This is a genomic window from Paenibacillus sp. FSL H7-0442 (genome assembly GCF_038593105.1).
Lineage (GTDB): Bacteria > Bacillota > Bacilli > Paenibacillales > Paenibacillaceae > Paenibacillus > Paenibacillus polymyxa_D.
On record NZ_CP151963.1, the window covers coordinates 242,672 to 300,342 of the forward strand.

General features: G+C 46.0%; 41 protein-coding genes (2 of these 41 running past the window's edge). 16 read left to right on the forward strand and 25 right to left on the reverse strand.

The features are described 5' to 3' along the window. Window positions 1–1,795 carry the 3' end of an alpha-L-arabinofuranosidase C-terminal domain-containing protein gene (locus tag MHH57_RS01080; protein ID WP_342434715.1) on the forward strand. It extends 1,955 nt beyond the left edge of the window, so 1,795 of the gene's 3,750 nt are visible here — the last part of the coding sequence; its start codon lies off the left edge, out of view; the stop codon is at window positions 1,793–1,795. A gap of 100 nt (window positions 1,796–1,895) precedes the next feature. On the opposite strand, the gene MHH57_RS01085 is transcribed toward MHH57_RS01080, so the two are convergent. Then, window positions 1,896–3,293, reverse strand: coding sequence for a phytase (locus MHH57_RS01085; protein WP_165149330.1), 1,398 nt, complete (start codon window positions 3,291–3,293; stop codon window positions 1,896–1,898). Window positions 3,294–3,403: 110 nt separating this feature from the next. Continuing rightward, window positions 3,404–4,279: a helix-turn-helix transcriptional regulator gene (locus MHH57_RS01090; protein WP_209949919.1), complete on the reverse strand. Its 876-nt coding sequence runs from the start codon at window positions 4,277–4,279 to the stop codon at window positions 3,404–3,406. Between the two features lie 193 nt (window positions 4,280–4,472). Here MHH57_RS01090 and MHH57_RS01095 point away from each other — a divergent pair, with 193 nt between their 5' ends. From MHH57_RS01095 to MHH57_RS01105, 3 genes are all read left to right on the forward strand, one after another. Further along, window positions 4,473–6,416, forward strand: coding sequence for a beta-L-arabinofuranosidase domain-containing protein (locus MHH57_RS01095; RefSeq protein ID WP_342434716.1), 1,944 nt, complete (start codon window positions 4,473–4,475; stop codon window positions 6,414–6,416). Window positions 6,417–6,443: 27 nt separating this feature from the next. Beyond that, entirely contained in the window at window positions 6,444–7,814 is a 1,371-nt protein-coding gene (locus MHH57_RS01100; RefSeq protein ID WP_029516920.1) for an MFS transporter, read from the forward strand. A gap of 275 nt (window positions 7,815–8,089) precedes the next feature. Then, window positions 8,090–9,481, forward strand: coding sequence for an MATE family efflux transporter (locus MHH57_RS01105; protein ID WP_069010166.1), 1,392 nt, complete (start codon window positions 8,090–8,092; stop codon window positions 9,479–9,481). Between the two features lie 88 nt (window positions 9,482–9,569). On the opposite strand, the gene MHH57_RS01110 is transcribed toward MHH57_RS01105, so the two are convergent. Beyond that, window positions 9,570–10,559 (reverse strand): zinc-binding dehydrogenase, encoded by a 990-nt coding sequence (locus tag MHH57_RS01110; RefSeq protein ID WP_340931173.1) that lies wholly within the window; start codon window positions 10,557–10,559, stop codon window positions 9,570–9,572. Window positions 10,560–10,694: 135 nt separating this feature from the next. Between MHH57_RS01110 and MHH57_RS01115 the strand changes: the two genes are divergently transcribed. After that, window positions 10,695–11,561 (forward strand): LysR family transcriptional regulator, encoded by an 867-nt coding sequence (locus MHH57_RS01115; RefSeq protein ID WP_049816966.1) that lies wholly within the window; start codon window positions 10,695–10,697, stop codon window positions 11,559–11,561. Beyond that, complete coding sequence (locus tag MHH57_RS01120) at window positions 11,545–12,693, forward strand: RDD family protein (RefSeq protein WP_049816965.1); 1,149 nt, start codon at window positions 11,545–11,547, stop codon at window positions 12,691–12,693. Before MHH57_RS01115 ends, MHH57_RS01120 begins: the two co-directional genes overlap by 17 nt. 160 nt (window positions 12,694–12,853) lie before the next feature. Here the strand turns inward: MHH57_RS01120 and MHH57_RS01125 are convergent, their stop codons facing one another. After that, window positions 12,854–15,112 (reverse strand): beta-L-arabinofuranosidase domain-containing protein, encoded by a 2,259-nt coding sequence (locus MHH57_RS01125; protein WP_342434717.1) that lies wholly within the window; start codon window positions 15,110–15,112, stop codon window positions 12,854–12,856. A gap of 130 nt (window positions 15,113–15,242) precedes the next feature. Here MHH57_RS01125 and MHH57_RS01130 point away from each other — a divergent pair, with 130 nt between their 5' ends. From MHH57_RS01130 to MHH57_RS01140, 3 genes are all read left to right on the forward strand, one after another. Beyond that, on the forward strand, window positions 15,243–16,136 hold the full coding sequence (locus MHH57_RS01130) for an AraC family transcriptional regulator (RefSeq protein WP_029516915.1): 894 nt from the start codon (window positions 15,243–15,245) through the stop codon (window positions 16,134–16,136). A 153-nt stretch (window positions 16,137–16,289) separates the two neighbouring features. Then, window positions 16,290–17,228: a YwqG family protein gene (locus MHH57_RS01135; RefSeq protein ID WP_029516914.1), complete on the forward strand. Its 939-nt coding sequence runs from the start codon at window positions 16,290–16,292 to the stop codon at window positions 17,226–17,228. Window positions 17,229–17,459: 231 nt separating this feature from the next. After that, complete coding sequence (locus MHH57_RS01140) at window positions 17,460–18,278, forward strand: alpha/beta hydrolase (RefSeq protein ID WP_029516913.1); 819 nt, start codon at window positions 17,460–17,462, stop codon at window positions 18,276–18,278. Between the two features lie 181 nt (window positions 18,279–18,459). Here MHH57_RS01140 and MHH57_RS01145 read toward each other — a convergent pair whose 3' ends face one another. From MHH57_RS01145 to MHH57_RS01180, 8 genes are all read right to left on the reverse strand, one after another. Further along, entirely contained in the window at window positions 18,460–21,504 is a 3,045-nt protein-coding gene (locus MHH57_RS01145; protein WP_342434718.1) for a glycoside hydrolase family 2 TIM barrel-domain containing protein, read from the reverse strand. A 53-nt stretch (window positions 21,505–21,557) separates the two neighbouring features. Then, window positions 21,558–22,382 (reverse strand): carbohydrate ABC transporter permease, encoded by an 825-nt coding sequence (locus tag MHH57_RS01150; RefSeq protein ID WP_013308300.1) that lies wholly within the window; start codon window positions 22,380–22,382, stop codon window positions 21,558–21,560. Beyond that, window positions 22,379–23,275 (reverse strand): sugar ABC transporter permease, encoded by an 897-nt coding sequence (locus MHH57_RS01155; protein ID WP_013308301.1) that lies wholly within the window; start codon window positions 23,273–23,275, stop codon window positions 22,379–22,381. The genes MHH57_RS01150 and MHH57_RS01155 overlap by 4 nt, the downstream gene beginning before the upstream one ends. A gap of 101 nt (window positions 23,276–23,376) precedes the next feature. Continuing rightward, a complete protein-coding gene (locus MHH57_RS01160; protein ID WP_069010158.1) occupies window positions 23,377–24,666 on the reverse strand; it encodes an extracellular solute-binding protein in 1,290 nt (429 codons plus the stop codon). Between the two features lie 340 nt (window positions 24,667–25,006). Continuing rightward, on the reverse strand, window positions 25,007–26,821 hold the full coding sequence (locus tag MHH57_RS01165; protein ID WP_029516910.1) for a sensor histidine kinase: 1,815 nt from the start codon (window positions 26,819–26,821) through the stop codon (window positions 25,007–25,009). Between the two features lie 38 nt (window positions 26,822–26,859). Then, the gene (locus tag MHH57_RS01170) at window positions 26,860–28,419 is read right to left on the reverse strand and encodes a response regulator transcription factor (RefSeq protein ID WP_342434719.1); all 1,560 of its coding nucleotides are present in this window, start codon (window positions 28,417–28,419) and stop codon (window positions 26,860–26,862) included. 260 nt (window positions 28,420–28,679) lie between these two features. Further along, window positions 28,680–29,315, reverse strand: a complete 636-nt coding sequence (gene udk / locus MHH57_RS01175; RefSeq protein ID WP_013308305.1) for a uridine kinase — start codon at window positions 29,313–29,315, stop codon at window positions 28,680–28,682. Window positions 29,316–29,390: 75 nt separating this feature from the next. Then, window positions 29,391–29,912: a ClbS/DfsB family four-helix bundle protein gene (locus tag MHH57_RS01180; protein WP_029516908.1), complete on the reverse strand. Its 522-nt coding sequence runs from the start codon at window positions 29,910–29,912 to the stop codon at window positions 29,391–29,393. A gap of 375 nt (window positions 29,913–30,287) precedes the next feature. Here MHH57_RS01180 and MHH57_RS01185 point away from each other — a divergent pair, with 375 nt between their 5' ends. Continuing rightward, window positions 30,288–32,381, forward strand: a complete 2,094-nt coding sequence (locus MHH57_RS01185) for a family 16 glycoside hydrolase (RefSeq protein ID WP_342434720.1) — start codon at window positions 30,288–30,290, stop codon at window positions 32,379–32,381. A 90-nt stretch (window positions 32,382–32,471) separates the two neighbouring features. On the opposite strand, the gene MHH57_RS01190 is transcribed toward MHH57_RS01185, so the two are convergent. The 9 genes from MHH57_RS01190 to MHH57_RS01230 all read right to left on the reverse strand — a co-directional run bounded on the left by MHH57_RS01190 (window position 32,472) and on the right by MHH57_RS01230 (window position 45,883). Continuing rightward, window positions 32,472–32,816 carry a hypothetical protein gene (locus MHH57_RS01190; RefSeq protein ID WP_016820169.1) on the reverse strand — a complete coding sequence of 115 codons (345 nt, stop codon included), beginning with the start codon at window positions 32,814–32,816 and terminating at the stop codon, window positions 32,472–32,474. A 113-nt stretch (window positions 32,817–32,929) separates the two neighbouring features. Continuing rightward, on the reverse strand, window positions 32,930–35,893 hold the full coding sequence (locus MHH57_RS01195; protein ID WP_342434721.1) for a DEAD/DEAH box helicase: 2,964 nt from the start codon (window positions 35,891–35,893) through the stop codon (window positions 32,930–32,932). Further along, a complete protein-coding gene (locus MHH57_RS01200; protein WP_342434722.1) occupies window positions 35,890–37,545 on the reverse strand; it encodes an SWIM zinc finger family protein in 1,656 nt (551 codons plus the stop codon). Before MHH57_RS01200 ends, MHH57_RS01195 begins: the two co-directional genes overlap by 4 nt. 195 nt (window positions 37,546–37,740) lie before the next feature. Beyond that, window positions 37,741–38,841: a GerAB/ArcD/ProY family transporter gene (locus MHH57_RS01205; RefSeq protein WP_241081094.1), complete on the reverse strand. Its 1,101-nt coding sequence runs from the start codon at window positions 38,839–38,841 to the stop codon at window positions 37,741–37,743. Window positions 38,842–38,858: 17 nt separating this feature from the next. Continuing rightward, window positions 38,859–40,016, reverse strand: a complete 1,158-nt coding sequence (locus MHH57_RS01210) for a Ger(x)C family spore germination protein (protein ID WP_342434723.1) — start codon at window positions 40,014–40,016, stop codon at window positions 38,859–38,861. A 4-nt stretch (window positions 40,017–40,020) separates the two neighbouring features. Continuing rightward, the gene (locus MHH57_RS01215; protein WP_029516902.1) at window positions 40,021–41,499 is read right to left on the reverse strand and encodes a spore germination protein; all 1,479 of its coding nucleotides are present in this window, start codon (window positions 41,497–41,499) and stop codon (window positions 40,021–40,023) included. A 248-nt stretch (window positions 41,500–41,747) separates the two neighbouring features. Further along, complete coding sequence (pgmB, locus tag MHH57_RS01220) at window positions 41,748–42,413, reverse strand: beta-phosphoglucomutase (protein WP_165149292.1); 666 nt, start codon at window positions 42,411–42,413, stop codon at window positions 41,748–41,750. A gap of 25 nt (window positions 42,414–42,438) precedes the next feature. Next, window positions 42,439–44,721, reverse strand: a complete 2,283-nt coding sequence (locus MHH57_RS01225; protein ID WP_342434724.1) for a glycoside hydrolase family 65 protein — start codon at window positions 44,719–44,721, stop codon at window positions 42,439–42,441. Between the two features lie 154 nt (window positions 44,722–44,875). Further along, entirely contained in the window at window positions 44,876–45,883 is a 1,008-nt protein-coding gene (locus MHH57_RS01230; protein WP_029516899.1) for a LacI family DNA-binding transcriptional regulator, read from the reverse strand. 242 nt (window positions 45,884–46,125) lie between these two features. On the opposite strand from MHH57_RS01230, the gene MHH57_RS01235 reads away from it, so the two are divergent. Further along, window positions 46,126–47,790, forward strand: coding sequence for a PTS transporter subunit IIBC (locus MHH57_RS01235; protein ID WP_069010149.1), 1,665 nt, complete (start codon window positions 46,126–46,128; stop codon window positions 47,788–47,790). A gap of 5 nt (window positions 47,791–47,795) precedes the next feature. Further along, window positions 47,796–48,617, forward strand: a complete 822-nt coding sequence (locus MHH57_RS01240) for an endonuclease/exonuclease/phosphatase family protein (RefSeq protein WP_165149288.1) — start codon at window positions 47,796–47,798, stop codon at window positions 48,615–48,617. 20 nt (window positions 48,618–48,637) lie between these two features. Here the strand turns inward: MHH57_RS01240 and MHH57_RS01245 are convergent, their stop codons facing one another. Continuing rightward, window positions 48,638–49,837 (reverse strand): MFS transporter, encoded by a 1,200-nt coding sequence (locus MHH57_RS01245; protein WP_342434725.1) that lies wholly within the window; start codon window positions 49,835–49,837, stop codon window positions 48,638–48,640. A gap of 205 nt (window positions 49,838–50,042) precedes the next feature. Next, a complete protein-coding gene (locus MHH57_RS01250) occupies window positions 50,043–50,540 on the reverse strand; it encodes a DinB family protein (protein ID WP_165149284.1) in 498 nt (165 codons plus the stop codon). A 307-nt stretch (window positions 50,541–50,847) separates the two neighbouring features. Between MHH57_RS01250 and MHH57_RS01255 the strand changes: the two genes are divergently transcribed. Both MHH57_RS01255 and MHH57_RS01260 read left to right on the forward strand, forming a co-directional pair. Further along, a complete protein-coding gene (locus MHH57_RS01255) occupies window positions 50,848–52,347 on the forward strand; it encodes a monooxygenase (RefSeq protein WP_342434726.1) in 1,500 nt (499 codons plus the stop codon). A 103-nt stretch (window positions 52,348–52,450) separates the two neighbouring features. Further along, window positions 52,451–52,954, forward strand: coding sequence for a MarR family transcriptional regulator (locus MHH57_RS01260; RefSeq protein ID WP_049816963.1), 504 nt, complete (start codon window positions 52,451–52,453; stop codon window positions 52,952–52,954). An 81-nt stretch (window positions 52,955–53,035) separates the two neighbouring features. Here the strand turns inward: MHH57_RS01260 and MHH57_RS01265 are convergent, their stop codons facing one another. Together MHH57_RS01265 and MHH57_RS01270 are read right to left on the reverse strand one after the other, a co-directional pair. Further along, entirely contained in the window at window positions 53,036–53,965 is a 930-nt protein-coding gene (locus MHH57_RS01265; protein WP_013308322.1) for a response regulator, read from the reverse strand. 5 nt (window positions 53,966–53,970) lie between these two features. Next, the gene (locus tag MHH57_RS01270) at window positions 53,971–55,275 is read right to left on the reverse strand and encodes a sensor histidine kinase (RefSeq protein ID WP_029516894.1); all 1,305 of its coding nucleotides are present in this window, start codon (window positions 55,273–55,275) and stop codon (window positions 53,971–53,973) included. 212 nt (window positions 55,276–55,487) lie between these two features. Here MHH57_RS01270 and MHH57_RS01275 point away from each other — a divergent pair, with 212 nt between their 5' ends. Further along, entirely contained in the window at window positions 55,488–56,741 is a 1,254-nt protein-coding gene (locus tag MHH57_RS01275; RefSeq protein ID WP_069010145.1) for a cation:dicarboxylase symporter family transporter, read from the forward strand. Window positions 56,742–56,999: 258 nt separating this feature from the next. Further along, window positions 57,000–57,671 carry the beginning of a PAS domain-containing protein gene (locus tag MHH57_RS01280; protein ID WP_029516892.1) on the forward strand. 840 nt of this gene lie beyond the right edge of the window, so the window shows 672 of its 1,512 coding nt (coding positions 1–672); it begins with the start codon at window positions 57,000–57,002; its stop codon lies off the right edge, out of view.

Consider the following 57,671-nt stretch of genomic DNA (forward strand, 5'->3'; position numbering starts at 1 on the left):
CGTGCTCTGCCAAGCCCGCTCGGATTATGCTCATCCCGCTGGAGGCGCATTAAGAGAATACTATATTAAGAACTTTACGGATCTGATCGACTTTGCGATCAGTGTGGATTTTGAACATAATGAATGGGCTGCTATGCGTAAAAAAATGGGCCATGAAGCACCGTTCGATCTGCGTTATTTGGGTGTGGGTAACGAGAACTGGGGCACAGAGTTCTTTGCCAACTTTGAAGTGTTCAAGACATCGATTGATGAGTATATGGAGAAAAACTATCCGGGTTATGAGCTGCATATCATCTCTACGGTTGGCGCTCAAGCGGACGACGATGCCTATCAGCAGGGCTGGAAGTTCCTGAGTGGTAATATGAAGGGCTCGGCTAAGGTTGCTTTTGCTGATGGTAACCAGGTGACGGAAGAGACTGTTACCTGGTATGAGAAGCAAAAGGATTATATGGACACCATTGCAGACGAGCACTATTATCGTTCTAACGAGTACCTGCTGAATAACGTGGACCGCTATAACTACTACTACAGAGCTTATAACGCGGACGGCAGTACCAATTGGAAAGCAACATCAAAGGTTTTTGTCGGGGAGTACGCCTCAACGGATAAAAATACACTGGCAGGCGCTGTAGCAGAGGCAGCGGTGATGACGGGCTTTGAAAATAATGCCGATGTCGTTCGGTTGGCTGCCTATGCACCGCTGTTTAACAAGGTGCTGACAGATGGAACCTACAGATGGACGCCAGACTGCATCTGGTTCGATGACGAAACAGTGTGGTTTACGCCGAACTACTATGTACAGCAAATGTATGCTAAATATTTGGGAAATAAAGTATTGCGCACTTCTTTCTCTACTTACAAAAATGGCAAGCCGACGGATCTCATTCCTCAGGGTGGCATTGAAATCGCGACAGGCAACGCCGAAGTTATGATTAAGCGTGTGACCGTTACTTCCAATCAGGATGGCAGTGTGCTGCTGGATCAAGATTTTACCCAGGAATTGAATTCAGCATGGCAAGTCATTCCCGGTTCCGTAGGCTCTACAGTGGAGGAAGGCAAGGGGCTTGTCCTCAAAGCTCAGGATAGCGGTCTGAATGGTCTGTACATCTTGAACGATAGCTGGAGCAATTACAAGGTAGAGGTGGTCGCTTCCCGCATTTCCGGCACGGACGGTTTTTATGTGGGTGCGGGTCTCACGGATATTTCTGCGGAGAAAAAGAACGTCGTCGAATACGCGATCGGCTATGGCGGCAAGGCTACCGGCGTGAAGGTTTACAAGCAAGGCATAGAAGGCTACACATTGGGTGACTACTCTTCCAGTACAGCCGCAGGTAACTTGAGAGCGGCCAGCTATGAAGAGTTGGCCGACAACACGGACTACACCATAACAGTGAACTATGGCGGTGAAACAGGCAGCAACCTGATTTGCTCATATACCGACGGCGTGACAAACAGTAAAGTGCTGGATTATAAGCTGGAGGCTTACAACAGAGACGTGTTCAACTCGGTAACCCAAGATGCTGAGCATGTATATGTGAAGCTGGTGAATGCCGACAGCGTGGATAAGGTAACACAGCTGAATCTACAAGATTTGAGTGTTGAGTCCAACGCTAAGCTGATTACACTAACCGGCGATTCCTCGCTTGTTCATGTACCTAACGTGAACAAGAAGAATGATGAGAAGATAGTGCCTACCGAACAGCAGATCACGCTTCATACGGATTCTGTCCTCTTAGACTTACCAGCCAACTCGGTAAATGTGCTGGTGCTGGATCTTAAACCTTTTTCTGCTTAAAAACAAAAAGGGGTGTCCCAAGTAGCCGTTTTATGGCTTTTGGAACACCTCTTTTTTTATGAATAGAGTCGGAATGTTGAGTTGATTTCCCCGACAGGCATTACTGCGTGCTTCTGTTCACCAATTCACGTGGGTTAATGCCATCGTCTATCGTTAGCGGGGTAGGGGCTCCCGTAGCGATTCGCTCCCAAGGTACCATTTTAAAATTCTGATTCAACTTTTTTCCATTTTGAAGATTTTCGTCATCTTGTGCAACGAAGATACCATGCGGGAAATTCCTACCTAATCCGTAGCCAAGAACATCAATACCGTCTGTGACAGACGTACCGTCTACGGTTGGGCTTGCGCTGATCGTAAAGTTGCTTATATATGCATTGTCGCCTTGTCGTTCATAAATCGCATAGCTACTGTTTCCTTGGCTGGAGGCCATGAGATATCCTTTGCCATCTTTACCGTAATACAATGTAAGTCCTTCTATATCATCGTGAAGTCTGCGCCCATCTGCAATATCCACACGTCGCAGCGGCTCGGTTGAACCGTCTGGCTCGGCACTATACTTCCAAATAGCGTAATCCTCTTCAGCGATGTAGACCGTGCCATATTCATCATCAGCAACCATGCCTTCAGATTGCGTACTCAGCTTGAACTGGCGGACAAGCTTACCTGCAATTTTGCCGCTTCCGTCATCAGTCAGCTCATATTGTTCAAATTCACCCTCTTTGCCCAAAACGAGCGCGTAAAATTTATCTGTCTTGAGGCTATGGTATAGGCTGAATCCGTATACTTCTTTCATAGATGCTTTAATAGGTTTGCCAACCACGTTGGTCAGCTTTCCTGATGCACCGTCAATGGCAAAGATATCGATCGTGTTGTTGGTTCGATTGGTCGCCCCTGCGATATCTATTTTTTTTCCGCCCAAGGTGAAACCGTAACGAAGATCCACGTTATTCATTTTTCCAACCTTCATGTTTTGCAGTTGCTTGCCTTCCAGATCATAGACTAAAATCCCGCCGCCTTTATTGGTTGCTAAAATTCTACTTTTCTCTGGATCGGCCGGGTTGAGCCAGATTGCAGGGTCGTCGGCTGCGTCTTCTCCATCCTCCACAGCTTCTGTTTCAGCAGAAGGGATCACTTTATAGGTGGGGACTGCGTCCTTAGGATCTGCATATTTGCTGTTCTCTGCTTCAAGCGCTGTAAGAAGTTTTGTAGGAAGATATACATTTCCATTCATCATCTTAATTTCCCGGTCCGCTTTTCCGCTTAGTCCAGCTAGACGATATTGCTTCTCACCCACTGTAAAGGTTCCGACAATGCCATTTTTCAGCTTGACCAAAACAGACTGGTCATCACTGTCCCATGTAATAGTCGCCCCCATTTTATCTGCCTGTGTTCGTAGTGATGCATACCCGGATGGCTGAATGTCTGCCGCATGGGTCAGTTCTGGTGATACCAGAACCCCTGTTAACATGGCTAATAATGCGAGTTTAGTTGACTTCATATGTATGCCCCTTTGCTGAAGTGAAAATGATATAACCGACTCAGTATAAAGCGAGAATATCAAAAGGATACAATGAAAATGTAAAGAGAGTGTAAAGGAGGTGTAAGCATTCAATGAACTGGTTTCCAGTATTGTTGTCTATAATTCTTTGGAGACATTCCGAATTTTTCTTTAAAGCATTTGGAGAAATAGCTTGCTTGGGAGAATCCCGTTTCCTCCGTAATTTGTTGGACAGACCAGTCAGTTTGCAGCAAAAGACTGCGTCCTTGATCCAGGCGATAATCCATTAAATACTCAAGCGGTGTGCGCTGGAAGGCGACTTTCATACATCTAGCAAGATAATTCTGATGTACGTGAAAATGGGCTTCCAAATCCTTATTGGTGATCGTATTCTTGTAATTCTGTTTTAGGTATATTTCGATCTGTTCCGCCAACTTAGAGGAGCTGTCTTTATTATTCTGATCATACTCCAAACTCTGGAAAACATTCACAAACGTCTGTTGGGCCTCCCATAGTGCCAGTTTTCTAGGTTTTAAAGTAGAGGCTAGTAAATAGTCTAATTTCGAAAATAGCTCATGTGGATTCACCACTTTTTGAATTTTAGGCAAATGAATGGTCGTATGTTCTGAATGAAAATGCAGCTCGGGAATGGGAGTGCTGGGTATAATAGGATTGGACGAGGATTGTGCGCACCACATGCTATTGGTTTGAAAATGGAACCAGTAAAAGGAGGTTTGTTCTGTACATGCCTCAATGGGAAAATGATGTTTATCCGGTTCAAGAATGAGAGCGTAATTTTCAGTTACCTTCCACACTTCGTCCTCTTCGCCAATGTGCAGCAACCCTTCTTTAATGATTATTACGTCAAAATAACCCAGATTATACCTATTTGGATGCCAATCTCCTTTTTGATATGTAGTAAAATTCCCCTCAATGAAATAAGGCAGCGGAGGGACAAGGAATGATAGAAAGTCTGTTTTGCTCATGGAAGCCAGCTCCTTTGTGTGTGAAATCGTATAAGTTTTAGTTAAAGATCGCGATTTTTTTTATAAATTCAGGTTGATAAAATAAGGACTGTAGCAAGGGGAACTCAGGTTAGCTTGTACGATATTATCAATACTTTATCCTTATTTTTCAAAAAATGAAAGCGTTCTATTTACAGGAAGGGATGTTTATCCAATGAAAACGGCAAAGCCAGTTAAGCATGTCATCGTTGACGATTTATTTTGGAAAAAGTATAAGCAGGTTGTGGCGGAAGAGGTTATTCCTTATCAGTGGAAAGCATTAAATGATGAATTACCAGATACAGAACCCAGTCATGCGATTGAAAACTTTAGGATTGCAGCCGGGGAATCCAGTGGGGAGTATTATGGAACTGTTTTTCAGGACAGTGATATTGCCAAGTGGCTGGAGACGGTTGCCTTTAGCTTAAGGGATCATCCGAATCCTGCGCTTGAAGAGCGGGCTGATGAAGTGATTGAATTGTTGGGCAGAGCTCAAGCTGAGGATGGGTATCTGAATACGTACTATCTGCTTAAGGAACCCAATAATCGCTGGACGAACCTAAGAGACAATCATGAGCTGTATTGTGCAGGGCATTTTATAGAAGCGGCTGTTGCTTATTATGAAACGACGGGCAAAACGAAGTTTCTTCACATTATGGAGAAATACGTAGACCTGATTCAGCAGGTTTTTGGTACGGAAGAAGGGAAACGGAAAGGCTACCCGGGACATGAAGAAATTGAGTTGGCCTTGATCAAATTATACGACGTAACTGCAAAGGATCAATATCTCAAATTAGCGCAATATTTTATTGAACAGCGGGGACAGCATCCTATTTACTTTGCAGAGGAACAAGAACAGAGAAAACATATTCAAACAGAGCCCACCTGGAATGATGAGAACAACATTAATTTTGGTTTAGGCTTCGAATACCAGCAAGCACACCAACCTGTGCGGGAACAAAAAGAGGCAGTCGGCCATGCAGTAAGAGCGGTGTACCTGTATATTGCGATGGCGGACTTGGCCGCGAAAACAGGGGATGCTTCCCTGTTACAAGCCTGTGAAACGCTGTGGGATGATGTCACGAATCACAAAATGTACATCACCGCAGGGATCGGTTCTACTGTAAACGCGGAAGCGTTCACTTGCCATCACGATCTTCCTAATGACAGCATGTACTGTGAGACTTGCGCCTCTGTAGGGCTGGCCTTTTGGGCCAATCGTATGTTGCGCTTAGCGCCGAACCGGAAATATGCCGATGTGCTGGAGCGTGCGCTATACAACGGGACGATTAGTGGGATGGACCTGGACGGGAAACGATTTTTCTACGTGAATCCGTTGGAGGTTAATCCCTTTCAAAAATCCAGAAAAGATCAAGAGCATGTAAAAACAGAACGGCAAAAATGGTTTTTCTGCGCCTGCTGTCCGCCCAATTTGGCACGAATGATTGCATCGGTTGAGGACAATATGTACACCCAAACGGACGATACGTTGTATACGCATCTGTACATTGCCAGCAAGGTGAACATGACTTTATCTGGTCATGAGGTTGAAATTACACAAACTCATCATTATCCATGGGATGCGGATCTAACCTTTTCGATCCATGTAACAGAGCCAACTCCCTTTAAATGGGCACTGCGAATTCCAGGGTGGTGCAAGCAGGCAGAGGTAAAGGTGAATGGGGAAACCATATCATTAGATCGTCTGGAAAAAGGCTATATCGAGATTCAGCGTACTTGGAAGGACGGAGATGTAGTTACCCTGCATTTGGCTATGCCGGTTGAGCGCATTCGGAGCAATCCGCTGGTCTCCATGAACCAGCAGCAAATTGCTCTCCAACGCGGACCAGTCGTGTTTTGCCTGGAAGAAGTGGATAATGGAGCGAATTTGGCAGGATTAAGATTGACGAAGGATAGTCTTATTACGGAAGAGTTCAGCGGAAACCTGCTGGGTGGCATTGTAAAGCTGACCATAGAGGGACACCGGGTAAAAAATTCGAATGCATTATACAGCTCGGAGCCCCCTGAATTTGTTCCTCAACAAATTACCGCCATTCCTTACTACGCCTGGTGCAATCGGGCTAAAGGGGAAATGCGTGTATGGATTTATGAATCATAATTCATTCGCATGGGGAGAGGAAAGATCATGAGTACGAGAATTGTGAGTACAGAACCACCGGAAAAGGCAACCAGTACCGTTCCTTTTCATCGTAAAATCAGCTATTCATTAACGGATACGGCCGGCAATCTGTTGTACTGTGTCATTTCCAGTTATCTATTATATTTTTATACAGATGTATTCGGTCTTTCTATCGGGATTGCCGGGACATTACTATTTATCACCCGTTTTATTGATGCTATTGATGCCCCGATTTGGGGCATCCTGATTGATCGAACGAAGTCAAAATACGGCCAGAGCAGACCCTATTTTCTATGGTTAGCAATCCCGTTCGCTGTGTTCATGGTCCTTACGTTTACGACGCCCAATTGGAGTGAGTCGGGCAAAATTGCATATGCCGCCATTACGTATATCATAGCCGGCATCCTGTACACAGGAATTAGTACGCCGATTACGTCTATTCTGCCTAACCTGAGCACCAATTCTAATGAACGCGTTGTCTTGAACTCCTTCCGCATGGTCGGGGGGAATGTGGGCTTCTTCATCGCCACGACGTTTACGTTACCTTTGGTTGCTTTCTTTGGACAGGGGAATGATCAAAAAGGATTTTCCTTAACGCTCGTTTTATTTGGAATCATGGCGATTATTATGTTTTTCATAGCGTTTGCCGATTTGCGAGAAAATGCAGCAGTGAAAACGAAATCCGTTCCCATTGCCAAAAGCTTCACAGCCATCAAACGAAACTGGCCCTGGATGCTCGTTGTAGCTGCCAACTTGTGTTACTGGATCGGTTTGAATATTCGTTCAGCTACGCTCATCTTTTATCTGCAATACAATCTGGACAGTAAGGATTTAGTACCTTTAATCAATGGACTGACCTCCTTACAGTTGATCTCGATGGTTCTGATTCCGTTTTTCGCCAGAAAATTAAGTAAAAATGCGATTATGATTATCGGATTGATATTAGCTGCGCTGGGTCAAGTCGTGATTTTAATGGGAAGTACAGACTTAACTCTCATTATTATCGGCTGGATTATTGGTGCGTTAGGATCAGGCTTTGCATGTTCTATGCCGTTTGCGATGTTGTCAGATACAGTCGATTATGGGGAATGGAAAAATGGTATTCGGGCAAGTGGCTTCCTGACCTCTATTGGAAGCGCATTCTGTATTAAAGCGGGTAGCGGAATTGGCGGATTATTGCCAGCATGGATTATGGGCAGCACCGGTTACATCGCTGGGCAAGTTCAAACCCCTACGGCGTTGTCTGGCATTCAGTTCAGCTTTATCTGGCTGCCATTTATCATCTTCTTGATCGGGATCATTCCTATGTTTTTTTATAAAAAATTCGAAAAGAATGAAGCTTCTATTCAACAAGATTTGATTGCGAGAAGATCATAGACATTCTTTTAACAAGGTTTTAATGACATATTAAGGCATTATAATACTGCTGCAAAACCTGTTCACTGAGCTGAGCAGGTTTTTCTGTTATTTTCTATTCAAATGTGAGCAAGACCATTGACAGGATTTTCTTTTGGAGCAATACTTCTATGTAGAGAAAAGTGTACAGAATCAAGAACTAGACACATCTAGCCTTGCAACTTTATACATTTTTTCGCCATGAAGGCTCTTCTGTTGAAGGGTTTTTTTCAATTTGAGAAAAAGAATGTGATGATATGAGTCAACTGAGTGTAAGGATGAGAACACATGGCTTTCTGAATAAGCATTTTTCAGGAGAGTCTATTGATTATCGACAGATGATTGCGCTGTTTATCCCGCTGCTGATTGATCAGGCTTTTATCGTGGGTCTTAATTTGGTGAACACGGCCATGATTAGCTCGTCGGGGATGGCGGCAGTCAGTGCCGTAAATATGATTGATTCTTTGAATATTTTTCTGATTAATGTGTTTGTCGCAGTGTCTACCGGGGGAACGGTTGTCGTGGCACAGTATAAGGGGAGCGGTAACGACCTCATGGTTTCTAAAGCCGCATCCGGTACCATTTCCTCCGTTTCCTTGCTGGCCTTATGTATCAGTTTGTTTATGATCGTGTTGTACAATCCGATTTTGAGTGTTCTGTTTGGTTCCGCCTCGCCTGATGTATTAGCTAACGGTAAGGTATATCTACTGGGAAGTTGTATGTCTTTTGTGGGGATTGCAATCGTTGAGGCGGTGTGTGGAGCGCTGAGGGGGATCGGGAAGACGAGGGCATCGCTGGCTCTTTCTCTCATCATGAACCTCTCGTACGTGCTCCTCAATGTGGTATTCATTAATGTATTGGATATGGGTGTGCTGGGCATGACGATTGCCGTCAATGTGTCCAGATATGCAGGAGCAGTGTGCGCGCTGATCTATTTGGTCAGGGTAGATGATGACTTGCGTGTTCAGCTTAGAGATATGCTTTACTTTAATCTGGCCATGCTTAAAAAGATTTTGTTTATCGGGCTTCCCTTTGCAGCGGAGCAGATGTTTTTTAATGGGGGGAAAATTTTAACCCAAATTTTCATTGTGAGTCTGGGAACCAATGCGTTGGCGACGAATGCCATTTGCTCATCCCTAGCTAACGTGTTCCAAATCCCTGCGAATGCTTTGGCTCTTACGATTGTAACCGTGGTCGGTCAATGCATGGGACGTCGAAATGTCGAGGATGCCCGCAAGTTTACCAAATCGTTTATTTGGCTGTCGTCTTGTTCGTTTATTGTAATGGGATTAATCCTGATGCCTTTGTTTGAGCCGATGGTGGGGCTGTTTCATCCGCCTGCCGAAATCGTAGATGACATATTTGTTGTCATACTGATTAATACGTTGGCCCAGATTCCGCTCTGGTCCATTGCCTTTATCACACCCTCTGCACTAAGGGCAGCAGGTGATTCAAAATTTACGTCCCTCACCTCAATGCTGTCCATGTGGTTGTGTCGGGTGGTGCTCGGGTATATTTTGGGCATTGTGTTCAACTTGGGGATTGTTGGTGTCTGGTTGGCTATGGATATTGAATGGGGCGTGCGGGGACTCGTTTTCCTTTGGCGCTTCCGGGGCAACAAATGGGTCCAGCATCGTTTGATCGACTAAATAGGTCCACTACCATAAAATTGACTTCTGGATGAAGGCATTTTACGGTAGTGGATTTTTTTCCATTCCTATACTTCGTTCAGACTCCTTACTCTATCCTGATTCCTATATTGCCTAACTGCGCTCCCTGCTGCATACGGTGGAAGGCTTTTGCTGTGTCTTGTAGAGGAAATACGCTATCTATAATCGGATGGAGTGCATGGCGCTCCATGAACTGAAGCATAGCTGCGAATTCCTCGCCACTGCCCATAGAGGTGCCGATGATACTGATTTGAGGAAAAAATATAGACCGCAGTGGAATCTCTACTTGATCTCCTGAGCTTGCGCCAAATGTAACAATCCGACCGTTTGGCTTGAGGACATCCAAATATTTATCGAACGTAGCAGGACCGATACTGTCAAGGACCAGATCTACGGTGTCTCCGTTCATATTTTCTTTCCATCCGCTATGGCTGTCGAATGCATGATTAGCGCCATGGGCGAGGGCAGCCTGCCTCTTTGCTTCGCTGCGTGATGTGGCGCTGACCCGTGCACCTACCGCTAAAGCCATAAGCATGGCATACGTGGCTACACCACCGCCAATACCGGGAATGAGGACGTGCTCACTCTGCTGTAATTGGCCTCTTGTGAAGAGCGCGCGGTAAGCGGTCAAAGCAGACAAAGGCAGTACCCCTGCTTCTTCCCATGAAAGGTATGCTGGCTTGCTGACGGCATTTTGGACGGGGATGATAACCGATTCAGCGAATGTCCCGTCCGAAGGTCCGCCCAGAATGGCTGGAACTAAGGGAACATGATGCGTATTCTCCCATCCGATACATGGATTGATCATTACATCGGTGCCTACCAGCGAGGTTGGGACGCCAGCACCCACAGCCTCGATCACACCTGCTCCATCGGATCCGAGAATGAGTGGAGCATCGTTGGCAGCTCGATCTGCCATGAGGAATAAGTCCCGATGGTTCAAGCCTGCGGCTTTGAGTTTTACCCTCACCTCATCGTTCCCTGGCTGTCTGTCCGTAACGTCTGTATACATCAGACCCTCAGGGCCGTTTTTGCTGGCATGTATCACGGCTTTCATTTTAAAACCTCCCGTGGTGCGAATTTAGATGCAATTGCATATATATTGAATTGTACAGAGCGGCAAGCATCCGGTAAAATGAACAAAATCGAACGTGAGTATCACAAATGATCATACCAAGCAGGTGACGTATACATGGAAAGCAGTGATTTGAAAATTTTTCGGGCCGTCGCTCGCGAGGGCAGTATCACGAAGGCTGCGCAAGTTTTGAATTATGTACAGTCCAATGTGACTTCGCGGATTCAGCAGCTTGAGGCACAATTGAACGTACCGCTATTTCGCCGATCTAACCGGGGAATGACGTTAACGCCAGCAGGAGAGAATCTGCTGAAATATGCGGATACCATACTGACCTTGCTGGACGAGGCTGTAAAGTCCACTCAATATTCAGACCAGCCCGCGGGACCTTTGCGACTGGGCTCGATTGAGACGGCGGCGGTTACGCATCTGACCTCTTTATTGATGGAATATCACGCTCAATATCCTGATGTCCATCTATCGCTTATGACAGGCAGCACCCATGATCTCGTACAAAAGGTATTAAATTACGAATTAGATGGAGCGTTCGTCTATGGCCCCGTCGATGATCCGCATATAGAGCATGTTGCGGCGTTTGAAGAGGAGTTGGTGCTTATTTCGGAACCGGGAGAAAGTGATATGAGCAAGTTGCTTGCCAAGCCTATGCTGTTCTTCGATGTAGGCTGCACACATCGGGCAAGAGCGGAAAGTTTTCTGAGCGATGCAGGTGTGGATGCGTATCAGATTATGGAATTCGGAACCTTGGAAGTCATTTTGGGTGGAGTAGCCTCTGGTTTGGGAGTGTCCATGTTGCCACAATCGTCGATTGCAAAGGCAGAGGAGGCGGGAAGTATTGCTTCTCATCGTTTACCTGAGGAATATCGTAAATTAGAGGTGTGGTTTGTTCATCGGCGGGATTCGGTTTACTCCAGTGCACTGTCAGGCTTGCTCCATTGGATGAAAAAGGATGCTATACTTAACTAGGATTAAATTGACATCAGGGGTGTATCATTTGGAAGAACCTAATTTATTGAAAAATCCATCTACAGTAGCTCCGGGAGAATTTGTGAGGAATGGCGGTTATCAGCGACGAGAACCGGATAAGATGGCAGTATTATCAGAAACATACGGTGCCTCTATTTTTTTCAGAAGATGGGCGGCTTGGATGATTGACTTCATTCTTATCGTCTTTGGGTACGGAGGGCTGGTATATTTTACAGCGGAAAAAGTAGCTGAAGCGGAAACCCCAAATATGGGTATGGTAGTGATGCTCTTCCTGATCGGCTCCTTCTGCTATTATCTGTTACTGGAAGGACTTACAGGCTATACGCTGGGCAAGTTTGTACTTCGTATTCAGGTTGTGAATGGAGAAGGAAGGCCGCCAGGCATGGTTAAATCCTTGATCCGCACTCTCATACATCTGGTGGATACGAATCCGCTGCTTTTCATGGGACTGCCCGCCGGTATATGTGTGCTGGTGACACCTCGGAAACAACGGATTGGAGATATGGCTGCGAATACATATGTGGTTAAGGTAAGGGATTTGGGAAAGGTGGGCAGAAAGAAAACCGGGATTATTGCAGGAGCAATCATCCTGACGACGATCATTTCAATGGTTTTTGCTGTATCTTTAATTTCTATGCTCATTACGCAAATCATGAAGCCTGAGGTATTTACCAGTAAGGATAGCCAGTTTGCGGTTACGGCTCCCTGGAATTGGTCACGAGATAATAGGATTAATGAGGATGCGGACATCGCCATTAAAAATGAATTTACCGAAAGATATCTGATTGTATTGTCTGAACCGAAAAGCGATTTTGACAGCAGTATGACTCTTCAAGAATATAAAGGAATCATTGAGGATCATTTGGTGTCAGGAATTACGGACCCTGAATTGGGGACCGCTTCAGATATGGTGGTGAACGGATATCCTGCCATTGAGTTTACCCTAAAAGGAAAAATAGATGGGAATCTGGCCATGTATAACGTGACCACGATTGAAACACCTTCGCATTATCATCAAGTGCTTGCTTGGACCTACGCTTCCCGCTATGGTCGAGCACAGCAAGAGCTGCGCAAGATTAGAGACAGTTTCCGCGAAATGAACATGCTGTGAAGTGAACATGAAGCAATGACGATGAATCGAAGTTATAAGGAAGTAAGTGGAACAAGCAGACAGCTTATAGAAGCGTCTGCTTGTTGTTTTATAAACTTCCTTTAAAAAACGAACATCAAAACGCAGTAGGCGGAATAGTAGATTTATATAGATAATTTGATCATACAATAGAGTGTCTAATCACTCGTAATCCAGCTACTTTCGCCACTTTGCCTTGTGGATGGGCCTTGAATTGAATCGTAACTTCATTCTTGTGGTTCGTCACAGATAGAGGAAGCTCATAGACGAACGTTTCGAATTTATTCATTTCCTCAGACTCCAGCTTGCCTTCCCCTAAAATCAGGCCATCCGCAGTGATGTCAAAGTCACTATGGGGACGGCTCAAGTCCTTCAAATAAGTAACCGCCAATTGGACAGGCTCATCCGGAAGCACCTTCATGACAAAAGAGAACCAGCCCCCAGGCCAGGTATCGCGATATTTGCGGTTATAGATGGACCCTAGACCTACATGCTCTCCAGTAAAGGCATGATCCCGTTCAGGCTGCATTTCGGCAGGCTGCACAACGTCCACTGTAAGTCGTTCCAGCTCTAGCTGATACGCTAACGCGGTACGATATTCTGCCTCGGTTGCTGTCCATTCGTCCTTGGAAAAGAGATCCCAATAGACGGTATATGAACGATCATACATCTGATAAAACGGACGAAGCTGCAAGTCTCCGATATAGCCTAAGTCGGTCATATGGAATGTATTAGGCTCGTTCCCGTCAGCAATCAGCTTCGTTGTCAGGGAATCGGTCGATCCGATCAGAACAGACGCAAGCAGACGTTCCTCGTTGGACTCCTGTTCAACAGGGCCAAGGTCCCCAGCCAGTACAAGCGGGCCGTACATAAAAGCAATTCGGTGTGGATTATCCGGCATTTCCTCGACTCTCACGGTCATAGGAATATCGTACTCGATCGTATCCCCATTGCTCCATTCCCGTTCCATTACAACGTAGCTGGTAGGACAGGCCTCTGTGACGTACTCTTCCCCGTTGATTTTAATCAGCATCCCTTGCTCCGCCCAGTGCGGGCATCTTAGCTTGATTGCGAAGGATTTGGGCTGCTTGCTGATAACGCGCAGCGTTCCCCGTCCATTTTGCGGAAAGAGAGTGTCTTGTTTGAGCTGTACGCCCATCTCGTCCCATGTCACAGTAGAAGGGACATATTGATTGACATAGATCGCTTCTGGCGTGTGAAAATAAATTGCAGTGCCGTACATGGAGTGACTTTCCATACCGGACCCGACACAGCATGTGAAATCCTCATATTGAGAATTAAAGGACTTGTGTCCTCCCATTTCCAGCGATACAAAATAGCACACACGTCCATCTACAGGCTGCTGTGAAGCTAGAATATGATTGAACATCGCTCGTTCATAGTAGTCGGCATAGGCTGCATAGGCGTCCCACTCGAACATATGTCTTGTTAATTTCAGCATATTGTAGGTGTTACAAGTTTCACAGGTACCTTCGCCCAAACGGTCATTCAGCTTCCCAGGTTCACCAAAATGTTCATTATAACTATTGCCGCCGATCACGTAGGAATGCTTGTGAACCACCCGATCCCAGAAAAAGCGAGATAGGTCCGCATATTGCGGTTTCCCCGTCATTTCAAATTGCCGTGCAGCGCCAATGATTTTGGGGATTTGCGTATTGGCATGTCGCCCTGCCAACGTATCTTGGCTATCTGCGAGATCATTTAACACCTCTCCGTGATAAAAGCGTTCCGCCAGACTCAAAAAGCGTTCTTCTCCCGAATGTTCCGCCAGATCGGTCAGCACCTCGTTCATACCGCCAAACTCGCAATGCAGCACCTGCTGCACCTGATCATCGTCCAGTCCTTGAAGTACATCCTCCAGCCAGTTGCCGAGTTTGATTTCTATAGACAGGGCCTTGGGATGATGCGCCAGCAGATGGGCATCACGCAAGCCCGCAAAAAGTTTGTGCATGGTATATAGCGGCACCCAGCCACCGTTCAGATCAAAGCCCTGGGAGCGGATATCTCCGGCTTTTACTTCCTCAAAAATCTCTTTCCCACGTGGAATGCCGGAAATGTATCCGTTTCCATGACTGTTTTGGCATATCTCCAGTTCGTCGACTACATAGTTCACGCGTTCCAACAGTCTTTCGTCGCCTGTGGAGGCAAACATCAGTGCACAGCCGGACAGGTAGTGACCGAGTGTATGTCCGCTGATGCCACGCGCTTCCCAGCCTTCATAGTGAGCCGCTTTGGGCTCCAGTCCCGCATATTCACGAAAGCGCGATAATAAACGGTCGGGTTCCAAGCTCAGCAGGTAGGCCGTATTCAGTTCCATCGCATGTAAAAGTGGGCCGGAATCAATTCTTACTTTATGCAAGTCAAAAGCTTTAGCTTTCAAAATCATCGCTCCTTAGCTAAGATGAAAGTGTATATTTCTCCACTACATTAGCATTGGAATCGCGGTATGTCAGTAGCTTAACCATACAATGGGTGGACAAATCCGAACATGAATCTAAAGAGGCGATAACATGACCTATCTAAAAGTAAATGTAGATGCTCCAATCCAACTGATCTCCGCAGGCGAGTTTGTTTCCGAGGTGCCTTGGAAGCATATGAGTCGCTCCATTGATAATTTTGAGCTGATCCTGGGTGTCCAAGAGACGGTATATATACGAGAGGAACGGGAGGATTTTGAAGTAGGCGAGGGAGATATTCTATTGCTTTACCCCGGTCGTACGCATAAAGGATACCGGGAATCGTTGCCGGGTGTAAAATTTTATTGGTTTCATTTCGATGTTCCCGCGACCCCGAATGTACTATCTAATGAGGAAATGAAGCAGGAAACAAGTGCTATGAATGGACTTTTGCAGCGTCATGGCAAGATGCGGGATATCTATTTACCGCAATGTGTACAGGCAGACAACGGGGATCGGATTCATATTATCGTCAATCAGATTTTGCATGTAGCCAACTCACATTATCTTACGTATCACAGTGCCAATTATTTGTTCACCTCGCTGCTGATCGAGATATCAGAACTGGCGCTTAGCCGCTTGCTTTCCAATCCTGCTCATTCACAGGGGAATGTGAGTTTTAACAAAATTATTGAGTGGACCCGAATTCATGCCGAAGAGCCGCTGACCGTGACGGATTTAGCTCGAAAATTCAATTATAACAAGGATTATATCTCTCGTTTGTTCAAGCAAAACACAGGTATGCGCCCCTTGGAGTTCATTCACAGTATTCGTATCAACAAAGCCAAAGAGTTGATTTCCCGTACAGATATGAGCATTAAGCAGGTTGCCGAAGAGGCAGGCTATACCGATGAGAAGTATTTTATGCGTTTGTTCAAAAAGAGAGCCCACATGACTCCTTCCCAATACCGGAATGCCTATCACAAAACATTTATGAACAATGTCTAGTGCATTTCTACTAAAAGTTGGGTGCCACCGTCCATAGGAGGCAACCGGTGCAGTATTTGGTCAATTGACGGAGTCACTTAATATGGTAATCTGAGGGAAGGGTTTAAATGGTAGCAGGCTATGTTATTACTTGATGAAAAAGGGGCGAGCGAGATGCTACAACCACCATTAAAGGATGAACTGACTCGAATACTGGAAGGGTATTCACTGGATGAAGAGTTAAAAGAAGAGATTCATCAGGAAGCTCAAGCTGCTATACAATTTCATGTGGAGCATGAGGAAAACTACGAACACATTGGAAATAGTCGGATCGCCGGCTATCCAGATCTGCCACCCACGATAGAGTGGCCTTGTAATTCAGACGGGGAATATTATACGTTTATTGCTCAAATTAATTTGAGTGAGCTGCCTTTTTCACCATTTGAGGGATTGCCTCATCAGGGCATACTATACTTTTTTCTTGGGCTGGATGAGCCCGCCTATGATATTGACCATAAAATCTTTTACTATAACGGTGACAGCAGCGCTTTGCAGAAAACATTACCGCCCGCTGGGTGCGTAGAGGTTTCGGCAGAGCAACGAGATTTCACCGCCTATGCGATTTCCTTTCAGCCGATTATTATCCTTCGGTCGGAGGGTGAGCTAGGAGATATTCTTGTAGATCAGTACGAAGAGCTGTATGAGCTTGTATGTGAACAAAGTGACACGGTGTGGGGGCAGCATCAGTCTTTTGCCGGGAACACTCGGCGCGATGCTTATCTGTGTCGAAACGGGCTAAAGGGTTTACTGTTTAACTGGCATAAGAGTGAGAGTCAGATTCATAAGGAAATCGAGCAAGCTACGCATAGGGGGAGTACGGATTATGCGGAGCATTTACGATCCGAAGTGCTGCCTCAGCTACAAGAATATCAAACGAATCGGGAAAAGCACGATCAGGCTTCGGAAAATTGGCATGTTCTGCTCTCGGTCTCTTCTTTGGACGAGGTTGGTATGTGCTGGTGGGACGCGGGGTATTTGGAGTTTTTTATAGATCAAAGGGACTTGAAGAACCTTGATTTCACGCGAACGTATGTCAATCTGGCTACGAGCTAGCTAAAGTTCTAGACTGGGAAAATAAAGTATTAGACGGACGTTGCTTCATTCAGCTCACGGGCAGGTTAGTTTAACTCTAGAAATAAGAAAAGGGAACAAGCGTTCTTTACATGTGTTATATATGAGTATATAATCAAAACGAACCGGAGATCTGTTTTTTTTTTGATAAAACAATGTAGATTCTTCTTTGGTGTAAGAATTTTATAAATAACTCAATTTTGGAGGGTCTGTATGCCATATTGTAAAGTCAAGAATGCCAATATATATTACGAGGAAATTGGTAAAGGCAAACCGATTATAATGATTCATGGTTTTACACCAGACCATCGGTTAATGAGTGGGTGCATGGAACCGATATTTGAAGGTAATTCCGATTGGCGTCGTATCTATCTTGACCTGCCTGGAATGGGACAAACAAAGGATTACGATCAGATATGTAATTCAGATGATATGCTAGAAGCAGTTATAAATTTTATTGAAACTCTTGTCCCAAACGAGGATTATCTCATAGCAGGCGAATCGTACGGTGGATATATTACAAGGGGAATAATTAATAGACATAAAGATCGTATTGGTGGAGCTGCTCTGATTTGTCCATTAATTATTCCTGAACACAAAAGAAGAATACTGCCCGAGCATTTTGTTGTTCATTGTGATCGCGAGTTTATGGGCACCTTAAGTGAAGAGCAAATAAGTGATTTTAGCGCAAATCAGGTCGTTCTCAATGAATATAATTGGAAAAGGTATTCTGAAGAGATAGTGGCAGGTTGTAAGATCGCTGACTACGATTTTCTTAGCAAGATTCAAAGAAACTATGGGTTTTCCACCAATATAGATAAATTAGTTTTTGATAAACCAACAGTATTTACTCTTGGGCGACAAGATGCAGTCGTTGGTTACATAGATGCTTTTAGAATTTTAGATAATTATCCTAGAGCAACCTTCGCCGTTTTAGATCGAGCAGGGCATAATCTTCAGATTGAACAGGTTCTATTATTTGAGTCACTTATGCGTGAGTGGCTTGAAAGAGTAACAGAGTTTGGATTTTAGTTGTATATTAATCCATGAACTAACGGGAAACGTTGATTCAATGAAACAACGAAAACCTAGGACTTTATTTTCTGCTGACAGTATGATTGGAATGATAAAATGCAAAGGCCCTTCTGGCTTTCCATCAGGGAAGCAGCGGAAGGGCTTTTGTTATATATACTTGCCTATACGGGGAGTTTATTTATATCCGCTGCACGGTGAACTCGAATTCCAGCATTTGATCGGCTGTAATTTGGTATTCTTCATGTACCGGGGCTCCCCAGCTATCGTCACCGCCTACGCCCATTTGCTTGCCAGCTACGGTGACAACGGTATAGTACACGTTGGGTAGCTCATATAGATGGTAGGCACTTTCCAGCTCAAACGCTGTATACGGCGAAATATTACATTCCACAGGCGCGGTGGCAGGTGCAGTAATGCGAATGCCTCGCTGGGAATCGTCGGTAATATCGACACGGCGCACGCCTGTACGATTGCCGGATTCCTGCGGCACGACATACCCGGATACGTTATCCGCAGCTTCGTTGCGGAATACGCCTAGTCTCGCGCCAAAGGCACGGTCGATGTAATTCTCTTCCGGTCCCATCGCGTACCAGTCCAGATGGCGGTAGTCTGCCGGAACCTTGAACGAAAGGGCAAAGATCGGCAGGTTAGGCAGTCCTGAGACGCCTTCATAAGTCGATTTTACGTTCAGACTGCCATCTGCCAAGACGGTGTAGGCTACCGTTACCTGTGCGTCCGTATGAATGCTCAGCGTGTAGCGGAATGCAACAGTTACACGGTCTGTCTGCTCTTCCGTGACCTCGATGCCCACGCATTTACGTGTCAGACTTGCAGCGAACCAGCCACCGGCTTCAAAGCCCAGTGCGGTTCCCCGATCATTGTCTGTGGTCGCCCGCCAGAACAATGGAGCAGGAGGTGTAGCGATCATCTCACGTCCGGCGTAGCGAAGTGAAGTCAGGCTACCTGCTCCTTTGGAGAACATGATACTGAAATCTGCACCGTGAACGCCAATATTTACATCGCCATGCACCACTCGTAAGGCACCGACCGTAGGGAGCTGCAGCGGATTTGGATCTTCCACGATGAAAATATGCTGTCCGAAGGCCACTTCGTGTCCAGCCTCAGCCCAGAGCGTCGCTTCCTTCAAAACCAGAGCGGTGTGAATGACGTACTCACCGGGCTTCTCGTCTGTGCTTGGGAACGTCAGTGGAATATACGCTTCGGTCTGAGCCGCCACATCCACATGAATGGCATTACGTGCGATCTCTTGGCCCTCATGCAGCAGGCTGTATACAAGCTCGTAGTCCCCCGTTCCTTCGAACAGGTTTTCATTGCGAATGGTTACACCGCTGCGATCCGGGGTGAGCTTCAAATTTTGGTACAGGAATTTGACCTCCTGCATCTTCGGTGAAACCTTCCGGTCCGCATAGACAATTCCGTCCGTACAGAAGCCATAGTCTGTTGGACGGTCATCAAAATCGCCGCCGATCGCGAGGTACTCGCGTCCGTAGCGATCTTTTTTCATGACCGCCTGATCGATGTAATCCCAAATAAAACCGCCCTGATACAGCTCGTATTTGCTCTCCAGCTCGGTATACTTGTGCATGCCGCCTACGGAATTACCCATCGCATGCATATATTCGCAACTGATGTACGGTTTTTGCGGATTGTCGTTCAGATATTGCTCGATATCTGCGGGTTTGGCGTACATCCGGCTCTCCATATCGCTGGTATCATCGTACGTACGGTTGTGAAACACGCCTTCGTAGTGCACTAGACGGCTCGGGTCGGTGGTTCGGAAATAGTTGGCTACATTGCGCAGCACTTCACCTGCATACGACTCATTGCCGCAGGACCAGATCAGAATGGACGCATGGTTTTTGTCCCGTTCTAGCATGGAAATGGCGCGATCCATGACGATATCCTGCCACTCAGGCAGATTAGCGGGAATATTCCACGATGGCTCGACGGCGCCGAGTTTTTGCCAGGAACCGTGTGTTTCCAAGTTCATTTCATCAATTACATAGACCCCGTACTCATCGCATAGCTCATACCACAGCGTCTGATTTGGATAATGAGAGGTGCGGACAGCGTTCATATTGTTCTGCTTGAGCGTCCGAATATCCCACAGCATATCTTCACGGGAAATCGCACGTCCGGTGCGAGCGTTAAATTCATGGCGGTTCACACCTTTAAAGACGATACGTTTGCCGTTCAAATACATGACCTTGTTGATCAGCTCAAATTTACGGAAGCCGATTTTTTGTGGAATGACTTCCACGAGCGATCCACTGGCATCATAAATTTGAATGAACAACGTGTACAAATAGGGTTTTTCCGCGCTCCACCGCTGCACTTGCTCCAAGGTTGCTGACAGTGAAGCCGTGCCATCCGTAAAGTCAGCTTTCAAAGAAGCTACAACATGACCGGTAGCATCTTTCACATCGACAGTTGCATAGGCCGTTGCCGGCTTTTCCAAGGTCAATTTCAGTTCCAGAAGGCCCTGCGTGTAGGAAGCATCCAGATCTGCCTTGGCATGCAGGTCACGTACGTGAAGCGTAGGGATGGTATAGAGGTACACATCTCTGAAAATACCGGAAAAACGCCAAAAGTCCTGATCCTCCAGCCACGCCCCCGTACTTCTTTGATAAACCTCTACCGCCAGCTTGTTTTCGCCTGCTTGCAGGAACGGTGTCAGTTCAAAATCAGATGGTGTAAAGCTGTCCTCGCTATAACCGACAAATTGTCCGTTCAACCATACATAGAAAGCCGACTCAACACCTTGGAAAGAAATGAACACAGGCTGCGCGTCGGAAGCCATATTTTCCGGTAAAACAAAGCTTTTGATATAGCTCCCGACCGGGTTGTGATCCTCCGGAATATGGGGTGGGCGAACGTCCGAATGTCCGTCCCATGGATACATCGTGTTCACGTACTGCATTTGGCCAAAGCCTTGCGTCTGAATGTGACCCGGTACCTGAATATCGCTCCAGCCGCCGTACTCAAAGCCAGGCGCATAGAACTCTACTGGACGACTGGCTGGATTCGTTGCATAGTTAAATTTCCAGCTCCCATTCAGGCTATGGCGCCAAGCCATATCAGCTTGCTGCTCCGCTTCCTGAAGCGTAGCGTAATATTTGTGATCGGAATAGGCGGGCAGCCGATGTACAGCAAATTTGGTTACGTCGGTCAGCCAGTCCAGACTAGGGGGTTGGATGGTCAAGGCGAACACTCCTTATTTTTAAAATTGAAATGAAGAACGTACACAGAAATCTGCTATTTTACCGAACCCACCATGCCCGCTACAAAGTGTTTCTGCATCAGGAAAAATACCAGTGCAGTCGGAAGTGTGGACAGGACAATGGCGATCATGATGACACCGTAATCCGGTGCATAGCTGGAGCCGAGGTTCGAGATCAACAGCGGAATCGTTTGATTTTCCGGCGTTTGCAGCACAATCAGAGGCCAGAGGTAGTTGTTCCAACTGGACATGAATGTGATGATCGCGGCAGCGGCATAGGTTGTTTTCATTGTAGGCATGTATACCCGGAAGAACAGACCCAGCTCGGACAATCCATCCATACGACCTGCCTCCAGTAGATCTTTGGGAAACATCTTGGTGCTTTGACGGAAAAAGAAGATCAGGAACGCCGTAGTTACGGTCGGAATGACGACAGAAGAGAGCGTATCAATACCGATCCACGGTATGACATTAGAAATGCTGCCGAACATCCGGTAGAGCGGGATCATGATCGCCGCAAACGGAATCATCATAGACATCAGCAGGATATTGAAGACAACGTCTTTCGCTTTACTTCTGTAAATTTCAAAGCCATAACCAGCCAATGACGCGATTAGCATAGCCAGCAGCGTAGTTGAGATGGAGACTTTTGCAGAGTTACTGAGTGCGGTAACGATGTCCACTTTTTCAAGCAAATTGTGCATGTTATCCATCAGATGGGAGCCAGGCAGCAGCTTGCCCTTGGTCACATCGACCGACAGGTTCGTGGCGCTGGATAGCATCCACAGGAACGGGAAAATCGAAACGAACGACACAAGGATCAGAAAGGCGTACGTAAATGCTCTTTTTGTTTTCATCATTTTTTCTCACCTGCCACTTTGAACTGGATAATCGACAAGATAATGATCATAATGACGATGGAATAAGATACGGTCGCCGCATAACCAAAGTCGGATGAATACTTGAAGGACAGATTGTAAATATATTGCGAAATTGAAGATGTCGCGTTCCCTGGCCCACCTTTGGTAATATTCATAATTTCATCGAAGAGTTGGAGTGTACCAATCGTTGATGTAATCGAAGTGAACAGGATAATCGGCTTAAGCAGTGGAACCGTAATGCTGAAGAACTGTCGGATCGGGGAAGCTCCGTCAATACGGGCCGCTTCGTAGATGGAACTGTCAATGTTCTGAAGACCGGACAGGTAAAAGATCATATTATAACCAGTCCAGCGCCATGTGATCGCGATAATAATCGTAACCTTGGCCCAGAAAGGATCTGTAATCCATTGGATGGGCGTGCCAATCACGTGCAGATTCAGCAATAAGGAGTTTACCAGACCGTCGGACGAGAACAGGTACTTGAAGACAACGGAATAGGCTACAAGGGATGTGATACACGGCAAGAAGATAGCGGTGCGGAAAAAGCCCTTGAATTTCAGGTTTTTATCATTCAACAATACCGAAATGAACAGAGCCAGAATGACCATCAAAGGCACCTGGAAAATTAAATAGATAAACGTATTCTTCACGGCGGTTATAAACATTTTATCGGTGAAGAGTCGCTTGTAGTTATCAATGCCGTTAAAGCTCAGATTAGACCCTGTACCTGTCTTAAAGGACAAGATAAGCGCCTGAATCATCGGATAGAAATAAAAAGCGGCGATCATGATCACTGCGATGGATATGAACAACCATCCTGTCATACCTGCTTTGAGACGTGTTGTAGTTATTTTGGGCGCGGCTGTCTTCATACCATGTCAACTCCCTGTGCAGCAATAAAACCTTGAACTCGCAAGCCCAAGGTTTTAAGTGCTTTTCGTTTTATTATTTAGCCTTGGCTAGATGGACTGTCTTATTTAAGCTGTGCTTCCGCTTGTCCTTGAGCATCTTTCAGAACTGCGTCTACATCTTTTCCGTTCAGATAGTTTTGAATTTCAACGGTCATGATATCCTCAATGGCATACGTATGCAGGCCATAATTGACTTTTGGAACTTGTTTAGTCCATTCTGCAAATTTCTTGTATACTTTGTCGCCTCCGAAGTACGGATCTTCCACGTCATAAGCTTTACCGCTGGAAGCTGCGTTCAATGAACCGACAATTCCAATTTTGCTCAGCATATCTTGATACAGATCTGTATCTGTTCCGAATGTCTCTTTCAGGAAATCAGCAGCGGTATCTTGACCGTCCGAGTTAAGGACATACCAGGAACTGCCGCCGAGGCTGGAAGCATTCACGGATTCAGGTATATTTTTCAGCTTAGGGAAAGGAACAACAGCCCATTTACCGGATTGCGAAGCTTCTGCTTTGATCGAAGGTGTAATCCAGTTACCTGTAGGTACGGAAGCAACTGCACCGCTGTTGAATGCGGCCAAGAACTGACTCCAGTCGGCATTCATTTTAACAATGTTAGCGTCGAACAAGGATTTGTACGTCAAGAGAGCTTCTTTCAGAGCTGGATTACCAGCCAGGTTTGGTGTTTTACCGTCTTCTTTCAGGTACCATGAACCTGCGGTTTGGATCATACCGCGGATCAGACCGAGGTCATTCGGATCTTGAGTCAGCATTTCTTTGCCTGTTTTTTGTTTTACAGCTTTACCAATTTCAATAAATTTGTCCCAATCAATATTGGTTAGGTCCGCTACTTTGTATCCGGCTTGTTCCAGATAGTCCGTTCTTACATACAGTCCCATAACACCGGAGTCGAATGGAACACCGTACTGCTTGCCGTTGTAGCTAGTCGGTCCAATTTTATAATCAGCAAAGTCGGATGCTTTGATCGTGCTGCTCATATCATGGAAGGAATCGGGATAGGCTTGCAGGAAGTTCTGTGCCCGATAATCCTCGATCAGAACCACGTTCGGCAATCCTTTGGTAGAACCGGAGTTAAGGCCGGCATTCATTTTTTGTACGATATCGTTTTGAGCATATTCAACAATGTTTACGGTTACATCTGGATGTTTGGCAACGTAGCGATCTTTTGCCAGCTTCAGGGCTGCGATATTAAAGTTCGGGTCCCAAGCCCAGACGGTGATTTCTTTTTTGCCTGAATCTGTGGTTGTAGCTGCTTTCTCGGAATTGCTGGAGCATGCGGATAGCAAGATCAAGCTTGCAATCAGCAGAAGGAAAGTCATTTTTTTCATTTTGTTCAACCCCTACTCTTTTTTTATATGTTGCTTGCCAGTTCTAAATCTCTTGAATGAAAGCGGTTACCTTGTTTGTAAATCTAGTGTACCATCCATACTTTGTCGGTGTTAGGAATATCTTTATACGGATTGGTCTTATTATTATGATTTATGAAAAAAGGTACCGCTTACATTTGTGTTTTATTTTGATTTAGGTATTTTTTTTAGGTTGAACTAAAGTTGTTCACTAAGCGCCACTGCGCGGCCGGATGGTGCTTCCCATCGCTGTTGCTTGTACAGCACCATTCCGCCCACTCCGTTCTTGTTCCACCTTCTTTGTTTAGTTCAGCCTATTTTTTTATGGGGTAGGTGGGGTGGGTTTTACGATCAGTGGGAGGGTCATTCTCACTTTGGTGCCCTCGCCTTTTTTACTGGAGATGGTCACGCCGTATTCTTCTCCATATAAAAGGGTAATGCGGTTGTGCACATTCTGGATGCCGATGCCTGTGAACAGTTGGCGCTTGCTCTTGGGATTCGGCAGTCCGTCTTGCGCCGTATGCCCGTCCAAATCCATACCGTCCCCATCATCGACCACCTCACAGATCAATGTATCCTCCGTTTTGGACACCAATATATAGATGTGGCCTACATTTTTTTCATTAAACGCATGGAAAAAAGAGTTTTCGATAAAAGGCTGAATGATGAGCTTGGGCACATGGTACTCCAGACAATCGGGTGATACAAAATAATTCACTTGTACCCGCTGCCCGTAGCGCACATGGTTAATGAACACATAATTTTGCATGTTGGCCATTTCCTGCTCGATGGTGATTGTTTCACTCACATTGCTGATTGTATTTTGCAGTAAGGAAATGAGCGCATTGATCGTTTCGGCGGCTGTTTCCTTGTTTCCTTTGAGTACCAGCATTTTGATCGAAGCCAGTGTATTGTACAGAAAATGCGGATTGATCTGCCGTTGTAGTGCAGCAAGCTCTGCGTTTCGTTGGCCTTTTTGCGTCTCTAAAAGCTTACGGATATAGTCATTTAGTTCATCCAACATGTAGTTGTAAGCATGACTTAATTGTCTAACCTCATAGCTGCCTGTTACCGGGATATAATTATCAAAATTTTTCTCACGTATGGTCGACATTTGCTTCACCAGTCGAGTCAGGGAACGAATTAGTCGACGGGATATCAGAAAAACGATCACCAAAGCAATCAGTACGATGGCAATGCAGATCCAGACAACGGATTTAACGTCAATAATTTGCCCAATCGCGGCTTGTCTGTCGATCATGTTCACCAGATAAAAATCAAATGAAGGGATATAGTTGGAAAGGAGGATACTCTCCTTATTCATCACATCCGCATTAATGTAGTTCAATCCCTGTTCATTGATTTTTGTGGCATAGCCTAGCAGCTCACTGGAGCGTTGTCCGATCAGGTCCTGGCGGTTGCTTGATACAATTAATCCCGACTTGTCCAAAATAAGCACATCATTGCCGTTGCTCGTGAAATTGTTGTAGAAACGGCGAAATTCAGGCTCTCGGATAGCGATGTAGATCATGCCGTACAGGGTGCCACTGGTCCGCTCCATAAATGGTTTGGAGGCGATGATATAGGGTGTTGGCTTTTGCGCGGTGGTATTCATTTGTTGCTGAAATAATTCAGTATCCAATTGATACATAAGCTGTGCCGGTCGTGCTACACTTTGGGCTGTAATCGCACTGCTTTTAAGCTCTTCCGCAGTTACAGGCCAATAGGATGAGTCAGAGTAAAAGCTCCGACCGTTCAGACCAGTTACAGCGACACCAACATCATAGGCATCGACGTTCGATTTAATTTGCTTCATTTGCTGTGCCATTCCGAAGTAAGTCCTCGCCGAGTTAATCGAGTCAGATTGACCGCCAGTCAGATAGTTCTTGACCGTTCCATTTTCCGAAGCATGGGTTACGGCATTCACGATGGAATCATTGAAGGATTCAAAGCTGGATTGAATCTGGCTGAGTACCTTGGCATTTGTAATACTGAATGTCTCCGCAAAAAGTCGTTCAGACATTCGAATCGTCACCAAAGAGGTCAGCAAGGACACCGCAGTGATGCTGACCACCATAACAATAAAGATTTTGAAGAACAGACCTTGATATTTGATCTTATGCATATATCTTTTCATATTCAATCTCTTTTCTGCTGGCAGATGTGACTTACTCTCTAATAGAGATGCTCCCGGCGGTACTGACTGGGCGAGGAACCCTTCACCTTTTTGAACACTTTGGTAAAATAGCTGGGGTCCGAATAGCCTACCGTGCTGCTAATATCCGAAATGGGCATCGTCCCCGACCGTAGTAACTCTGCTGCTTTTTCAACCCGAATTTTGTTCAGATACTCGCTAAAACCTTCTGTATGGTGTGCCGTAAAATAACTGGACAAGTAGGAAGGGTTAAAGTGGAAATATTGCCCAAGTGTCGTCAAATTGAGCGTTTCAGCATGATGCTCCTCAATATACTCCAGCAGTTTTTTCATGCTTGCGCTGCTTCCTTGCTGCGTTTTAGCCATGATCTGTCTGTTCGCTTCCTCCAAAAAAGTCTCCAGAAGGCGCACGGCTTCATGTACATGAGGGGCATCATTAATTGTTTTGAAATAGGAATATTTCGCCGCATCCAACTCCTTCATATCATACCCCTGGTTCCCGAGCAAAATCGTAATGTTGAACACGATATTTCCGAGAAGCGATTTGAATTCAAAAGCGGTAGAGGTATAGTTACCGGACATGGCGGCTACATAGGATCTCAAATCCTGAAAAGCTGTATCAAAATGCTCACGCTTCATCTCTTCTGTAAACTGTTTTAAGTTGAACGAGCTGTTCACCTGTACAGGCTGAGGAAGTTCGTCTTCTATGAGCAGCGCTGTTCCTGGGAAATAAAAGCGGTAACTCAGCAGTTTTGGCAGTTCATCCTGATAGACGTCACTAATCTGATTGAACTCATCAAATAAATGGCTAACTGCCCAGCCTGTCTGTGGATCGACTCGCTTTGTCTCCTGAGCAACTTCCCTAACCGCAGCCATCCAGGCGTCTACTTCCCGTGGATCAAGATTGGCTAAAAACACAGCCGCATAGGCATCAGACGGCAGTTGTCGCAGTACGATGCGCTCACAGGCAGAGGATACTCGATCTGTAAGCTTGGAAAATAGGTCCGAGGCAGAGATGGAGCGCCCTTTATCCTGCTGTACCGACTGTTCTATACCTATGAGCGCAAAACGAGTATAAGGGAATGCTTGCTTCAGCAGCTCGGCGTCATAGTCCATGCTATACCCGGAGATCAGCTTTTCGATCACATGATCTATCGTAATTTGACTATTCCCAGCATCCGCCTGATATTGAATGGATGGAATTTTGCGAGCGGTTCTCTGGAGGACTTGGAGTAGTTCATCCGTGTCCAGCTTGGGCTTTAAAATATAGTCAGCAACCCCTTGTTGAAAGGTGGATCGCACGTAATTAAATTCACCGTAACTGCTAAGCACGATGACTTCAATACCTGGATAATTCTGTCTGACTATGCGCGTCAGCTCCTCGCCATCCATGATCGGCATTACGATATCTGTAATGACTATATGAGGGCGCAAGGTTTCAATCAGCTCCAAAGCTTCTTTCCCGTTAGAAGCTTCACCTACAATTCGAAATCCATACTGTTCCCACGATAAATGGTGTTTAATCCCTTGCCGTACCAATATCTCATCATCCACAATCAAAATGTTGCATAGCTCATTCATGGCAGCACTCTCCGTAATTATACCTATTCGAGGATTTTGCAAAAATCCTGATTCAAAAAAGACCTCCATCACGTGGACGTCATATCATCTGAGGCACATATTTGATAACGCTTCCAACTTAGCTTGAATCTAAAGCATTTAACCTTTACATGCTAACATAAACCACACGGGGATTCCAAAAAAAATTAGTCCAAATGGCATATAAAACACAAAAAAGGCAGCCGAGAAAACCTCGACAGCCTTAAACAACCGGGATTACCTTATACAGTACCCCAAGTCCGATCTCCTGCCAAATATTTTTCAGTCAAAATAGACAGCAGTTGAATGCCAACCTCATTGTGTCCTCCCTCAGGAAGGATCAGGTCAGCGTATTTCTTGGAAGGCTCAATAAATGCCTCATGCATCGGCTTAACCGTAGTCAAATAGTGATCGTGGATCGAATGGATGGTGCGGCCGCGTTCCTCAATATCGCGAAGAACCCGACGGAGAATACGCACATCAGGGTCCGTATCCACAAATACTTTGATGTCAAGCAGGCTGCGGAGCTTTTCGTCTGACAGTACGTGCAGACCCTCCAACATAACGATATGATTTGGCAGAAGCTCTACCGTCTCGTCCGTGGAGCGGGCATGAACCGTAAAATCATACACGGGCGCTTGTGTCGCTTGTCCTTTTTTCAGACATTGGAGATGCTCAATAAGCAATTCGTTGTCAAAGGCAAACGGATGATCATAATTGACCAAAGCACGTTCATCATAGCTCAGATGTGAATGGTCTTTATAATAGTTATCCTGAGATATGAAAGTCACTTTATTAGATCCCAGACGCTCAACGACGGCGCGTGCTACCGTCGATTTACCGGAACCTGTACCGCCGGCAATACCAATAATAAGCATGGCGTTTCACTTACCCTTCCCTAAATGTATCCCGATACAACTCAAGTATTGTAGCACAATGCACACTTTTTTTCATCACTGTTGAACTTTGTATTTCTTCCATTTCCGTATCTTGGCTCTGAATGTTTTAAACGGTGCCACCGAGTTGATGTGAATCCATCTTGCCATGGGCCAGTTTGGATTCGTACCCGTCCAATTGTGAACGCCTTGAGTGAAGAGCTCTTCGTGGCTAAGTGTGTCGATCCAATCCAGCCACTTTTGCTCAGTCAACTTGAACATATCGCGTAATTCGCGTAAAGATTGGTGGGAGTAAGTCTTGTAAAATGATTGATATAGTTCGCCTAGTCTGTTCCATTTATAATTGGGGGCGGGCATGATGACGGTTTTTCCTTCCCGTTCGTCTCTGTCCCATGTCATGACAAGATGAAGCCATCCGAGCTGGTAGGCAATCATCTCTGCGGGTGTTTTATCTACTTCAGGGATACGAATATCTTTTTGGCTCTCGTCGATCTCCTGAAACTCACCGTCAAATCGTAAATAGGAGGCATGAATGGCTTCCTTTAACTCCGATTTGGAAGCGTAGTCGTAGCTGGACATCTCATCGCTCCTTTAAATGATATGGATGATACTCACCCCTTTATATGTACCATTCCCAATATGACAACTGTATGTCTTATTCAAAAATAAAAAAATATCGTTTTTTGTGATTTTATGAAACAGAATTTGGCGTGTTCACGAAACAGGATGCAAAATTAATTGAAAAATTAAGACAAAAGATAAGTAATTAGACATATTTTAATATATATTTAAATGCCTATAATTATTGGAGTATAGCGTTTGAGGGCCCTCATTGGTGTTGGGATATTATTCTCTTCATCAGTACGTTATATACCGTTGGGGCAGGTCATGTCCGATGAACGGTGCAACCTTTGCTTTAGTATTCATGAATCTAACCAAGAAGGGGATTGTTATATGAAATCGAGTTTGCTAAGAAAATGTGCAAGTGTAATGTTAAGCAGTACGTTGGTACTGTCTTTATCATTACCGTTGCTAGGTCATGCACATGCGGATGGGAATTTACAGATAAGTGATGATTTCGAACAAGGAAAAGCTCAAGGCTGGACCGCGGATTCGGGGAACTGGTCTGTGGTCAAGGATGGGAATGGCTCTACATACCAGCAATCTAGTCGAAGCGAAAGCCATTCCGTTAAGGGTAATGCCTCATGGACGAACTATAGCGTGCAAGCAGATGTATATGTAAATGATTTTAATGGCTCCAATCGAGTCTACGTTGCAGGTAGATACACAGATTCCAACAACTTCTACGCAGCATCGTTGTACAACAAGAATGACGGAGCGCTTGAGATTCGAAAAAAAGTCAAAGGCTCTATGAAGACACTGGCTACCAATAAAAAATACAAACTGGACACGAATACATGGTACAGAGTTAAGCTGGAACTATCCGGTTCGGAAATCAAAATGTATGTCAATGATCAACTGGAGCTGTCCGCAACAGACACCAGCCTCACTGCTGGAGCCATTGGTTTGGTGACCTCCAAAGCAGCTGCCGAATTCGATAATGTGATTGTATCCGGTGTTTCTTCTGAGGTAGATCCAGGAACACCGCCTGTGAATCCAACACCAGGTACAGAAAAACCGACTCCTGGAGTGGACCCTGATGTAACCTCTAAAAGTAACTATAATTTGACTGGCTTTTCGTATGGTAATACAGGTGGTGGCAACATTGCGGATACAGATGCCAACTACAAAAAAGTTTACAACGCTGTAGATCTCAACGAAGCACTGAAGAAAGGCAGCAAAGTCAAAGTGATTGAGATTATGAACGATCTTGATCTCGGTTGGAATGAAATTCCTAGTGCTGCCAAAGTAATGCCTTTTAGTGCCAACAATCCTGTACAAACACATCCTGTTCTGAAAAAGACAGGTGTGAGCAAAGTCTATATCGAAAATATGAATGGGGTTACGATTTTCTCGGCCAATGATGCGAAAATCAAACATGCCGGCTTTGTTATCAAAAGAAGCTCCAATTTGATTTTCCGTAACCTCGAATTTGATGAACTTTGGGAGTGGGATGAAGCAACCAAAGGGAACTATGACAAGAATGACTGGGACTATATTACTGTCGAAGGTGCAAGCTCCAAGGTATGGATCGACCATTGCACATTTAACAAAGCCTATGATGGTCTGGTAGATGTGAAAAAAGGGAGTAACGGAGTTACGATTTCCTGGTCCTTGTTCAAAGGAGATGACCGCAGCTCCAACAGCTGGGTAACCCAACAAGTCAACGCGATGGAAGCAGACAAGTCTTCCTATCCTATGTACGCTTATCTGAGAAGCAATGCAGTAGGCATGAGTAAAGAAGATATCATTGATATTGCAGCAGGACAAAAGAAGGCGCATCTGATCGGTGCTACGGAAATGGCTTCCGACAATCCAGATTTGGAAGTGACGCTGCATCATAATTACTATCTGGATATTCAGGACCGTATGCCACGTTTGCGTGGTGGTAATGCTCATGCATATAACATCGTTATGGACGATGCCGGATTGGCCAGAGCCAAAAAAAGAATTACTTCTGACATGGCTAAAGCAATTGCCGCCAAGGGATACCATTTTGATGTCGTGGGTAATGGTGCAATTTCAACAGAAAACGGCGCGGTATTGCTAGAAAAGTCTTATTTAATTGATGTGTTTTCTCCAGTGCGTAATAATCAAAAAGATCCTAACAAAGCAGATTATACAGGTAAAATCAAAGCCGAAGACGTTATCTTTTCCGACAATGGTACCGTATTCAGAGGAGGCAGTGAAGCTGCGAATAGCCCGTTAGCCCCTTATCCTGCGAAGGCCAAGGGCTTCTCTTGGAATGGGTTCACAACGTTGCCATACAGCTATACTGCCGAAGACCCTGCTAACCTGGTTGCTCAATTGCAGGCCAAGGATGGAGCGGGTGCAGGCAAGCTGAACTGGTCGAGTGAAAACTGGCTCAAAACGGTGTACAATACAGCCGCTACGAAAGATGCAATAGTGGAAGAAGATTCCGAATAGGTAGGCATATAAAAAAGCAGCCAGGACAGATATGCTCTGTTTCTGGTTGCTTTTTTGGTTACCCACGTTTAGGCTGCGTTCGGTATGAGCTTAACCAATAACGACAAATGAGGATACGCCAGCAGGTACGGATCTAACGCGGAATAATACTCCATCATCTCTAAAAGTACGCAGAATATAAGGCTGGTTCGTAGGTGTGCGGACTCTGTTGAATCGGGCAGTACCAAAGCGGTCGAAGCCTGCAGCTTGCACAAAGGTTCCATCTAAACGCCGGAGTGTTGCAAAAAATCCAGACGTGTTAAAAGGTACACCATCATTGTTAGCCCAGATAACTGTAAATCTACGAAGGGTTTGTGTTGGACTCACATTGCGATATCTCGTAACAGGAACCTTTCTGCCCGTAGATTTCAGCGTTTGTGGAGGACGAATGGCCACTTCAAATCAACTCCTTTGTTGTGATGAGATAGTAAATGCACACAAAGGAGTTTTGGACCGTGCTATAAACTACTGCTTCTTAAAAATAGGTATATATTGAACTTGGGACATCATTATGCCCACTCGCGCCGTAGCGTAAAGAGGTCTTTTAACGCGTCTGTAGACAGCTCAGTAATCCAGCCTTCGGTACTGGTTATGATTTGGTCGCTAAGCTGCTGCTTGCTCTCCAGCATTTCATCAATGCGTTCCTCCAGCGTGCCCAGCGAGATAAATTTGTGCACCTGTACATCCTTCGTTTGTCCCATCCGATAGGCTCGGTCTGTGGCCTGATTTTCAACAGCCGGATTCCACCAGCGATCAAAGTGAAAGACGTGGTTGGCTGCCGTCAGATTCAGGCCCACCCCCCCGGCTTTGAGCGACAAAATAAACACGGATGGCTGCTCGGCAGGGGGGAGCGTGTGAGATTGGAATTGATCAATCATTCGGTCACGCGCCGTTTTGGACGTGCTACCGTTCAGATAGAGCACAGGCTCTTGCAGCTCCTGAGCGAGTACCCGCTGGAGCATCTGCCCCATACCAATATACTGTGTAAAAATAAGGCAGCGCTCGCCCTCCTCCCGCAGTTCCTTGACCATAGCCAGAATGCGCTCTAGCTTGGATGAACGGCTAATGACCGTCTCAAGATCGGACTGACTATAACCGGAAGCCGCTGCATCCGGGAGTGCCTCCTTGGTTAAGAGGGCTGGGTGGTCGCAAAGCTGCTTCAACTGGGTAAGGGCGGATAAAATGGCTCCTTTCCGTTCAATCCCTTCCAGCTTCTGCATCCGTTCCATCAACTCTTTGACAATCTGGTCATAGAGCGCGCCCTGCTCAGAGGTCAGATGAATGTAGGTTTTCATCTCATTCTTGTCAGGCAAATCAAGCTGTATAGCAGGGTCCTTCTTCTTGCGCCGCAGCATGAAGGGCTGAACCAGCTTTTGCAAATCTAATGTGCGCTGCTCGTTATGTTCCTTCTCAATAGCATTCATAAAACGATTGCTAAAGGCGCGTGAGCTGCCCAGATAACCTGGATTGATAAAATCATAAATGGACCACAGCTCGGACAATCGATTTTCAATAGGTGTCCCGGTCAACGCAATCCGATGACGTGCAGGAAAGCTGCGCACGGCTGTGGATTGCTTGGTTTGCGCATTTTTAATGTTTTGCGCTTCATCCAGGCAGACCGAATCCCAGGTCATGCTTTGTAGCAGCTCTTGATCCAGGGTTGCCGTAGCAAAGGAGGTCAGGATGACATCAGCCTGCTCTACTTCTTCACGGAACAAGTCTCCCTGCTTCCGCCTGCTTCCATAGTGCAGCATCACCTTCAATGAAGGGGCGAAGCGGCTGAGTTCCTTCTGCCAGTTGCCCAGCACCGACGTCGGGCAAATCAGCAGCGAACTGGAGCGGACACCCGTCTCAGCGGCAATTTCCTGTAAGTGCAGTAAATAAGTAATAAATTGCACCGTTTTACCAAGTCCCATGTCATCGGCCAGACAGGCCCCCAGTCCAAAACGCCGTAAAAAGGCAAGCCATGCGTACCCGTCCCTCTGATACGTCCGCAGCTCGGCTTGCAGCCCGTCCGGCACGTCCAATGCAGGCCATTCTGACTGCCGTCCGAGCTGGCTGATCAGCTTCAGCAGATGGGCATTCAGCTCGACTTCCAGCCGGAAGCGTGCCGCATCCTCCGGCTGCTCACTCGAGGCGTCGCCTTCAGGATCGTCGGCGTTGCCGAGCAGGTGGAGCTGCAGGATGTCCTGAAAGGACAATCCCTGAGCGCTGTCGATCCCGGCCATAGCCCGGCGGATCTGCGCCAGCAGCGCAGGGTCGAGCGCGATCCATTGCCCGCGAAAGCGAACCAAGCGCTCGTTGCGAGCGACCAGCTCGGCGAATTCCGACTCGCTCAGATCGGCATCGCCAATGGCAACGCGCCAATCGAACTGGACAATCGAGTCCAGTCCGAACAGCGAGCTGCCCTTCGTGCGCTCTCCCGCCCCTTCGCCCGGGCGTACCTTGGCCCGCAGCTTCGGCTTCTTGCGGGTAGCTGCCTCCCACCAAGCCGGGAGCAGCACTTGCCAACCGCTTTCCAGCAGACGTTGGCTGTCGGTCGTCAGGAATTGCCACGCCGCTTCGTCGGAGAGCGGGCGATTCAGCACGTCATCACGGCTTCCGGCACGCTGCCCGGCAGGCAAAATCGAGGTCAAGCCTTCTAGCCACCCGGCTGAGCGCTCACGGACATGTGCTGTCCAGGCATCGGGCCATGAGCCGGATGCATACCCATCATCGGCGAGCTGTACAGACACCAGCAACGCCGGGTCTTGCTTGTCCTGCAACACAAGCTTGAGCTGCCAGGACGGCTCGTCGTCCTCCAGCTCTGGCTCCAGCAGTTGCAGAAGCGGCCGAAAGGGCGCGGTATCGGCTTTCCAGCCGATGGCGATGAGCCAGGCCCGCGCGTCTAGACCCGCCGCGGCTGGGCGGTTGGAGGCGAAGAGAATCGGATATTCTCTTCGCAAATCGGCGGCTTCCGCTTCGGTGCCGTACCAGCGTTGAAATACGGCAGCCGAGAACGCCGCTATCAGCCCATCCTGCTCGTCCTTCTCCAAGTTGCCTAGCAAAGCAAGCTCTGCCGGCTGGATGTTTTCCAGTGCTTCCGCATCCCATTCCCATTGCAGCTTCCCTGCCTGGAACGCCGTGAAGCTGGGCACATAGGCTTTCGCTTCAATACAGTGAGCAAGCGAAGGGATCAGCTGAAGCCATGGGGCATGGGCCTCGTCCCAGATCCATTCGATATGCTTTAGAAGCTCGCGCTCTGCCAGAAAAGGAATCACCTGCTCCGAAGGCAGCAGGATAATATCCGTGTCTTGAACATGTTGAATCTCCAGATCGGTGCCATAAAACGAAGCCTCATGCCAAGCAAACAAACGCTGCTTCAGAATTTGGCCGGAAATGCTATAGTTCATGGAGGAATCGCCATAGATCAGCGCGTCTCCATAGGTAGTTAATTGGATATGCACGGTAATCGTTTCGGTATATTGACTCATGATAACAATTTCCCTTTCCGCAATTCCTCCTGTAGCGCCCGCAGGCGGCTATGACGGCTGGTGAAGGTCGTAAAGAACAGCTCCCAGCGTGATTCTTGCTTCATTTTCTTGTACAGCTTGAACAGCCGCTTTAATAGCTTGACTGCTGCTTTATAGCTGGATCTGTTTTTTTCTAGCACATAGCGTTCTACCGCTTGATGGTAAAAGGGGAGTAGTAACTCAGGCGCGTTCTTTTCAATGGGCTGTAACACGCTCACTCGAAAACTCAAAGGTTCACTGCGTATGCTTAGCTGATAGTCGATCCATGACCGCCATTTCTCGTGAGCAAGCAGTGCCTCTTCATACATTTCTCCGGCAAATGGAAGCATACCCACCAGCGTGTCCCACATGTCCTGCTCCGCTTCTGGAAGGTGCTGCAAAACCACATCCCAATCATGCATATAATCCTGTAAATGGTCATCCCGATGACTGTGAAGCAGGGGACCGATATGCCGCAGTCCGTCCTTGAGGCGTGCCCAATTCTCAGCTTTACGCAACGCCTGTAAGAACAAAAGCAATTGGTTGGAAGAGATTTTTAGTGGAAAAGCTCGTTCCGCTTCCTGAAGAAGTACCCAGGCTTCATTATCCTGCGATTGGAAAATATGCATCCAGCTGCGAGCCAACATCCACGGAAGCCTTGCTAAAGTAGTGCCGAGATCCTCCTCAGCCGCCTGCAAATGCTGTAATTCCTCCGTATATATGCTGGAGTCCTGTCTTACGGGATGCACCCAGTACAGCCAAAACTGATAATACGCGTCTGAAAAATAAGTACCGTTACGCGATTCTGTCAGCATTTTTCGGCGTAAATAGGCTAAGGTTTCTGCGATACGGGCTTCTTGCATCGGTTCATCGGTCAGCTCCAGTGGACTCTCAAAATCACGATCGATCGCTTCTTTAAGCTCATCGGCAGCAATTTGCGTGTAATACCCCATATAGGTATGAGAGGGATAGCCTGGCATGGAAGACTGAGGTACCAGCTTTTCCAGCACACGCAGATGAGCATGCAGTCCGTATAGCTGTTGCATGCCAGGTGAAAGCGGTGGCTTCACAGCATAGATCGAGGCTAAAGCGCTTTGGACAAATTGGGAGTTTTGTGTGTTCACACGATTAAGGGCGATACACTGATCGAACAGATCATGCCACTCTGAAATGGGCATGTCCGGTATTTTACTTGCAGTTTTACTGAGGGCGTTTCTTGTTGTTTCCTTGTGATCCGGTGAAAGATTCGACCGGGAAGGAGGTGTGTTACGCGTGTCAGCTTTTGTCGACAATCGAGTGAATCCCGCCGAATGAGCGTTCACTAAAGCATGTACAGAACGTTCCTGTTCATTCGCGTAATTCAGTAGTACGGCGATCATATGCTTGCAGTTGGCGTGGACAGGGCATGTACATCTGCTGGCAGCAAAAGCGCTCAAGTGGAGATCCACCTCGTATAGCTCGCTTCCATCCACGACAGCTGCAATATGATCGGCATCAGGCATTACGAATTCTTTTACCTTTCCTTGCTTAAAATATTGGAAACCTCGTTTGATCGTCACATCATTAAAATGGTCAGCCACGTTTTGAATAAGCTGTTGCCACTGTATATCATCCATAAGATAGGTTGGTTTCATATGCATTAGTCTCCTAAGAGAGAATAGTTAATCCGATGACTGCTTAACTCTTCCATTATATCAGTTCACGGATATAAATTGAGTGGAGGGAGCAGTTGGAAAATTCCGAAGAATAACCATCGGGTAAAAAGTAAAAATCCCCTTACGCTATAGCATAAGGGGATTGATTCATTGGCAAGAGCGGGGAGGCATTCTCTATTGTTTCCCATCCGGATTCTCTGTTCGATGGAAGACCATAGAGATAACAAGAAGCACCAAGGGTACTACTGCGCATACAGCAATTCCAAAATAACCTATTATTTTATCGAAGTTGCCTATCTCAACAAAATTTTGGGGATACATGCTCAGGCAAAATAATATAATTAACGGGAGATAACAGATATACCCGTTCCACTTTTGGGTGAGCTGGCTGATCCCCGTTACAATATAGAAATAATAGTTTGAGGCGGTCATGAAAATTTTGATCGTCCACAAAATGATAAATAATATTTCAAATCGTTCCAGGAACGCGCCGGGGAATTCAATTTGCTGTGCAAAAGAAACGACTGGCCATTGCAGTCGGGAAACTTCCTCAACTGACATACAGCCGACGACCATCGTTACCATTAAAATATACAAACCCATTGCAATCGAGTAGCCGATTGACCCAGCCTTCCATGCTTTTTGGGGGTGGGTCATCACATTAGTTAATATAAGGATGGATTCAAAACCCAATGTAGAGAAAGGTATAACTTTAAGTGATTCAAAGATCGGTCGCCATCCTTTATGGAAAACAGGGCGCAAATTATCAAGATTGAAATGGTTGACATTAAGAACGACCAACAATAAAAAAACAATAAGGGTTAAAGGGAAAAAAAGTTCGATCAATCGAACCATTGCATGGAGACCGCCCCAGGTCAAATACCCAATAAGCAGAAGAAACGGTAAGAGAATCATACTTATTGGGGTTCTCTCCAGTGCAAGACCTTTGAGGAATTCCGCCATCATTCTACATACAAAAGAGCATATCATCGTGCAATGTACAATAAATGCAATATTGATGAGCAGGCCGATGAATTTACCCGCGATCACAGGATTGAGCTCATAGAACGTCTTCCCTGGAAATCTCCGGCACAGTTTAAAATGGATAAAAACGATGCCTACCCCAAGCAGACTTGCCAGCAAAAGTCCCTGCCACACGTCGGGCGTTTGTGTCTTTTCCGCGATGGTTCTTGGCAAACTGACAATTCCCACAGCGTACACGGTCGAAGTGACTGTAAGTAAGGCTTGAAGGGTAGAGATTTTTTCCTGTTTCATGGAAGGTATGTTGGACATTACTCTTCCTCTCCTTTTGTATAAGCACCTGTTCGTTTAATCTGTACTTCAGCCTGAACATCGATTGGTATTTGACTGAATGTATTTTGCCAATTTTCCTTTACCCGATCCCAGTAAGCGGGATAGTTCACTTTTACTTTTGTGCCAAAACCGACTACATCTGCTCTCATTTCTTTCTGAAGTGTGTTTAGCGATTGGGATATGGTCTGTTTGATTTCATCTTGCGCTGCTTCTTTGGCGGTTCGGATGAATGATTCCTTCAGGAAGTCCACAGAAGTAACCGAGTTTTCGTTTAGCTTGATATCTGTTTTGATACGAACTGTGAATGAGAGATCCTGTCCATTAAGGTGGGGAATAAGTTTACTATGGGCATCCTCAACTTCAAAGACCATGTGTTGTTTCGTCTTTGGGTCCTCAACTTTAATAATGGAACCCTTCGTTTTTCCCAGCATCCAGTTGATCCCGATAACATCCTCTTCGTCCAGCCAATAAGCAAATTTCTTCGTTTTGCCGCTGACCAGAGCTGCTCCTGAGAAGTGATTGCCGTCATTGCCTTCTAGGCATTGAATGAGGAAGTCAGCTCCTTGTGAGATATGTGTAGACATTTCCCCTAATGTTATTCTATAAGGTATTTTTGAGTTGAAATCACTATTTTTGGCCAATGCTTCAAGGTCAATGGAAGGTATCTCTTTATGTTTGCCAATCTTATTGAGCGCTTCTTTCGCATTGCCTTTTACGATCATAACAAGTGATTTTCGACTCGGTTTATAGGAGCGAGTAAACGTATCTAACAATTGGTCGATTCTTGTTTTTTGTATAGCTTGGTCACTAATCAAAATTAAGCGAATAAAACTATATAAAGGAGCACGGGATACCTGCTTGGCCTGTTCCCTGGAAGCAGACTGGATTGAATCTTTGTTAAAGGTTGTTACGTTGCTATACATATTTTTTCTGGATTTCTGCGCTATTAAGTGCTGGTAGGTAAGTTCCAGCATATCCTGCTGATCCGTATCAATGGCGACGCCTTGAATAATACTCAAGTTATCGATCTCTCTGCTATCCCAACAACCGGTGAGGAGAGCAGCACATGCGATCCATGCAGCAAAGCATTTTTGCGCCCATAGGGTTCGACGAAACAGAAAGATGTAAGAGAGCATAGGTTTACTTCCTTTTTCTGTTAGATTGTATTTCGTCCTGTGTCTTTAGCATCATAGGGCGTTTTTTGAGATATTTAAAAGGAACCCGAACCAAAGTATCTTGTTGATCTCTTAGCCGAATTGGGGCTAGGGGTGACATGTAAGGAACTCCAAAGCTTTTGATCTGGACCATGTGTACGCCTAAACAAATAAAGGCTAAAATTACTCCATACAGCCCATAAATCCCTGCGATCATCATAATGGGGAAACGAAGAAGCCGGATTCCAATACTGCCGCTGTACTGCGGGCTTGCAAAGGACGCAATGGCAGTAAGACCAACGACAATAATCAGAAAAGCACTTACGATCGCCGCCTCGACAGCGGCTTGTCCAATCACAAGACCGCCTACAATCCCGATGACTTGTCCTATGCCTTTAGGTAGCCGTAGACTTGCCTCGCGCAGTATTTCCAATGCTAACTCCATAATTAGAGCTTCCACAAAAACGGGAAAAGGAATCCCTTCCCTTGAGGCAACGATAGACATCACTAGCTCAGGTGGGATTAATCCAGGATGAAAAGAAATAAGTGCAACGTACAGCGAAGGCAGGAATGTTGCAATGAACAGAGCCGTTAAACGAAGCATGCGGAAAAATGTTCCTAAAGGAAAACGCTCGTAATAATCCTCTGGGGATTGAGCCAGCATCCAGAAGGTCATGGGAGCAATCAGGACAAAAGGAGTGCCATCAAGCATAATGACAACTCTTCCGGACATTAAAGCATTTATAGCTTTATCCGAGCGTTCAGAGGCTTGGATCTGTGGGAACGGAGACCATGAATGTTCCTCAATCCATTGCTCAATAATCCCGGTATCGGAAGCATCGTCCACATCAATCGTTTCGACTCTCCGTTTAACTTCCTGAACTAGCTCCGGATTTGCGATATCTGATATGTACAGGATCGCTAACTTCCGTGAGGATCTCCTTCCTATGGTCATTTTATCTATTTTGAAACTTAGATCTTTGATATGCCGCCTTACCATTGCCAGGTTGCTTTGCAAATCTTCAATAAAACCTTCTCTCGGTCCTCTAACCAAAGTTTCAGTGCTTGGTTCATCGACACTTCGCGACGGAAACTGGCCCGTAGACGCAAAAAAGACTTCATCGGTTCCTTCGATCAGCAGACAGGTATTTCCCGATAACACTTCGTGTACACACGTCTCAAGGTCTGTCTCTTCTTCCATATCGATCGTAAATGCTGTCTGCTGTATCAGCTCCTCCTTTATTTTCTCGGGATTAACTTGGGAGTGACTTTCACGAATTCCAGTTAAAATGAGCGGCTTGACGATTTGTTCGTTAATGATGCTCGTATCCGCAATACCAGAGAGATAGATCATAATTACATGAATTCCCGTTTGACCCACATTCATTTTCTTGAAGACGACATCAGGAAGATGACCCAGGGTCTTTTGTAGATGGTCCAATTTCGCCTCGAGTGATCTTGCCATGACTCGTCCTCCTTCAAAAGCTTAAATCACGATATACATGTAATATGTGTAAAATGGTGATATATATTCATGGAATGGTAATCTAACGTGTTCGACGATGGGGGAGCTGAAGAAGCGAGAGACAGAGGGAGTTTTTTGAGTATATGTAAACAAAAACGAACACCAGTGGTGTCCGTCGTTGGTCATACATATGAGGTGAGGGTGCTTTATCCCCGTGATAACGCCATATAAACTACTCCGAGTGGAGGTCACTTTTTGAACTCGTAGAAATGTGCCTCCAACATGCTCAGAGAAAGCTCGGCAGTCGTGGCTACCACGATATCCGCACCTTGCATTTGCGAAGGTGTCCCTACACCGACCGCAAACATCCCGGCGCCCTTGATCGCCTGTATGCCAGCCTGTGCGTCCTCTATACCGATACAATCGGCAGGCTGAACGCCCAGATTTGCAGCTCCGGTGAGGAAAATTTCCGGGTCAGGTTTGCCATGCCGAATGGCGGTAACATCCACCACACTGTCAAAATAGTACGCTAGCTCCAGTCGCTCCAGGATAAACGCTGCATTTTTACTTGCAGAGGCCAGAGCGATGCCGATTCGGGCTTCACGAAGTTCTGTCAGAAGCGCTTTAATGCCTGGAAGAATGTCCGAGGGAGTTACAGCTGAGATGAGCCGCTGATACTCCGTATTTTTCCGTGTGGCTAGTTCTTGCTTGCCTTCTTCTGAAAACGTATCGGACAGGTTACCGCGCGCCAGTATTTTGTCGAGCGATTCCGTACGGCTGATTCCTTTTAACTGTTCATTGAATTCCCGATCAAAAGGGATGCTGAGCGCTGCCGCCAAGCTGGCCCATGCCTGAAAATGATATTCGGCGGTATCTGTAATGACTCCGTCCAAGTCGAAAATGACTGCCTTCATTTGCTTTCCCCCCTGTCTGCCCGATTTATGAAATGCTGTTTGTCATTAACGTCTGCCCACTGGTAATGTGCGTTGGCTGTCCATACAGCTCCAGCGTCAGCGGTTCTCCGTCCAACAGGGTTATGTTCACTTCATTTTCCTGTACGAGAATACTTAGCAAGCGACCGCGATAGTTGATTTTAAACGTATATTTGGTCCAGTCTTGAGGCAAGAAGGGGGAGAAGCTTAATGTTTCATTATAGGTTCTCATCCCGGCAAATCCCTGTACAATCGCCAGCCAGCTTCCCGTCATGGAAGTGATATGAAGGCCGTCTTCGGTATCGTTATTATAGTTATCCAGATCCAGACGGGCCGTCCGCTTATACATCTCGACTGCCTTTTCCTCCATTTTGAGTTCGGCGGCCAGCACGGCGTGTATAGAAGGAGACAGACTGGATTCATGAACAGTCATGGGCTCGTAAAATGCAAAATTGCGCGCTTTTTCCTCCAGTGTGAACTGGTCTCCAAAGAAATACAGTCCTTGCAGCACATCTGCCTGCTTAATGAAGCATGAACGCAGGATTTTATCCCATGACCATTTCTGGTTTAGTGGAAGGTTGCTGGGATCAAGGGCGGATACAGGCTGCAAATCCTTATCCATAAAGGTATCGTGTTGTACGAAGACTTCCCGCTCCTCATCATAGGGATAATACATGTGAGTGACGATATCCTGCCAATGTGCAAGCTCATCAGCCGTAACTGCCAGGCGCTGCGCTTTCTCAGTCGAAATTTGAGGCAAGACCGATAATGTATATTTCAAAACCCATGCAGCCAGCGTGTTGGTATACCAGTTGTTATTGACGTTATTTTCGTATTCGTTTGGCCCGGTAACCCCGTGAATCATATACTGCTGCTGACTTTTGGAAAAATGAACCCGGTCGGCCCAGAAGCGGCTAATTTCGACCAGTACATCTACGCCGTAGTCATGCAGATAGGTCAAGTCACCCGTATAGTTGGTGTAATTGTAAATGGCATAGGCAATGGCACCGTTACGATGAATTTCCTCGAAGGTAATTTCCCATTCGTTATGGCATTCCACACCCGTAAAAGTGACCATAGGGTACAGTGCACCCCGAAGTCCTTGCTGGGTCGCGTTATGCTTGGCACCCTCAAGTTGTTGGTAGCGGTACAGCAGCAGATTTCGGGTTACATCCGGGTCTGCGAGCGCCAGGTACATAGGTACGGCATATGCCTCTGTGTCCCAATAGGTAGCACCGCCATATTTTTCACCTGTAAAACCCTTGGGACCAATGTTCAGACGGGCATCTTCACCGTAGTACGTAGAGAACAACTGGAAAATGTTAAAGCGTATTCCCTGTTGGGCCTCCGTATCGCCCTCTATTTCTACATCTGCTTTGTCCCAACGTCGGGCCCAAGCTGTGACATGCTCCTGTTTAAGAGAAGTGTAGCCTTTGTTCACAGCTTCTACGGCGATGCGTTCAGCTTGTGGAATCAGTGCGTCCTTTTCCATATCCCGTGAAGTGGTAACAGCCACAAATTTTTGCAGCTGGATACTGTCGCCCGGAGCGACGCTGTATTGATAGTGGCGAGCAGCATACAAAAAGCCCTCTTCCGTCGTCTGCTGATCCTGTCCCTCGGTCACAATACCCATGGTAGCGTTTACGGTAAAGCGCGGAATACCGAAGGGATTATCTATAGTTGTTGTGGACAGGCTGATGAATTGTTCCTGAACCTCTCGGGCCTCCTCCAGCCAAAAAACCTCATCATAGTTCGTGTCTTCATTCTTCGTATTGCCGTCCAAATAGGGGACAAGCTCTATAGTTAGAGGTTGCTCACTTATATTCGTTGCTTGGTAATCAATCAGGCATAGCTCACGAGTGGTGATGCTCAGAAAACGCTCCGTAGTGATACGAACCTGATCGTTCACGGTGCAGGTGCGTCGCAGGATCCCCTGTTTCATGTCCAACTCCTGCACAAAATCGCTGATGTGTGCCGTAAATAAGTCTACTTCCTCTTGGTTTACGATCAGATTGATGCCGATGAAGTTCATGGCATTGATGACCTTACCAAAATACTCAGGATAGCCGTTTTTCCACCAGCCGACCTTTGTTTTGTCGGGGAACCATACACCGGAGATATAAGTTCCCTGATGATGATCCCCTGAATACGTTTCTTCGAAATTGCCGCGCATGCCCATATAACCGTTGCCTATGGACGTTAAGCTTTCCTGTAATCGCATGTGTGTGCTATGTAGAGCGTGTGTTGTCAGCTTCCAACTATCTACGTCAAATAATCGGTTGTAAACCATGAGTGCGTACCCCTCTCGGAAAATGAGATCGTTGTTTTAACGAGACCAATATATGAGCGAGTTCAGTATATAGTGCAACCGTTTGCCCTGTCAACGCAAAAAAACTGATTTTATGGATATCCACAAAATCAGTTCTTGTTCATTTCTTAGAGATTCATAGTACCTGGCTGGATTTGCGCTCCACGATTCGGTGGGGCACAATGATGTGTTTGGTCAGTTCCTTGGGGTCTTCGATTTTTTCAATCAGGCTTTTGGCAGCCTGATAACCCAGAGTAAAGATATCAATATCCACGGATGTAAGAGGAGGATTCATCAGCTCAGCCAGCATTAGATTATTGAAGCTCACCATGGATAACTGCTCTGGCATGGACACGCCTAACTGGGCAAGCATTTTCTGTACGGCCATGGCTACAAGGTCGTCGCTAACGATCATCGCAGTAGGCGGCGGGGTAGCCTGCAATAACGCGCGCATGTCCTCCAGATTAAAGGGTTCTCTGACCACGTATTCCTTCGGTAGAGGCAAGCCAACCTCTCGTAGCGCATCTTGGTAGCCTCGGAGTCTTTCAAGATTCACGATGTGTTCCTGATCACCGCCAACATAAGCAATGCGCTGATGATTCAGCCCAGTCAAATAAGTGACCACATCCTTGGCAGCCTGGTAGTTGTCGTTGTCTACATGGGTGGTTTCGCTGACAAACTGTTGAGGCTTGCCGATTACGGTATAGGGAATTTTTTCTTTGTGAAGATACTCCACGATGCTATCCTTTTGCTTGGAGTACAGGACAATGTAGCCGTCAACGCGTCCGGTCCGGGTCATCAGCTTTACGCGGGATAGCAATTCATCATTCGTTTTGCCTGTGACAATCGACAGTGTATAGTTGTGCTCGTTCACCCATTCGCTGATCCCGCGAAGACTTTCCGGAAAGAAAGGATTTTGAAAGATCGCCACATCCGATTCAGGCATAATAATGCCTATCGACTGTGTGACTCGGTTAGCCAGACTCTGAGCTGAATAGTTGGGTTCATAGCCAAGCGCCTTCATTTCTTTACGGACACGTAACTTGGTAGCTTCGCTGATTTTGGGGCTGTCTTGAATGACGCGGGATACGGTGGAGGTAGCAACATTAGCACGTTTTGCGACATCTTTGATGGTTACTGCCATCGTCTTCGTCTCCTTTTGCTATCTCAAGCAGGAAATATTATGTTCTATCATACGATATTGCTCGAAAATCAACAAATTCGCGGTTTTTTCGAGTGTTTCTATCATTATTAACCAAGATATTTACAATTAGGGTATTGCTAATAGAAAGCGATATCATTATAATAATTGTGCAACCGATTGCATAATATTTTTTGAGTACTACCCATGCTATACATACTATAAGGGATGGAGACTGAACGAGCATGAAAAAACTTCTATCATTTGATTTTTGGCAAAAGCTTGGGAAGGCACTGCTTGTGGTTGTTGCTGTTATGCCGGCGGCCGGGATTATGATTTCGCTTGGTAAAGTAGTGGCGATGTTGGCTGGCGATATTCATTTCTGGTTGACCGTCGGCGGGGTCATGGAGAATTTGGGTTGGGGTATTATCAATAACTTACACATTCTATTTGCGGTAGCGATAGGTGGTTCCTGGGCTAAGGAACGGGCGGGCGGGGCTTTTGCGGCTTTAATTGCCTTTGTTCTCATCAATATTTCAACAGGGACGATTTTGGGCGTATCATCGAAGATGTTAACCCAGGAGGGAGCAACCACCCATACACTCTTCGGTGCATCGATTCCGGTCAGTGGTTATTTCACCTCTGTCTTAGGAGCACCCGCACTCAACATGGGCGTGTTTGTCGGTATCATCTCCGGATTCGTCGGGGCGGTGGTATTTAACAAGTACTATAATTACCGCAAGCTGCCGGACGCTTTAGCCTTTTTTAACGGTAAACGTTTTGTTCCTTTTGTCGTGATTTTATGGTCTGTCATCGTAAGTTTGATCATGTCTGCCGTCTGGCCATTTGTCCAGGGGGGGATTAATCAGTTCGGCATTTGGTTGGCGACTTCGGGAGAATCGGCTCCTTTTGTAGCACCATTTGTCTATGGTACACTGGAAAGACTGCTGATTCCTTTTGGACTTCATCATATGCTGACCGTTCCTATTAACTATACTCAACTTGGAGGCGTTTACACAACGCTTACAGGTTCCGGGGCAGGAAGTGTCGTTGCCGGGCAAGACCCGCTGTGGCTGGCTTGGGCAAGTGACCTGAGTGCGCTTCGTGGTACCGATCCGACAGCCTACAATAGCTTGTTGGAAGGCGTGACGCCTGCCCGCTTCAAGGTAGGACAAATGATTGGTGGAGCAGGTATCCTTATGGGACTAGCGGTGGCTATGTATCGCCGTGTAGACAAAGACAAACGCGGCAAGTACAAGTCGATGATCTTTTCGGCAGCCGCAGCTGTTTTTTTAACAGGGGTAACGGAGCCACTGGAATTCATGTTTATGTTCGTGGCGCCTGTGCTGTATGTGGTTTATGCTATTCTTACCGGTATTGCGTTCGGAATGGCCGACATCATACATTTGCGTTTACATTCATTTGGTATGATTGAACTGCTGACCCGAATGCCGTTGTCTATAAATGCGGGGTTGGTGCAGGATATTATTAACTTCGTGCTGACTTGCGTGGTGTTTGCGGTAGCAACCTACTTTATCGCTTATTTTATGATCGGTAAATTCCAAATGGCTACGCCGGGAAGACTGGGGAACTATACGGATGAGGAGCCCCAAGGGACTTCCGAGGCAGGGAGTACGAAGACAGAGGGTGTGGCAGCTACTTCCACTCAAAATCAACTGGCTACGGATATCATCAAGACACTTGGGGGTGAGCAGAACATTGTCGAGGTGGACGCTTGCATGACCCGTCTGCGTGTGACGGTGAAGGATACAGATGCCGTTGGGGACGAAAAAACGTGGAAAGCGCTGGGTGCCTTGGGCTTGATAAAAGTAGATAATGGGGTGCAGGCGGTTTACGGACCGAAGGCTGATGTGCTTAAATCAGATATACAAGACATACTCAACAGGTGATTACTTTGAAGTTGTTAACCTTAAATGCACATGCTTGGATGGAAGAAAACCAGCACGATAAGCTAAAGCAACTGGCTGCTTTTATTGATGAACAGCAGTTTGATGTCATTGCTTTACAGGAAGTGAACCAGTCTATGGAAGAGGCTCCTTTGTCAGCGGACGATTTGGGCACTTACCATAGCGCAGATCCTGAAGTTGTCATTAAGCGTGATAACTATGCTTATGTGCTGAACGGGCTATTGTCTGATAGCTATCATTGGACGTGGGCTCCCGCGCATGTTGGTTTTGCCAAATACGACGAGGGGTTGGCGATTCTGTCGAAAACACCGATTACAGCTACGGTGAACGAATATATTTCCTCGCTACAGGATTATGACAACTACCGCTCACGTAAAATTGTCGGTATTCAAACTGAGGTGGACGGAGTGCAGGCTTGGTTTGTAAGTGGACATTTTAACTGGTGGAATGATGAAGAATCCTTCCGTGGACTATGGGATCGTACAACCAAAGTGCTAAATTCTTTTGCTTCGACGCTTGTGTTTATGATGGGTGATTTCAACAACGCGGCTGAAGTGCGCGGAGAAGGGTATGACTATGTACTGCAATCCGGCTGGTCGGACACCTATCCGATTGCAGCAGTACGTGATGATGGCCACACGGTGATTAAAGCTATTGCTGGCTGGGAAAGTAATGCGGAGCCGCTCCGCATTGACTTTATCTTCTCCAACAAGGCTGCACAGGTACAATCCTCAACCGTTGTACTGAACGGAAAAACAGGACCAGTTGTATCGGATCATTTTGGGGTTGCAGTTGAGTTGGAGCTGTGATGAAAAAGGAGGCCATTTGCTTATGCAATTGGCCTTTTTCTTATAGATTTCGACTTGAATCGAATGACATATTGGATAACCATAGCAATCAACACCAAAATCAAATTGTAGTAAAAGGGAGTGTTGATGCTAAATCGTTCCATGAGTGCCCCTGCGATGATCGGAGACACAATGGCCCCCAATTCGGACAAAGATACGACATTGCCAATAAATGAGCTTCTATTCTCCTCAGGAATAACGTCCCCTAGTTGTGAGTAAAAGGAATCCAGATAGCTGGCTCCTCCTACACCTCCGATGAACATCCCTAAGTATACGATCCACGGTTCTGTGAACCGAAGAAATAAGATGATTTCCACCATGATCAACAATAGACCGAGGATACAAAGCATTAGGCGATCCTTAAGTAGATCAGATATTTTGCCAATAAAGGGCGCTGAGATGAAGGTCGATATGCCGATAATTGTAAAAGCTAAGCTAATTTCTGCGGGGCTCCAATGGAGCTTGTAGGTTGCATATATGGAGAAGTATGTTAAAAATATAGCGAATGCACTCATTTCAAGAAAATGAACGGTAGAATAGACAAGTAACTGTTTCGTTAACATGGTTTTTCCTTTGGGTTCTAGATGGGGCGAATGCTGTTCTTGTGGCTTTAAGGGAGAACGGAGGAAAGTCATTCTTGAAACGGCAACGAAGGATATACATGAGAAAATAGCAACGAAATAAAACGGAATGGATAAAGAAAAATAAGAAACAATAGCTCCACTCATAAGAGGCCCCAAAATCATACCGGCGCCTTCACTGCTGCTGATATATCCATTGAGCGTACCTCGATTCTCTAGGGTGCTCATATGGTTGATCGTGACTCTTACAAAGACGGTTAGCCCTATAGCTACCAAGCCCTGAAGGAGTCTCAGTATGGATAGAATGATGAAACTTGTTGCAATTGGAAACAGGAGCATACAAGCGATTTCAGCAATAAGCAAGCTCAACCCCAAGCATTTTGCGCCAATCTTTTCATAAATTCGTCCTGCCAAGCCTCCACCAAGAAATCTCCCCACATAAAACAGAGAAAATAAAATGCTCATGCCGAGTACGGATATCCCGAATTGCTCTACATAAATAGCAAAGAGTGGAAGGATCATACTTCCACTCATGTTAGCAATAAGGCTGATCACGATCATACAGGCGATATTACGATTTAAGTATAAGTGTCTCACCATAACCTCGAAACCTCTCTTTGATCTTGCATCATGGGAACCGTTATTCGGATTGCACTTGATTACGGATGAACGGCTTCAAGTCGAGTTAGCGGGTTCCCATATAGGCTACGCGAGCGAGTTCCTCGCGGTGCCTAAATCCCAATGCAATGATGGAGGTATGAAGCGGCGGATGGAAGGAATCTTGATTAGAGCGGTGGTGTTGCCTTTAAGCTGGAAAGCCGCCTCCTGGTGGTGGCCAAGCTCCATAGATCCGGCGTAGCAGTACGATTTCACCCAAATGATATGAATTGTGGGAAGCGATATTCCGCAGCAGTCCTGCTTTCGTTTCACCTGGGAAATGAGCTAGTGAATCATCCAGTTGCGCGGTTTCGGCAATCTGCACAGCTTGATCTACGCCCTGTAAAAATTCGTTAATGACAGCCTGCCATGCCTCTTCGCTTTGCGGTCCAGTCTCTTCGGGCCAGCTTTCCATGACATTGCCCGGAAGCTGGGGCTTCCGTCCTTCCAAATGCTCCAGCATAAACTGCTGCCAGTAAATCATATGCTTCAGCAGTTGATAAATGCTGTAAGGCATTTCTGCATGTTTCTTCCCTGCTAGCTCGACGTCAATGTCTGGTAAAGCCCGAGCTACTCGAATATGTCCACGTTCCCCGACCAGTGATTTAACCAGCGCTTGACCGAATAATTGATTGGCATCTGACATGTATGATCATCCCTTCTATGGAGAGTTTGTTCTAGCTTAGTCTCATTTGACGATTATACAATTATATTTCATGAAATGGAAATGAATGCATGATTTAAAGTAAAGGATAGAAATCTTTTTAATAAAGTGGTTGATAATTGTTCTCAATTAAATTACAATAATATTGTTTCAATAGAAACAATAAACGACAGCTGTATATGTTGTTTAATATATACGGAAATGTTAAGGGGAGCTTTCCGTATGTATATATTGTTTCTTGTGAAACAATTAGGTGGTGGAAATAAAGATTTTAGATAGGGGTGTGAACATGGATTACGAGGTGATTGTAGTAGGCGGCGGACCTGTTGGAATGTGGTTAGCTGCTGAGTTGGCATTAGCAAGCGTAAGCGTATGTGTAATTGAACGTTTAGAGAAGCCAAGTGGCCAGTCGCGTGCGCTTACGCTACATCCACGGACGCTTGAGATGTTTGATATGCGTGGATTGAAGGAGCGCTTTATGAAGCGCGGCAGACCTATACGTACGGGTCACTTTACAATGCTGAATACCCGCTTGGATTTTTCTGTGCTTGATAGTTCTTCTAATTATACGTTGTTTATTCCACAGGTGATTACAGAGCAAGTGATCGAGGAGCATGCGCTCAAGCTGGGAGCTGTCGTCCATCGTGGCATGGAAGTGGTATCTGTGCGAGAGCACGAGCAGGGCGTAGAGGTGGTGAGTGTATGCGCATCTGGACCACAAGCCAATGTATCGGTAATGAATGCTGCTTATGTCGTAGGAGCGGATGGGGCTGGGAGTATCGTGCGTAAACAAGCCGGGATTGCTTTTCCGGGCACGGATACGACTCTGACCGCTGTATTGGCGGATGTAGAGTTAGTCAATCCGCCTGAAAGTGGCGTACATTCCGAATATAGTGAACGAGGTGGGGTGATGATTGCCCCCGTGTATCCAGATATTTATCGGGTTATTTTGACTACACCGCGAATGATGGAGATTCCGAAGGACGAACCTGTGACGCTGGAAGAAGTGCAGACAGGACTGTATGATCTGCTCGGTACAGATCTTGGCGTATCCAATCCTCGCTGGTTATCTCGATTCGGAAATGCAACGCGGCAGGCGCAGACCTATCGTAAAGGGAGAATCCTGCTAGCAGGTGATGCTGCGCATATCCACTTCCCAGCAGGTGGACAGGGAATGAATGTTGGCTTGCAAGAGGCGGTAAATCTGGGATGGAAGCTGGCCGGAATGATTCGTGGCTGGGCTCCAGACACGCTGCTGAGTAGCTATCATGACGAACGTTATCCGGTTAATACGCAGTTCTTACGGAATACCGAGGTTCAGACCCGTTTATTGGACTTTACGCCTGCTGTATTGGCACACCGCCAATTGCATGAGGAATGGTTCCGCCATCCGGAAATTAATCAATCTATGGCAGAGCAGATTAGTGCACTGGATGTATGTTATCCAGCGGCTAGCAATATACCGCAGCATCCACTGAACGGGAAACGGTTTGCTGATTTTGAATTGCATTTGCCTGACGGAATGACAACGTATGCTTACGATCTTCTTCATGAAGGCCGCTTTGTACTTCTCCATCTTGCACAGGATAATGAGGTATCGAATGAGTTTCACCATAGCTCACTTTCACATATTTCATATGTGGAGGCCGTAGCCGAGGAAGTGCCCGTGGGATGGAGAGATGTGCATACGGTTCTCATCCGTCCGGATGGGTATATCGCTTGGGCCATTTCTATGAAACAAACGGATATATTGAGTGTGATTAAGGAAGGCATTGCCACATTGGTATAAAGGGGAAAGGGTATGTTCATAACATGACCATATTGTTTCTTGTGAAACAAATGTGGGCTATAATGAAAGGAGGAGTATGCCAAAGGAGTGACTACTTGTTCGTATGGAAAAGGCGACATCGGTTCAGCATGTCTATGATTTGCTTATTAAGATGAATCATCAGTGGGAGCAGCATCAGCAAAGAGAGAGCATGACCTTTCTCGAAGAAATCCGCGAGCACTTTGATGGAATGACTTCGCTCAATATGACGGATGTACACGTTATGGATTGTATCGGGCAGCATGAGCCGATCAATGTTACAACCTTAGCGCAACGAATGGAGCTGAGCAAAGGTACCGTTTCGAAAGTCAGCACCAAGCTGCTCAAGGAAGGCTGGATTCGCAGAACCCAGCTGAACGACAACAAAAAAGAAATTTATTTTCGGCTAACCCCGTTGGGAAAAAAACTCTTTCTTGTACATGAGCGACTGCATGCTGAGGTACAGCAACAGTTATTTCAATTTTTAAATCGTTACAGCTCAGAAGAACTGAATGTCTTGAAACGTCTGCTGTCCGATGGTGTAGATCTCTTGGAAGCTATGGAGTGGCAGGGAAAGAGTCTGGATTAAAGAGATATCTAATCATCAACGATGGGCACCTGTTTTATCTCCGAGTAATAGATACATGAGGAGATGCAGGTGCGTTTTCTCTTAATGCAATAGTCGTTTTGCTTCCATATAGAGCACCTGTACGAACTTTTTCGTATTAATGCGGGCTTGGGACAGTGAAGGCTCCACATTGTTTTGTAGCTCCAGCATTTTTTTGCGGATTTCTGTAAAGTCAAAAAATTTGGATGCATAATTTTCAAATTTAGGATGGGTATAGTCAGTCAACCCGAGCGATACTATATGGCTTAGCGTCTGGAAAATAGCGCGGCGGACACGCTGCTCCGATGCTTTGATTTCCTTACTCAGCTCTACTGCTGAGGCTGAAGCCCCTAACCGTTTGGATGCTACATTAGCAAATATATCCTTCAACGGCGGGAACAGATAGGGAGACAGATTGCCTGTTTCCTCCTCATACTGGTCCAGGAATTCCAGCATGTCCAACAAATCCATACTCCCAGCTTCGCCGATCATTCCCATCTCGGAGAGCAGAAACTGCCCGGAAGTTACGATGTTTCGGGTCGGTTCAATCGTTGCCGTTGGGTTATTCGATGTGAACATCGACAACCCTTGAAGCGTCCGCTGGATATCCGTAATCGACTGCTGCATGCGCAGACGCTCAGCCACCTTATGAATAACTGCAATAATCTCCAGTCGATTCAAAGGCTTGGCCACATAATATTCAATACCGAGCGAGTACGCCTCGCCGATCATGTTTTTGGATTCGATGCGAGAAATCATAATGATTTTGCCGCTGAATTGATCGCCGAGTGCACGCACGGTCTGAATGCCGTCACGAAGCGGCATCAGCAAGTCAATTAGCAATACATCAATCCGGTTCAGCTCCAGCAGGCCGCTATTCACATAGGAACCATCCTCCGCTTCCCCGATGACTTCCCCTAGACCTTCGTCTTCAATAATGTCTGCCAGCATAGAACGAATCCCTTGATCGTCATCCACAATATAAAAACGCATCCGGGCTATCTTCCTTTCTCCGTCAGTTTCCGTAAAGGCAATGTAATTCTAAAAGTGGTCTGTAATCTATCTGTATTCTCTTCCTCAATCTGTTGTAGTTCAATCGTTCCTTCAAGGCTCTCCGCGACCTCACGTACATAAAACAATCCCATACCGGTCGACGGTTGTCCTTCCTCATCATACTTGGTCGTATACCCTGGTGTGAAGACCATTTCCCGTTTCCGCTGAGGAATACCCGGACCGTTGTCGGTAACACTAAATGAAGCTATATCCTCTTTTCCCGGAAGACAGCGAATAGAAACGTCAATCCTTCCGTCGTCCCTCATGGCTTCAACCGCATTGGCTGTCAGGTTATTAATAAGTGTCAGAACGGTATAAACATGTAGCTTGGGCAACAAAGGATCGACATCTAGGGTAAAACGAATAGACTTGTCCAGTGATTGGGCGTACTTGCTGTTCGTTCGGATGATGAGCTCCCCAAGCTCTTGAGAAGCCATGTAATGCACTCCGCTTTCGGCATCAATCAGCTTGGACAAACCAGCAAAAATCCGCTGGCTGTCTTTTTTAATCTCGTGAACCTGTCCGGAAATACGAAGTGCCTGTCTGGCGTAATGTTCTCTATCCTTTAGAGATTCATCCTGTTGCAGTTCACGGTACAGCTCGTAGCTTTCACGAGTGATTTGTTCTGCATGTGACAGCGTTTTGCCTAACTGGACCGACTCCTCATACAAGTCTGATACAAGAAGTAAAATTCGCTCCGTCTGCTGTCTTTGTGCCTCTTCATGCTGGACCGATTGATTTAACCGAATCATATTATAAAACCCAAGCACGAAGAAGCTGCGGATCATAGCCATAAAAGCTACTTTACTGATCTTAATGATGTCCCAGAAATCGCCGTCAATACTCCACCGGACGCTAAGTTCCGACACACTTGCGGCAACCTCAATCCCTACAGAGAGGATACCCACACGGAGTGCGCGGTAAGGCTCAGCATTAATGTTAAGGAGCTGGAAGAGCAGACCGTAGACCATGTAATAAAAAAAGGTAGGGCCATGCAAGATCAGCAACTCTTCGAAGAGAAGACTGGACTGAGTGTAATGATTGAGTAAGATGCGAAAGGCGACTACCGCTATCCCTGCAAGCACTCCCGATAATGCAGGCGGAATATGACGAATAGATAACAGAAAGAAAAAAAATACAGGCGTACCAAAGCTGAGACGGAATGTATTAGCGAACGGGTGAATATTCAGCTCACCTGCGAGCGGTACAAATACAAGCATGAGCAGGAAAAGGAGCGTGTTCAACTTCATTCATATTCACCTCCTGGGTATTCAGTCAGAAAGGCAATGTGAGCTAAATTCACAGGCTCGTCGTTAAAGTTTGTGAATTTATAGAAAAAAATAAATGCAGCTGTAGATAATTGTCGGTTTTTATAGATCAGATTGTAGTATAAATAACATCATTTGAATATTAAGAACAGCATACTGCAAAAATATACAAATCAGCCAGGGGGGGACACGAAGTGAAAAAGATTAATTTGACGATGCAAATCTTTATCGGTCTGGCTTTAGGTATTATTATTGGTGCCTTATTTTACGGCAATTCAGGGGTGGAAGTCTACTTAAAGCCAATCGGCGATATTTTCATCCGCTTGATCAAGATGATTGTCGTGCCTATTGTGATCTCAACGCTCATTATCGGCGTTGCCGGCGTGGGCGATATGAAAAAACTAGGTAAACTTGGCGGAAAGTCCATTCTGTACTTTGAGATTGTAACGACAGTCGCCATCCTGTTCGGACTGCTTGTTGCCAACCTGGTTCGACCTGGTGACGGCGTGGACATGTCCCACCTGGCGAAGAGTGATATCCATTCCTATGTGGAGACTGCAGAGAAGTCAGGCCATAGCTTTATAGATACGATTGTGCATATTGTTCCTACCAATGTTATTCAAGCTCTGGGCGAGGGAGATATGCTCGCTATTATATTCTTCTCCGTACTGTTTGGACTAGGGGTAGCGGCGATTGGTGACAAGGGCAAGCCTGTGCTGAATTTCTTTGAAGGCGTAGCCGACGCCATGTTCTGGGTAACCAATCAGGTCATGCGCCTGGCTCCGTTCGGAGTATTTGCACTGATTGGAACGACAGTGGCCAAGTTTGGGTTGGCTTCATTATGGCCGTTATTGAAGCTTGTTTTGTCGGTGTACGGCTCCATGGCGCTGTTCATTGTGATTGTTTTCGGAATTATCGCCAAGCTGTGCGGTACCCGTCTCTGGACCATGATTAAAATTTTGAAAAGTGAGCTGTTGCTTGCATATTCGACGGCCAGTTCGGAAAGTGTTTTGCCTAAGATCATGGAGAAGATGGAGAAGTTCGGATGTCCTAAAGGAATTACGTCCTTTGTCATTCCGATTGGGTATTCTTTTAATCTGGACGGTTCCACCCTGTATCAGGCACTGGCTGCGATTTTCATTGCCCAAATGTATGGTATTGATCTGCCAATCACGACACAGATCACGCTGGTACTAGTATTAATTATTTCTTCCAAAGGTATTGCAGGTGTGCCGGGTGCTTCCTTTGTCGTTTTGCTCGCTACGCTTGGAGCAGTGAACCTCCCGCTGGAGGGTTTGGCTTTTATCGCTGGTATTGATCGCATTCTGGATATGGCGCGTACGGTAGTTAATGTATTAGGTAACTCGCTTGCCGCTGTGGTCATGTCCAAATGGGAAGGCCAATATGATAAAGAAAAGGGCGAGGAATACGTTGCTTCAATTAAATAAGATATAACGAACTGAATAGTTGACAGAAAGAGCACTTTTGCGCAGTAATGCAAAGGTGCCCTTTCTGTTTCCAGACTTGTTAGAATTCTTCCTTTTTCGACATTTTTCGATGTTTCCTGTATGGAATTATAGGTATATGGACATGAAAAATAAGTCTTAATGCCTATGTAATTAAAGATTTAATTATAATGATTCTTAATAAAATTCCGATATTAAATTATACCGTTTTATATATTGGCTTAGAAGGGAAGATCATATATGTTTCTCAAGAAAAATGAGTCTCAATCACTTGCTCCTTTAGTAGAAGAAAGCCGCAAACTTTCACAAAGAATACAGCAAAAAGATTACTCTGCTGCAATACAGGTTTCCTCAGCTTCTCCTGAGGTTCAAGAAATCGCAAACAATGTTAACCAAGCGATAGAGTCCATGAAAAATGATGCTCAACATGTTGATATCCGTTTGAAGCTTGTTACCAAGGCTATAGAGATTGGCTTATGGGACATGGAGGTCATTGCGGGTGATCCTGTCAATCCAAGTAATACGTTCACATGGTCAGAAGAATTCCGTTCTATGCTGGGGTATCAGAGCGAAAAGGACTTCCCTAATGTATTAGATAGCTGGTCATCTCGGCTGCATCCCGAAGATTATGACAGGTCTTTGGCAGAATTGTCTGATCATTTACTGGACTTTACGGGAAAGACCCCTTATGACGTACAGTATCGCTTGAGGCTGAAGCATGGAGAATATCGTTGGTTCCGGGCTACCGGAACGACGATCCGTGACCAGCAGGGAGTGCCGCTTCGGATTGCAGGCGCTCTGTTGGATGTGCACGATCAGAAGATTAAGTCTGAGGAGCTTCAGGCATTGGTTACAAGATACGATCTCATTAATCGTGTTTTGGTGGAGGCTCCTTACGATGTAAACATTATT

Excerpts from the sequence above, each read along its gene's own strand:
- MHH57_RS01200 (WP_342434722.1), bottom strand. The coding sequence starts at position 37,545 with ATGAAACCAACCTATCTTATGGATGATATACAGTGGCAACAGCTTATT.
- MHH57_RS01205 (WP_241081094.1), bottom strand. The coding sequence starts at position 38,841 with ATGAAACAGGAAAAAATCTCTACCCTTCAAGCCTTACTTACAGTCACT.
- MHH57_RS01270 (WP_029516894.1), bottom strand. The coding sequence starts at position 55,275 with ATGAAGTTGAACACGCTCCTTTTCCTGCTCATGCTTGTATTTGTACCG.
- MHH57_RS01090 (WP_209949919.1), bottom strand. The coding sequence starts at position 4,279 with ATGAGCAAAACAGACTTTCTATCATTCCTTGTCCCTCCGCTGCCTTAT.
- MHH57_RS01120 (WP_049816965.1), top strand. The coding sequence starts at position 11,545 with ATGCTATACTTAACTAGGATTAAATTGACATCAGGGGTGTATCATTTG.
- MHH57_RS01135 (WP_029516914.1), top strand. The coding sequence starts at position 16,290 with ATGCTACAACCACCATTAAAGGATGAACTGACTCGAATACTGGAAGGG.
- MHH57_RS01210 (WP_342434723.1), bottom strand. The coding sequence starts at position 40,016 with ATGCTCTCTTACATCTTTCTGTTTCGTCGAACCCTATGGGCGCAAAAA.
- MHH57_RS01100 (WP_029516920.1), top strand. The coding sequence starts at position 6,444 with ATGAGTACGAGAATTGTGAGTACAGAACCACCGGAAAAGGCAACCAGT.
- MHH57_RS01105 (WP_069010166.1), top strand. The coding sequence starts at position 8,090 with ATGAGTCAACTGAGTGTAAGGATGAGAACACATGGCTTTCTGAATAAG.
- MHH57_RS01130 (WP_029516915.1), top strand. The coding sequence starts at position 15,243 with ATGACCTATCTAAAAGTAAATGTAGATGCTCCAATCCAACTGATCTCC.
- MHH57_RS01215 (WP_029516902.1), bottom strand. The coding sequence starts at position 41,499 with ATGGCAAGATCACTCGAGGCGAAATTGGACCATCTACAAAAGACCCTG.
- MHH57_RS01160 (WP_069010158.1), bottom strand. The coding sequence starts at position 24,666 with ATGAAAAAAATGACTTTCCTTCTGCTGATTGCAAGCTTGATCTTGCTA.
- MHH57_RS01235 (WP_069010149.1), top strand. The coding sequence starts at position 46,126 with ATGAAAAAACTTCTATCATTTGATTTTTGGCAAAAGCTTGGGAAGGCA.
- MHH57_RS01115 (WP_049816966.1), top strand. The coding sequence starts at position 10,695 with ATGGAAAGCAGTGATTTGAAAATTTTTCGGGCCGTCGCTCGCGAGGGC.
- MHH57_RS01185 (WP_342434720.1), top strand. The coding sequence starts at position 30,288 with ATGAAATCGAGTTTGCTAAGAAAATGTGCAAGTGTAATGTTAAGCAGT.
- MHH57_RS01155 (WP_013308301.1), bottom strand. The coding sequence starts at position 23,275 with ATGAAGACAGCCGCGCCCAAAATAACTACAACACGTCTCAAAGCAGGT.
- MHH57_RS01265 (WP_013308322.1), bottom strand. The coding sequence starts at position 53,965 with ATGCGTTTTTATATTGTGGATGACGATCAAGGGATTCGTTCTATGCTG.
- MHH57_RS01150 (WP_013308300.1), bottom strand. The coding sequence starts at position 22,382 with ATGATGAAAACAAAAAGAGCATTTACGTACGCCTTTCTGATCCTTGTG.
- MHH57_RS01085 (WP_165149330.1), bottom strand. The coding sequence starts at position 3,293 with ATGAAGTCAACTAAACTCGCATTATTAGCCATGTTAACAGGGGTTCTG.
- MHH57_RS01110 (WP_340931173.1), bottom strand. The coding sequence starts at position 10,559 with ATGAAAGCCGTGATACATGCCAGCAAAAACGGCCCTGAGGGTCTGATG.
- MHH57_RS01255 (WP_342434726.1), top strand. The coding sequence starts at position 50,848 with ATGGATTACGAGGTGATTGTAGTAGGCGGCGGACCTGTTGGAATGTGG.
- MHH57_RS01195 (WP_342434721.1), bottom strand. The coding sequence starts at position 35,893 with ATGAGTCAATATACCGAAACGATTACCGTGCATATCCAATTAACTACC.
- MHH57_RS01165 (WP_029516910.1), bottom strand. The coding sequence starts at position 26,821 with ATGAAAAGATATATGCATAAGATCAAATATCAAGGTCTGTTCTTCAAA.
- MHH57_RS01260 (WP_049816963.1), top strand. The coding sequence starts at position 52,451 with ATGGAAAAGGCGACATCGGTTCAGCATGTCTATGATTTGCTTATTAAG.
- MHH57_RS01225 (WP_342434724.1), bottom strand. The coding sequence starts at position 44,721 with ATGGTTTACAACCGATTATTTGACGTAGATAGTTGGAAGCTGACAACA.
- udk (WP_013308305.1), bottom strand. The coding sequence starts at position 29,315 with ATGCTTATTATTGGTATTGCCGGCGGTACAGGTTCCGGTAAATCGACG.
- MHH57_RS01170 (WP_342434719.1), bottom strand. The coding sequence starts at position 28,419 with ATGAATGAGCTATGCAACATTTTGATTGTGGATGATGAGATATTGGTA.
- MHH57_RS01245 (WP_342434725.1), bottom strand. The coding sequence starts at position 49,837 with ATGGTGAGACACTTATACTTAAATCGTAATATCGCCTGTATGATCGTG.
- MHH57_RS01140 (WP_029516913.1), top strand. The coding sequence starts at position 17,460 with ATGCCATATTGTAAAGTCAAGAATGCCAATATATATTACGAGGAAATT.
- MHH57_RS01180 (WP_029516908.1), bottom strand. The coding sequence starts at position 29,912 with ATGTCCAGCTACGACTACGCTTCCAAATCGGAGTTAAAGGAAGCCATT.
- MHH57_RS01230 (WP_029516899.1), bottom strand. The coding sequence starts at position 45,883 with ATGGCAGTAACCATCAAAGATGTCGCAAAACGTGCTAATGTTGCTACC.
- MHH57_RS01095 (WP_342434716.1), top strand. The coding sequence starts at position 4,473 with ATGAAAACGGCAAAGCCAGTTAAGCATGTCATCGTTGACGATTTATTT.
- MHH57_RS01250 (WP_165149284.1), bottom strand. The coding sequence starts at position 50,540 with ATGTCAGATGCCAATCAATTATTCGGTCAAGCGCTGGTTAAATCACTG.
- pgmB (WP_165149292.1), bottom strand. The coding sequence starts at position 42,413 with ATGAAGGCAGTCATTTTCGACTTGGACGGAGTCATTACAGATACCGCC.